The organism is Pseudarthrobacter siccitolerans (assembly GCF_001046895.1).
GTDB lineage: Bacteria > Actinomycetota > Actinomycetes > Actinomycetales > Micrococcaceae > Arthrobacter > Arthrobacter siccitolerans.
Genome location: NZ_CAQI01000024.1, coordinates 1 through 56,445, shown reverse-complemented (window position 1 = coordinate 56,445; position 56,445 = coordinate 1). Strand labels below are relative to the sequence as shown.

The following is a 56,445-nucleotide window of genomic DNA, read 5'->3' as shown; positions in this document are numbered from 1 at the left end:
AGCTGGTTGTGGAACCGCTTGGACTTGGCCACCGAGCCCACCAGGATCACCAGTGAGGCGGCGGAGCACTTCTGGCCGGCGTGGCCGAACGCGGAGTAGGCAACGTCCTTGGCCGCGAGGTCCAGGTCCGCGCTGGGGGTGACGATGATGGCGTTCTTGCCGCTGGTTTCGGCAAGGAGCGGCAGGTCCTGGCGGAAGGACCGGAACAGCTCGGCAGTTTCGTAGCCGCCGGTAAGGATTACGCGGTCCACGGCCGGGTGCGAGATCAGCTGCTTGCCGAGTTCACGCTCCCCCAGCTGCACCATGGTGAGCACGTCGCGCGGCACGCCGGCTTCCCACAGCGCTTCCACCATCACGGCGCCGCTGCGGGCGGCCTGCTTGGCGGGTTTGATGACGACGGCGGAGCCGGCGGCGAGTGCCGCAAGGGTGGACCCTGCCGGGATGGCGACCGGGAAGTTCCACGGCGGCGTCACAACGGTGAGCTTGGCCGGGACGAACGTGGCGCCGTCGACCGCATCCAGCTTCCGCGCGGACTCGGCGTAGTAGTGGGCAAAGTCCACGGCTTCGCTGACCTCGGGATCGCCCTGGTCGATGGTCTTGCCGGTTTCGCTGGCCATGACCTCGAGCAGGTCGGCGCGGCGGGCCTCCAGGACATCGCCCGCCCGGTGCAGGATTTCGGCGCGCTCGGCGCCTGACAGTGCACCCCAGGCTTTGCCCTTCTCCACGGCGGTCTGGATGACGGTGCTGAGGGTGGCCTCGTCCTGAACGGCAGCCGCTGCCACGGAGGCGTTGCCCAGCGTGGAGGACGGGACGCGTTTCAGGATGGCCCGGCCCCAGTCGCGGTTGGCGGGCAGGGACGGGTCGGTGTCCGGGGTGTTGTCGAAGCCCTGGTGGGACATCGGGACCGGCGGCAGGCTACGGTCCTGCCGGCGGTTCGGCAGCGGAACGGTGTTGTCCAGTGCGGCGAGCGAGGCCAGGAAGCGCTGCTTTTCACGCTCGAACAGGACCTCGTTTTCGCTCAGCTCGAAGACTGCCGACATAAAGTTGTCCTGGCTGGCCCCCTCTTCGAGCCGGCGGATCAGGTAGGCGATGGCGACGTCGAACTCGGCCGGGTGCACCACGGGCGTGTAGAGCAGCAGCGAGCCGACGTCCTTCTTGACCGCTTCGGCCTGGCCCTGCGCCATGCCCAGCAGCATTTCGAACTCGATATTCTGCTGTGCGGTATCCGCGATGCCGCGCTGCTTGGCCAGGAGCCAGGCGAAGGCGATGTCGAACAGGTTGTGGCCGGCCACGCCGATCCGGATGTTCTTGATCCGCTCCGGGTGCAGGGAGTAGTTGATGACGCTCTTGTAGCTGGTGTCCGAGTCCTGTTTGCTGCCCCAGGTGGCCAGCGGCCAGCCGTGCAGGGAGGATTCCACCTGCTCCATGGGCAGGTTGGCGCCCTTGACCACGCGCACCTTGATGGCGGCACCGCCGTTGGCCCGGCGTTCTGCCGCCCAGTCCTGCAGGCGGATCATCGCTGAGAGTGCGTCCGGGAGGTAGGCCTGGAGCACAATGCCGGCTTCCAGGTTCTTGAACTCGGGCTTGTCCAGGATCCTGGTGAAGACCGCGATGGTCATGTCCAGGTCCTTGTATTCCTCCATGTCCAGGTTGATGAACTTGGCCTTCCCGCCGTTGCGGGCGAACGAGGCGGCGCGCTGGAAGAGCGGGGTGAGCTTCTCGACGACGTGTTCCACGGCTTCGTCGAAGGCCCACGCGGAGTGCGGGGCCACCGTGGAGGAAACCTTGATGGAGACGTAGTCGACGTCGGGGCGGGCCAGCAGGGTGTGGGTGCCCTCGAGCCGGCGGGAGGCCTCATGCTCGCCGAGGACCGCTTCGCCGAGGAGGTTGACGTTGAGCTTGATGCCGTCCTTGCGGATTTTGGCGATGGCCGGACCCAGCTTGGCGTCGGTGGCGTCGACGATCAGGTGGCCCACCATCTCGCGCAGGACCTTGCGGGCGATCGGAATAACAACCTGCGGCATAACGGGGGCCATGGTGCCGCCGAGCTGGACGGCGCTGCGCATGTACCAGGGTAGGAACGCGGGGACCTTGGGTGCGAGCGCTGCCAGGTTGCGGGCAGCGACGTTCAGGTCCTCGGGACGGACCACACCGTCCACGAAGCCAACGGTGAACTCCAGGCCGTTGGGATCTTTCAGCACCCCGGCGAGCTGCTGTGCCGAGGCGTCCACCGGGACCTTGGCGGCTTCGGTGAGCCAGTGCCGGACCAGCGCTACGGCTTCCGTAGCGAGGGCTTTCGCCTGCGGCACATCAACGTCAACGGTGGTACCTGTCCCGGCTGCGGCGCCGGGCTCCATTGCAATGTGGGTCATGGCTTTTTCTCGTTCTTTCCTGTGGTTCGAGGAGGTCTTATTCATCAGTATGAGCCTGGAGTCACATAAGATAAAGCGATCTTTTCTAAGCAATACAGGTTAGAAAAGATGAAGCTTTGCCCCCAGGTCCCGTGCCCCCTCACCCACCAACGCTCCCGCACGTAGCGCTGCAAATTTCCACACGCCCTCTCACTTGATGCGGGAAAAACGGAAACGCTCTATCACCCTCCAGAGGAAGGTGATAGAGCGTCCGGGGTAAAGCGACGTCAGGTGAGAGAGCGTCCGGGTTTAAGCGGCATCAAGTGAGAGAGCGTCCGGGAGCGGGTCAGGCGAGGGGGCGGTGCATCTCCACAATCTCCTCGTGCCGCGGGCTGTTGGGGTTCATCAGTGAGTTCCGTTTGCCATAGAAGAAGTAGATGGCCAGTCCCACCACCAGCCAGATGCCGAACCGCAGCCAGGTTTCCCAGTGCAGCTGGAACATCAGGAACGCAGAGGCCAGGACACCGAACGCCGGAACCAGCGGCATCAGCGGCAAGCGGAAGGAGCGGGGGGCGTCCGGGCGCTTGTACCGGAAGATGATCACCGCGAGGCAGACCACGACGAACGCAGCGAGGATGCCGATATTGGTGAGGTCGGCCACCGCCTTGATGGGGAAAACACCGGCCAGCAGGGCTGAGGCGATGCCCGCAATCCAGGTGACCCGCTGTGGCGTGCCGTGCTGGTCAGTCTTGGCGAACCAGCCCGGCAGGAGCCCGTCGCGGCTCATGGAGAACCAGACGCGGGTGACACCCAGGAGGAAGGTCAGCATCACGGTGAGGATGGACAGCACGGCGAACACGGAGATGATGGTGGCGATGATCGGCAGGCCAACACCGGTGAAGGCGGAGGCGAAGCCGGCTGTCGGGTCGATGTCCTTGTAGTTCTGCATCCCGGTGAGGACCAGGGTGGCGGCCACATAGAGGAGCATCGCGATGATCAAGGACAGGATGATGGCCTTGGGCATGTGCTTCTTGCCGTCGGTTGCTTCCTCTGCCGCCGTACTCATGGCGTCGTAACCGAACACCGCGAAGAACACCGTCGCCGAGCCGGCCAGCACCGGACCGAAGCCGCTGGGCATAAACGGGTTGTAGTTGTTGGTGTCGATGTAGAAGACGCCCAGGCCGATGATGAAGAGGATCAGGACCACCTTGATGGCCACGGCCACCAGTTCGAACCGGCCGAAGGCCTTGGTGCCGCGGGACAGGATCCAGGTGACGATCAGGCAGACAACAATGGCAGGAATATTTACGATGCCGCCCTTGCCTTCATCCGGAGTTGACGTCATCCAGATTGGCATGTGGATGCCGATGCCCGAGAGGAACGCGTCAAAGTAGCCGGAGATGCCAATGGCCACCACAGCCACGATGGCGATGTATTCGAGCAGCAGGTCCCAGCCGATGAACCAGCCAATCACCTCGCCGAGGGCAACGTAGCCGTAGGTGTAGGCAGAGCCGGCGCGTGGAATCATGCCGGCAAACTCTGCGTAGGAAAGCGCCGCGGCCGCGGAGGCAAGGCCCGCGATCAGGAAGGAAATCAGCACCGCCGGCCCCACCCCGGGACTGGTTTCACTTCCAGCGGCCACCAGCCCGGCAAGGGAGAAGATGCCGACGCCGATGATGCCGCCAACGCCGATTGCCGTCAGCTGCCACAGCCCGAGTGACTTGAAGAGGCCACTGTGTTTGTTTTCTTCCTCGATGTCATCGATCGGCTTGCGCCGCATGATCGACTGGGTCATGTCTCTACTGCTCATCAGGAACTCCTGCTTGGGTGCTTCCCCGTCACGGCGCGCGAAGAATCGCTTGTGACGGGGGTAACTCGGTCCCAACAGTATGCAAGGGTGCTTGCGTTAGATAAAGTGACTACTTCTAACCTATATTCATTAGTTCCGGTAAGGATTTCCTCATGCTTGACGTCCGCCGGCTCAGGCTGCTCCGGGAACTAAGCATCCGGGGGACGCTGGCGGAGGTGGCTGAGGCACTCCAGTACAGCCCGTCGTCGGTATCCCAGCAGCTGGCCCTCCTTGAGAAGGAAGTGGGCGTGGAGCTGCTCCGGAAGACCGGCCGGCGGGTCCAGCTCACGCCGCAGGCCGAAGTGCTGGTGGCGCATACGGCCAATCTGCTGGAAACCATGGAGCAGGCGGAGGCGGACCTCGCCGCTTCCCTGACCACCGTCACGGGAACGGTCCGGATCGCGGTGTTCCAGTCCGCAGCCCTGGCCCTGATGCCGGACACCCTGACGAGGATGAGCACCGCCTACCCGGAAGTCCGGATCGAAATGATCCAGCGCGAGCCGGAAACGGCCCTGCACGAAACCTGGGCGCGCGACTTCGACCTTGTTATCGCCGAACAGTATCCGGGCCACGCGGCGCCCCGCTACCCCGAACTGGACCGCATCAAGCTGACCACCGACGCCATCCGGCTGGCCGTTCCGCCGGCGTCCGACGGCGGGCCCGCCATCCGTTCGCTCGAGGACACCGCGGAGCTCGCCTGGGTCATGGAGCCGCGGGGTGCCGCGTCCCGCCACTGGGCCGAGCAGGCCTGCCGCAGCGCCGGCTTTGAGCCCGACGTGCGTTTTGAAACCGCGGACCTGCAGGCCCAGGCCCGCCTGATCGAGTCCGGCAACGCGGTGGCCCTGATGCCCGACCTGGTGTGGACCGGCCGCGGCACAAGTGCCCAGCTCCTGGAACTTCCCGGAAAACCGCACCGCACCATCTTCACCTCCGTGCGCCGCTCCAGCGCCCAGCGGCCGGCCATTCTGGCAGCGAGGGAGACGCTGGCCGCAGCAGCCGCGGCGGTGGCAAGGAACGACGCCGAGTGACCGGCCGCCGTCGTACGCGCCCTGCCTGGGATGGCAAGCTGCGGTCCGATGTGCGCCATGAACCGGCCCGTCGCTGCGCAGAAGCGGTCCCTGCGTCACCAGGGGCGCCTTCATTGCGCAGGGAGCGTCAGTGTTCCCTGCGTCACTGCGCCGTGGCGCCCCCGGCGCTAGACTGATGCCGTTATGAATCGAACAATGTTCAAGTCCAAAATCCACCGGGCCACCGTCACGCACGCCGACCTGCACTACGTCGGTTCCGTCACCGTGGACCTGGACCTGCTCGAGGCCGCCGACATCCTGCCCGGCGAGCTCGTGTCCATTGTGGACATCACCAATGGCGCACGGCTTGAGACCTATACCATCGCGGGCGAGCGGGGTTCCGGTGTCATCGGCATCAACGGTGCAGCGGCGCACCTCATGCACGAGAACGACCTCGTCATCCTGATTACCTACGCCCAGATGACCACCGAAGAGGCCAAGGCCTATGAGCCACGGGTGGTCCATGTGGACGCGGACAACCGGATCATCCAGTTGGGCAATGACCCCGCTGAGGGCCTCACTCCCGGGATGATGCGCCCCCCTTTCGCGCTTAATAACGCCACCGTCTAACCGGAGCGTGTGTCCCGGTACCCACATCCGCCGCGGCCTGGGGGATAAGCCGCCGGTGATCCCTTGCTAGGTGTCCTGGCCGGCTTCTTTGTTGTCTGGTGCATCATCCTGGTGGGCTGGTTCGTGGGACGGCGGAAGATCCTTGGTGACAACGCCCGCCAGGTGCTCAGCTCCCTCACCTTCTTTGTGGCCAGCCCCGCGCTGCTCTTCGAAACGCTGAGCAAGGCCCGCCTCGCCGAAGTATTCGCCGCACCCCTTTTGGTCACAGCGGTGGCCGCCATCGCCACTGCCGCCATCTTCTTCAGCATCGCCAAGTTTTGGCTCAAGCGCTCCCTGCCTGAATCCCTGATGAGCTCGATGGCAGCCTCGCTCGCCAACTCCGCCAACCTCGGTATTCCTATCGCGGTATATGTCCTGGGTGATGCGAGCTATGTGGCGCCGCTGCTGATCTTCCAGCTGGCCTTCTTCACGCCGCTGTTCCTGATGATCCTGGACTCCAGTACCAGCGCGCACCGGACCACGCCCCTGAATTTTGTGGTGATGATCCTGCGCAACCCCATGATTGTGGGGTCCGCGCTGGGCCTGGTGGTGGCCGGTACCGGCTGGCAGGTCCCGCCGCTGGTGATGGAGCCCATCCACCTGATCGGCGGTGCAGCGATTCCGGCCATGCTGATCGCCTTCGGCATGAGCCTGAACGGTACCCGCCCGCTGCAGGCGGCTGCGGGACGGCGCCTGGACACCCTGGTGGCGAGCGGTTTCAAGCTGGCCGTCCAGCCGGGGCTGGCGTATCTCTTCGCCCGGTTCGTGGTGGGCATGGACGGGCATGCCTTGTACGCCGTGGTGGTCACGTCCGCGCTGCCCACCGCCCAGAACGTCTTTGTGGCCGCCAGCCGGTACAAGACCGGCCTCACCGTGGCCAAGGACACCGTGCTGATTACTACCGTTGTGGCCGTTCCGGCGATGATTGGCGTAGCGCTGCTGCTGACGTGATGGGAGATTGATGGGCAAGATGCTGGACACCGTGGTGATCGGCGGCGGAGCGATGGGGTCGGCCGCCGCCTGGGCGCTGTCCCGCCGCGGCCGCCAGGTCACGCTCGTGGAGCAGTTCGGACCGGGGCACAAGATCGGCGCCTCGCATGGCAGCACCCGCAACCTGAACCCGGGCTACTACCGCCCCGAATACGTGGCGATGCTGGCCGAGGGGCTGGCCCTGTGGGACGAGCTGGAGCAGGAGAGCGGCGCGACGCTGCTGGCCCGCACGGGAATCGTCAACCACGGACCGGACCCGCGGCTTCCGGACGTCGCCGCGGCGCTGAACGAGGCCGGCATCCGGGCGGAGTTCCTGTCCCCCGCGGAGGCAGGCGAGCGCTGGCGCGGTATCCGGTTCGACCAGCAGGCGCTGCATATGCCCGACGGCGGCCAGCTCAACCCGGAAGCGGCGCTTCCCGCCTTCCAGCGGCTGGCCGCAGCACGCGGCGCCGAGATCCGGCACCACACCAAAGTGGTTGAGTTCCAGGTGGTGGACGACGGCGTCCGGCTGGCTTTGGAATCCGGCGCCGGTATCGAGGTGGTCACCGCCGCCCAGGTGGTGGTCACAGCCGGCGGCTGGACGGAGAAACTCCTTGGCAGCAGCGGTGCAGGACTCCGGATCCCGAAGCTGCGGGTCACCCAGGAGCAGCCCGCACACTTCCGCGTGGCCGATGCCGGTGCCGTCTGGCCCGGGTTCAACCACATGCCGGGCACCGGCGCGGAATATAAGGACTGGTACTCCCCTGTGTACGGGATGCAGACCCCGGGTGAGGGGATCAAGGCCGGCTGGCACGGTGTGGGACCGCTGGTGGATCCGGACAGGCGGTCCTTCGAGCCGGAACCCGTGCAGCTCGCGGCCCTGCAGGATTACGCGCGGACATGGTTGCCGGGCGTGGATCCGGAGTCATTCGAGGCCATCAGCTGCACCTACACCACCACCCCGGACGAGGACTTCATCCTGGACCGGATCGGCCCCGTGGTGATAGGCGCCGGGTTCTCCGGGCATGGGTTCAAGTTCACGCCCGTAGTTGGCCGGATCCTCGCGGACCTCGCCACCGGCACCCGGCCGGCGCCGGACATCTTCCGCGCTTCCCGCTAGGTACCAGCGGCAGCTATGTATCAGCAACGCTCCGGCTTTTTTCGGGGTCCGAAACCGGCTCCCCGGCGTCCGCGGCGTCCGCTTTCACTGCCGGCATCGCCAGCACCGCCGCCACGGTAAGGATGCCGCCCACCAGCGCCGCCAGGAAGACTGCGCCGGAAGCCGCCACGACGGCCGGGGCGTCGCCTTCGCCCGCTGAGTTCGCATAAACCGCGTTCGCCACCGCGCCGAACACGGCCACACCCAGTGCGCTACCAATAGACCTGGCGAACAGGTTGGTGCTGGTGACCACGCCGCGCTCATTCCAGGAAACGCTGGACTGGGCGGAAATCAGGGTGGGAGTGGCCACCAGCCCCAGGCCAGTCTTATGGGTCCCTGTTACCTCCACTCTAGGTACCCATAACCGACGCCGACTATCTCCTGCCCTGGTGTTCGTCCAGGAGCCGGGCGCAGCGGATGAAGCCAAGGTGCGAATACGCCTGCGGATGGTTTCCCAGATGGGTCTCCGTGCCGGGATCGTACTCCTCGGGCAGCAGCCCGGTGGGGCCGAAAAGGTTCACCAACTGGTCGAACAGGTCCCAGGCCTCGTCGATGCGGCCCACGGCTACATAGGCTTCAATCAGCCAGGTGGTGCAGATGTGGAACCCGCCCTCCAGCCCCGGAAGGCCGTCGTCGTACCTGTACCGGAAGACCGTGGGCCCCACCCGCAGCTCCCGCTCAACGGCGGTGACGGTGTCCAGGAATCGCTGGTCCGAAACATCCAGGAGGCCGGATAGGCCTATGTGCAGGACGGCGGCATCCAGGTCCGGGCTGTCGTAGGCCACGGTGTAGGAATTTGCCGACTCATCCCAGCCTTCACGCAGCACCTCATCCCGGATGGTGCTTGCAGTTGGTGCCCAGGCGGGGTCCGGCTCCCGGCCGTGGCGTGCGGCTGTCCGCAACGCGCGGTCAAGGGTCACCCAGCACATCACCTTGGAATAGACGTGGTGGCGCGCTGCCCGCCGGGCCTCCCAGATGCCATGGTCGGGTTCGTGCCAGCGGGCCAGGACGGCCGAGGCCATCTGGGCCATCAGATCCCAGTGGTCATCGGCGAGCATGCCTTCCCGCTCGCTCAAGGTATGGATCAGTTCCGCAACGGGCCCGAAGACGTCCAGCTGTACCTGGTGGTCCGCGGCATTGCCGATCCGGACAGGGCGGGAGCCGGCGTATCCGGGGAGGCTGTCGACGACGGCTTCCGTGGAGAGCGGGGCGCCCGTCACCGAGTACAGGGGGTGCAGCCATTCGGGGCCGGGCGCGTGTTCGAGGATCCGTCCCAGCCAGCCGAGGAATCCGGCGGCCTCCGCTGTGGAGCCGAGGTCCACCAGCGCGTTGACGGTCATGGATCCGTCCCGCAGCCAGCAGTACCGGTAGTCCCAGTTCCTGGTCCCGCCGATACCTTCAGGCAGTGACGTGGTGGGGGCCGCGAGGACGGCGCCCGTGGGTTCATGCACCAGGGCCCGGAGCACCAGGGCGGAGCGCCGCACCAGGGAAGGCTTAACTGAAGGCAGGGCAAGCCGCTGCACCCACTGCCGGGCATGAAGGGCCACCTCCGCCCGCCGCTCCGTTTCCCCGTCCGGGTCCGCAGGCTGCGGTTCGGTGTCGCCGCAGCGCAGGTTGAGCACCACGGGCCCGTCCTGCAGGTTCACGGATGCAGTGGCGGTGGCGTGGCGGCCGTCCGAGGTGATGCTGAAGGTCACGCCGGGCGCGAACAGGATGATCGGTTCCGACGTACCCACCACATGCAGTTCACTGCCGCGGGCTTCCATGCTGAACGGGGCGTTGGCGTAGTCCGGCCGGGGAGCGAAGACGATCCTGGCGGCTCCGTTGCCGGAGAGCACCCGGACCAGGCTTGTGATGCCGTCCGGGGCGGGCTCCAGGTAGTCCGTGACCGTGACGTCCGCCCACCGGGTTTCAACGATCATGGTGCTGTCCACATACCGCTGGCCCAGCACCTGGGAGGCCTTGACCGGTTCCACCGAGAAGTGGCCGGCGGCGTCCCCGCCCAGGATGTGGGCAAACAGGGACCCGGAGTCCGGCAGCGGGTGGCTCATCCAGCAGATCTTGGCGTCGGGTGTCAGCAGCGCGGTGGAGGATCCGTTGCCGATCATGGTGTGCCGTTCCAGGCCCACGGCGTCCTCGCCGAACAACCAGGCCCGCCGCAGTTCGAAGAGGAGGGCCAGGACGCGGGCGAAGGATTCGGGGTCGCGGACACGGTGCGCGGCGCTTGTCTCCCCCGGGCCCACGTGCAGTCCCAGGTCCGGCCCGCGGAGAGTGGCGATGGCGAGTTCGTCGCTGTAGGCGTCGCCCGCGAACATGGCTGCACTGGCCCCGAGCCGGGAGCGGAGTGTTTCCAGCGCCTCGGCTTTGGACGGTTCCACCACAGACAGGTCAAGCACTGAGCCGTCCACGATGAAGAACAGGCCGTGGACCCGGGCGATCTCCCGGGCCGTTTCGGTGACAGACTCCACAACCTCCGGCGGCGCCGGCCGGGTGTGGACGGAAACTGCCACGGGTTTGCGTTCAATCCAGATCCCTTTTTGGAAACCCACTGCCTCGTTCAGCGCGGCGTTGACCTTTTGCAGGACAGATTCGGTGGCGAGGGTCTGGCCGTGTGCGTAGCCCATGTCCGATTCCGCGCCGTGCGAGCCGATGAGATGCACCTCCACCGGAAGGCGCGAAACCGCCGCAAGGTCACGGAGCGATCGCCCCGAGATGATGGCGGCATGGGTGTTGGGCAGGGCCGCCAGGGCGCGCAGGGCTATGGCCGCGCTGCCCAAGGGAAGGATTTCGGTGGAGATCCCTTCGGCGTCGCACAGGGTACCGCCGTAGTTGCAGGCCACCAGCAGACCGGGAACGCGGGCCAGTACTTTGAGTTCGGCGAGGAGCGCAGGCGTCAGCCCGTTGTCCGCCGCATCAGACTGGACGAACGCGCGGAGCATCTCCAACGGGAGGGAACGGGTGAGCAGCGCGGAATCCGCCACGCTTTGGTTCAAGGGCGTCGGCATCCAGGTACCCCTTCACGGAAGGACCAGTCCGGGAATTCAGCCCGCGGGATCGCCTGCGGCCTACCGGTTGGTGCCCCTCCCGGGAATCCCAGCGATTCCCAAGGAGAGGCAGTTCCCATAGTCGGCCCCGGCGGTTTCCCCCGAAAGTCCCCCGCATTGCGTATGTGTAAAAGTCCGGCGGAAAAACTTCGGCGCCGTCACGCAGGGCAGCCTTTTGGACCACGACGTCGGCGCGCGCCGCACGGAACAAGGGAACCCGCCGTCGTGCTTTCCCAAAAGGATGCCGGGCGTGACACGGCGGCGGACCAAAGTACTAGACGCGGGCCAGCCCGGCAGCCTGCGCCAGGAGTTCCACGGACCGCAGCCGTTCCTCCGTGCCGGTGCTCTGGTGCGCCACGATAAGTTCGTCGGCGTCGGCGTGCCGGCCGAACCCGTCCAGGTAATCGAGGACGGCGTCCGGTGTGCCCACTGCGGAGTAGGTCATCATCTGCGAGACGTGCTGGCCCTGCGGGGAATCCAAGATCATGTCCGCTTCGTCGTCGGTGAATTCCCGGCCACCGCCGAAGAACAGGGATACGCGGGCACGCTTGGTGGCCTGCATCATGGCCTGCGCCTCGGACGCGGAATCCGCGGCGATCACGTTGACGCCGGCGATGACGTGGGGCGCGTCCAGCTGCGCCGAGGGCTTGAACTCGCGGCGGTAGAGGGCTACGGCGTCCTGGAGAGCATTGGGGGCAAAGTGGGAGGCAAACGCGTACGGCAACCCCAGCTGGGCGGCCAGCCGCGCGCCGAACAGGGAAGATCCCAGGAGGTACAGCGGAACGTTGGTCCCCTTGCCCGGGGTGGCCTCAACGCCTTGGATCCGGGTGGGACCGGTGAGGTATCCCTGCAGTTCCAGGACATCCTGGGGGAAGCTGTCCGCGGACATCGGGTCACGCCGCAGGGCGCGCATGGTGTTCTGGTCGCTGCCGGGAGCACGGCCCAGGCCCAGGTCGATCCGGCCGGGGTGGAGGGTTTCCAGGGTCCCGAACTGCTCGGCGATGGTGAGCGGCGAGTGGTTGGGCAGCATCACGCCGCCGGCACCGAGCCGGATGCTTTCGGTGTGCGCGGCAACGTGGGCGATCAGCACGCTTGTCGCGGAGGAAGCAATCGAGGACATGTTGTGGTGCTCGGCGTACCAGACCCGCCGGTAGCCCAGTTTCTCGGCGCTCTGCGCCATGGCCACGCTGCCCGCGAAGCTCTCCGCCGCCGTCTGGCCCTTGCCGATGGTTGCCAGGTCAAGGATGGAGAGGGGAAGAGTCACGGTAAGTGCCGGCCTTTCAGAACGTTTCGCAGGAAGGTGCCGGCCGGGGTGCGGCGGGCACGGTTTGTATAACGACGGCGGCGGCCGGCTTATTTCTGTGATCTCCGGAATACTCAGCAGGCTGATGATGTTGCCGCCCCTATGAGCCTTGAGACAACGAACCAGTTGGAACTGTCCGCAACGATCGACCTGAAGGATCTGGGAACCGTGCACCGGCTCGGCTTCGGCGCCATGCGCATCGTGGGTGACGGCGTCTGGGGCGAGCCTGCAGACCGCCAAGCAGCACTCGACGTGGTGCGCCGCGCCGTCGAACTCGGCGTCGACTTTATCGATACCGCAGACTCTTACGGACCCAACATCAGCGAGGAGATCCTTGCCGAGGCCTTGTACCCCTACAAGGCCGGGCTGAAAATCGCCACGAAAGTGGGTTTCACCCGCACCGGTCCCCACCAGTGGATCCCCGTTGGCCGGCCGGAATACCTCCGCCAGCAGACGGAACTGAGCCTGCGGAAGCTGAAGGTGGACACCCTGGACCTGCTCCAGCTGCACCGCATCGATCCGAAGGTGGACGCCGAGGAGCAGTTCGGCGTGCTCCGCGAACTCCAGGACGAGGGCAAGGTGCGGGCGCTGGGCCTGTCGCAGGTGAGCGTTGAGGAGCTCGAGGCGGCGGGGAAGTATTTCACTGTTTCAACCGTGCAGAACCGGTACAACCTGACGGACCGGAGCTCGGAGGACGTGCTGAGGTATTCAGAGGAGAACGGAATCGGGTTTATTCCGTGGGCGCCGATTTCGGCCGGCGAACTGGCGCAGCCGGGCGGGCCGCTGGACGAGGCGGCGAAGCGCCTCGGCGCCACCACCTCCCAGGTTGCGCTCGCCTGGCTGCTGCGCCGGTCCCCGGTGATGATGCCCATCCCCGGCACCGGCTCCGTGAAGCACCTGGAGGAGAACCTGGCCGCCGCGGGCATCACGCTCGACGACGAAACCTGCGCCGGGCTCGAAGCCCCCGGCGAGTAGCCACTTCCGTACAGACAGGAGCAGCACTATGGCAAACATTTTGATGGTCGTTTCAGCAGCAGATTCACTCACCATGAAGGACGGCAGCAAGCACCCCACCGGGTTCTGGGCCGAGGAGCTGGTGGTGGCCCACCAGACCCTGCTCGACGCCGGCCATACCGTCCACATCGCCACGCCCGGTGGCCGGAAACCCACCGTGGACCAGGTGTCCCTCGCCGCCGAGTCCGCCGGCGGTGAGGAGCGGGCGAAAGGCTTCCGGGACTACCTGGCCGCAATCGATGCCGAACTCTCGCACCCGCTGGTGCTGGCCGACGTCGACCCTTCCAACTACGAAGCGGTGGTGATGCCCGGCGGCCACGGCCCGATGGCCGATCTCTATAACGACGCGGACCTGGGCCGGCTGCTGGTGGCCGCGGACAGGGACGGCAAGGTTATCGCGCCGTTCTGCCACGGTCCTGCGGGGCTGCTCAGCGCAGCGGACGACGGCGGCGCTTTCGTTTTCGCCGGATGCCGCCTCACGGTGTTCAGCAACGAGGAGGAGCTGGGCGGCGGTACCGGTGAGAACACGCCGTGGCTGGTGGAGGATGCCCTGAAGGAAAAGGGCGCGGTTATTGAAAACGCGGCGGCGTGGACGTCCAACGTGGTCCGCGACGGCAACCTGATCACCGGCCAGAACCCGCAGTCCAGCGAGGACGTTGCCAAGGAAGTCATCAAGGCTCTGGGCTGACTCACCCAGCTGCCCCTGATGGCAGAGCAGTGGCCCGGTCTGATGACCGGGCCACTTCCCTGCGGCGCACGTCGTGCGGCGCTGCCGCTGCTGCCGCTACTTCAGCTTGAAGTTGGCACTGATGGAACTGCCGTCCTTTGCCGTCATCGTGAGCTTGTAGCAGGTACCGGCGCCTGTGGGCGTCTTCCAGTTGTACACAAACTGGCCTGCGATGGCGTCATAGCGGAGGGAGGTGCTCCCTGTAGCTACAGTCTCGATAACATCCTCCGAACCGCCAGGCGTGCACTGGATTTTCGCGGCGGAGAACTTCATCAGGCTGGGGTCAGTCAGTTCCGTTGAGCCCGCGAAGACTTCAAACTTCGCCGGGACCGTGCTGCCACCCTTCACCGTGTTGAATACACCGTTCATATCGATCGGCTGCGAGAAGCCAGTCAGTGTCCACGCCTTGACCTCGTAGGACTGGGTCACCGTCGTCCGGTTACCGGCGAGGTCAATGGCTGTTGCGGTCAGGACGTGCTTTCCGACTCCAGGCTCGTAGGCCGAGACGGTGCAGGTTCCATCCAGCCCCGAACCTCCGCCGTCCGATGCATTGCAGCCTGGGACTGAGGGAGCTGAGCCGAAGTAGCTGTCACCGAGATCGGAGGTGAAGGACACCGAAGGCGCCGTCTTGTCGATCTTCAGTGTCGTCCAGGCTCTGCCAGCAGCACGGACGTTTCCCGCAAGGTCCTCAAACTCGGGACTTTGCACGGTCACTGAGTCACCCTCGGTCGACGCCGTCACCTTCTTAGTCGCTTCGAGAGGTCCCGACACGGGATCCGTGGCCTCGAAAGTGACCTCAACGTCCGTGTTGTACCAGCCGTGAACATTGGGATCGGTCGTAGCACCGCCGTAGGAGACTTCCGGGGCCGTCTTATCGATCTTGAAGGTCTGTGTGGCGGCGCCCGCCGGGGTGATGTTGCCGGCGTTGTCTACAAATACCGGGCTCGATACTTTGACATCCGCCGCCTCCTCGCCATTCGAAGATACCGTCCGTGAGGAAGTCAGGAGTCCCGACGTTGCATCCGTTGCCGTGAAGCGGGCCTCAACATCGGAAACGTACCAATCGTTCTTGCCCGGCGTGCCCGCTGCGACCTCGGTGTACTTTACGGCCGGCGCTGTCTTATCAATCATGAATGATTGGGAAACCACGCCAGCGGCTGTGATGTTGCCGGCATTGTCCGCGAAGGCGGGGCTCTGGACCGTCACCGCTGCACCTTCGCCGGACGAAATCGCCGTTTGGGTTGCGCTGAGCGGTCCGGAGATGAGGTCCGTTCCCCTGAAGATTGCCTTGACATCGGAGGTGTACCAACCGCCAAAGCCGGAGGTTCCAGTCGCAGAGTCGTAGCTGACGCTCGGCGCGGTCTTGTCGATCTTGAACGTCTGTACTGCAGCGCCTGCCCCGGTGATGTTGCCGGCGACGTCGGTGAACGCGGGGCTGGTCACTTCCACTGCGGCGCCCTCACCGGAGGAGGTCACCTTCTGAGTTGGAATGAGCAGCCCCGAAGTGGCGTCAGTTCCGGTGAACCTGGCCTCCACATCGGAGGTGTACCAGCCGTTCACTCCCTCGGTTCCGGTGGCGCCGTCAGAGGCAACGGATGGGGCAGTTGCGTCCTTCTTAAGGTTGACGGTCTCGGTTGCCGCAGTTCCACCGTCGCTCACGGCAAAGCAGCTGAAGTCTGTTGCCAACTGGTCTTCAGTGATGATTTGGTCCTCACAGCCCGTCACCTTCAGCGTGCTGTGGGAATCGCCTTCCGCTACCGTCCAGTCCAGGGCGACAGCGCTCTTGTACCAGCCACTTGAGCCATCAGGAGTGGTGGGTGACAACGTGTAAGAGATCACCGGTGCCGTTGTATCAGTGATCGTGTAAGGAACGGAGCCGGACGCGGTGAGGCCTCCCTTGTCCGTGTAGGCGCAGCCGGCCTCCTGGGTTCCGATGCCGGTAGCGGCATCCTCGCCCGCGATAGCACTCAGGGTTGCAGGGAACAATTTATTGCCATCTTCGGCGTCCGTGACGTTGCAGATGGCAGCGGGGACGGCGCCTTTGGGATAGTAGGCACCAGCATTGACTCCGGAAATATTAAGCACAGGGGCAGTATTAGCCGGTGCCGGCGCCACGACATTCACCGTAAAAGCCGCGGGCGCGAGGTTAAAGGTGCCACCTGTGGTGTTGCTGATTTGGGTCGCGGTTATTGTCGCAGAGCCAACGCCTATCGGGCTCATGGTCAACTGCTTCGCGTCGCCGCACGTTTCGAAGACAACGGTGGACGGGGAAACGGTGGCTACGGTGGGATCACTGGACGAAAGCTGCAGTGTGAGAGCATTAGTTCGGCCCGTGAGGTTGCAACCGTTTTTGCCGTCTTCGTTGGAAGTTTGTACAGCAAGTGTGGTGGTGCCGCTTGCACCACCGACATTCAGCGGCATAACCTCTGCAACCGAATCAACGGTGGCGTCCACTGTGTTGTAGATGTCGTCCGCCCACGCGATACCTGAACCTGCCAAAACCAGTGTCCCCGACGCAACCGCTGCGGCCGCCCTGGTGCTCGTTCGTCGAAGCAGACCCTTCCCCTCAGCTAAAGCTTTCCCACCTGGCGAACCGTTCATCTGCGTCTCCTCAAGACCAAGTGCCCCACCTTTGGGCGCAACGTACTTCACGGTAGGGGCGCGACGATGGTCAGCACACGCGTAATCGCCCACCTGTCTTTCGCCTGAAGTACTCGCTTTCCCAAGCCGCACTCGCCCAGCACTACTTGGACTTGCCGAGTTCGGGCGTTGCAAATATGACCGCCGCGGTCCTCCCGTGACCTGCAGTTACTCCCCGTATCTCCGGGTTTCAGAGCCTTTGATTCGCCCGCCCGCGTTGCCGGATAGTTGCTGCAGCGAACACCATCCGTTGCAACAAAGACCTACCTCCAAGGAGGAACAATGGCCATCACCAAGGCGAAACCGGCTGCTGCCGTGGCCCTCACCCTCACCGCGCTGCTCGGGGTGGCAGCGTGCGCCGATCCGGGTGCGACGGCGGCGACAGCACCGACGTCGGAATCCTCCGCCGCAGCGGCCGGCAAGACCTTCAACCTGTCCCCTGAGCAGGACCGCTTCCAGGTTTCCGTGGACGCTGAAGCCGCCGCACTGGTCCCCGAGGCCATCAAGGCCGACGGCAAACTGACTGTGGTCAGCACCGGCGGCACCGCCCCGCTGAGCACCTTTGCCACGGACAACACGACCCTGATTGGCAGCGAGGTGGACATAGCCTACGCGGTGGGCGAGACACTGGGCCTGCAGGTCGAAGTCCTTCCCGTGGCCTGGGCTGACTGGCCGTTGGGGATTGAGTCCGCGAAGTACGAAGCCGTGCTGTCCAACGTGACCGTCACCGAAGCGCGGAAGGAGAAGTTCGATTTCGCCACCTACCGGAACGACCTGCTGGGCTTCTACGCGAAGAGCGGTTCGGACATCGGCGAGGTCAAGGAGGCCAAGGATGTTGCGGGCAAGCGCGTCATTGTTGGCTCCGGCACTAACCAGGAAGCCATCCTGGTGCGCTGGGACGAGGAGAACAAAAAGAACGGCCTGAAGCCGGTCGAGTTCCAGTACTACGACGACGACTCCGCCTCCACGCTGGCCCTGCAGTCCGGCCGTGCGGACCTCACGTTCGCGCCCAATGCCGGGTCCGCCTACAAGGCCGCGCTGGATGGCAAGAGCAAGCAGGTGGGCACCCTCAACGGCGGCTGGCCCTTGACCGCGCAGATCGCCTTCACTACAAAAAAGGACAACGGCCTGGCCGTCGCGGCCCAGGCCGCACTGAACGAACTGATCGAAAACGGCACCTACGCCAGGATCCTGGACCGCTGGGGCCTGTCATCCGAGGCGATCCAGAAGTCCGAGCTGAACCCGGCGGGCCTGCCCAAGAAGTAAAAGGACCTGCCGACGAACGGGTCCCCGCCCTGCCCCGACAGGGCGGGGATCCTTCGTGGTGGCACATGCTCAATGGTGCAGCTGCATGCGCTGGAGAACGGTGGCAGAGATTTCTTCGACGGACATCGAGGCGGAATTCACGTACGGCACCTGGTTGACCCGGTACATGTCCTCGGCGTTGCGCAGCTCGAAGGTGCACTGGCCCAGCGACGCATAGTCACTGCCGGGCCTGCGCTCCTGGCGGATCTGGCTCAACCGGACGGGCAGGGAGGTGAGTCCGAAGCACTTGTCCGCGAACGGCTGCAACGGTTTGGGCAGGGACATGCTGGCGAAGTCCTCCTCCACCAAGGGGAAGTTGGCCGCGAGGATGCCGTGCTGCAGGGCCAGGTACATGGTGGTGGGGGTCTTGCCGCAGCGTGACGGGGCGATGAGGATCAGTTCGGCGCGCTCCAGTGCACGTAGCGACTGGCCGTCGTCGTGCTCGATGGCGTATTCAACGGCGGCCATGCGCGACTGGTAGCGGGCCGCGTCACCCACGCCATGGGCCTGGCCCGGCTGTCCGCTCGCGGAGGCATCCAGGGCCTGTTCCAGCCGGCCGATGTGCGCACCGAACAGGTCGAAGAAGTGCCCCCGGCTTTGGGACAGGACGGCCCGGATGTCGTTGCCTACGGTGGTGGAGAAGATGATCGGCCGCGGCCCTTCCGCGGCCAGCTGGTCGATGACGGCGACCACCTCGTGCGCCTGCTGCACAGAGGTGATAAAGGGAATCGTCCGGCGCTCGAGGCGCCGGCCGGGAAATTGCGTGAGCAGAGTATTGCCCAGGGTTTCGGCGGTGATACCGGTGCTGTCAGAAAGGAAGAACACCGTGGGGGCGGACGAGCTGTCCGCCCCCACGGTATCCATCCGGTGGACGTCGGCCACTCAGACCGCGGAGCGGGTGCGGGCCAGGCGCAGCCAGGTGTCCGTCACGGCATCGGGGTTCAACGAGATGGAGCTGATGCCCTGTTCCAGGAGCCACTCGGCAAAGTCCGGGTGGTCGCTGGGGCCCTGCCCGCAGATTCCGACGTACTTGCCCTTGGCCCGGCAGGCCGCAATGGCCATCTCCAGGAGCTTCGTGACCGCGGGATCACGTTCATCGAAGCCTTCGGCCACCAGCGCGGAATCACGGTCAAGGCCCAGCGTCAGCTGGGTCAGGTCGTTGGAACCGATCGAGAAACCATCAAAGTACTCGAGGAACTCATCGGCGAGCAGGGCGTTTGAGGGAAGCTCGCACATCATCACGATCTCCAGGCCGTCCTCACCCCGGCGCAGCCCGTTGGCGGCCAGCAGCTCGGTCACGCCGCGGGCCTCGGCCAGGGTGCGCACGAACGGGACCATGATCTTGATGTTGGACAGGCCCATCTCGCTGCGCACGAATTTCAGGGCTTCGCATTCAAGTTCGAAAGCCCGCCGGAACGAGTCCGAGAGGTACCGGGAGGCCCCGCGGTAGCCGATCATGGGGTTTTCCTCGGCCGGTTCGAACGCCGGGCCGCCCAGCAGGTTGGCGTACTCGTTGGACTTGAAGTCCGACATCCGGATGATCACCGGTTCCGGTGCAAAGGCCGCAGCGATCGTGGAGATGCCCTCGGCCAGGCGCCGGACGTAGTAATCCCGGGGTCCGTCGTACGCTGCCGTCTTCTCGCGGATTTCCCGCACGGTGTAGTCCGAGAGCGAGGCGGGGCGTTCGATTTCTCCCGCCACCGCCAGCAGGGCGTTGGGGTGGATGCCGATCTGGCGGTTGATGATGAATTCGAGGCGGGCCAGGCCCACACCGTGGTGCGGAAGCCGGGCGAAGCTGAAGGCCTGCTCGGGGGTGCCCACGTTCATCATGATCTTCACCGGCGCCGGCGGCATGGTGTCCAGGCTGGTCTCGTTCAGGGTGTAGTCCAGCAGGCCCTCGTAGACCAGGCCGGCCTCGCCCTCGGCGCACGAAACAGTGACCGGGACGCCGTCCGCCAGCACCCTGGAAGCGTTGCCGGTTCCGACGACGGCCGGGATGCCAAGCTCGCGGGCAATAATGGCCGCATGGCACGTGCGCCCGCCACGGTCCGTGACGATGGCGGCGGCCTTCTTCATGATCGGTTCCCAGTCCGGGTCCGTCATATTGGCCACCAGGACGTCGCCGGCCTGGAACGAGGCCATCTGGTCGATCGAGGTGAGGACCCGCACCTGCCCGGCGCCGATACGCTGGCCGATGGCCCGGCCTTCCACCAGGACTGCGGAGCGCTCGTTCAGCGTGTACCGGGAGATGGTGCCCGTGGCCTTACGCGACTCAACAGTCTCGGGACGGGCCTGAAGGATGTACAGCTCGCCGTCCACCCCGTCCTTGCCCCACTCAATGTCCATGGGACGGCCGTAGTGCGCCTCGATGGCCACCGCGTGGCGGGCAAGCTGCTCCACTTCTTCATCCGTCAGGCTGAAACGGCGGCGAAGGTCCTGCGGCACGGGCACGAAGTCCACGGTCCTGCCCACCTCGCGGGACTCTGTGTAGGTCATCTGGACTGCTTTTTCGCCCAGGCCGCGCTTCAGGACTGCCGGGCGTCCGGCGGCCAGGGCCGGCTTGTAGACGTAGAACTCGTCAGGGTTAACGGCACCCTGCACCACAGCCTCCCCCAGTCCGTAGGACGAGGTGATGAAGACGGCGTCGTTGAAGCCCGTTTCGGTGTCCATGGTGAACATCACCCCGGAGGCGCCGACGTCGGAGCGGACCATACGCTGCACGCCGGCCGAGAGTGCCACCTCGGAATGGGTGAACCCGTGGTGCACCCGGTAGGCGATGGCGCGGTCGTTGTAGAGAGAGGCAAAAACATCCTTAATGGCGAGCAGGATGTTCTCCACGCCCCGGATGTTCAGGAACGTCTCCTGCTGCCCCGCGAAGGAAGCGTCAGGAAGGTCCTCTGCCGTGGCACTGGAACGCACCGCCCAGGACACGTCCCCCGCGTGCTGGTCCGTCAGGCGGGTGTAAGCGGTACGGATCTGCTCCTCGAAACCGTCCGGAAACGGGGTGCTGCGGATCAGGTCCCGGATCTGTTTCCCGGCCAGGGCCAGGGCGGCCACGTCGCCGCTGTCCAGGCCCTCAAGGATGTCTTCGATCCGGGTGTCCAGGCCCGAGCCGCTCAGGAAACGCCGGTAGGCGTCAGCGGTGGTGGCGAAACCGTCCGGCACTTTGACCCCCGCCGAGGCGAGGCCCCGGACCATTTCGCCGAGCGAGGCGTTTTTGCCGCCGACCTGGTCGAGGTCGGACAGGCCGAGGTCCGAAAACCAAAGAACGTCAGTCATAGGTGGTGCTCCTTCGTTGGGCACGCTCTGACAAGCGCTTAAAAAAGATGTGATGCAAGGTTGGGCGGTACGCCGTCCGGAAGCAATTACATGTGACATGCACAACATCATTCGGAAGTAATGAAAGGTCACCAAGTTGTCTGACAGATGCGGCCTGGCAGCGGCCAAAGTGCACCTGCACCGGTTTGGCAATAGTCTGGCCAGATGGGGACAAACACGGTCAACGGCGAACAAATCGACAGGCAGTCGCGCATTCTTGAAGCTGCACTGGACCTGTTGTCCCGCCACGGCATCTCCGGCGTAAGCATGCGCGCGGTGGCCCGGGAGGCCGGCGTCGCGCTGGGCCTGGTGAACTACTACTACGACGATAAAACAAGCCTGATCCGGGCCGCCCTGCGCCGCGTGGACGAACACGACCTTCTGCTGGTGGCACAGGACCCGTCCATTCCCGCGGATGAGCAACTCCGCAAGGCACTGCGCCGGGTGGCGGCCGCCGACCTGCTGACCACACGGCACCTGTCCCTGCGCCTGCATTTGTGGGCCCTCGCGCAGGCAGACGAGGACTACGCGCAGATCAATGCTGCCGCTTTTGACCGGTACATCGACGGGCTTGCGGCGCTGGTCTCTGAAGCCCAGTCGGGGATGCCGTGGGAGGAATGCCGGGCGCGGGCCTCGGACATCGTGGTGATACAAAACGGCATGTGGCTGACCTCGCTTCTGGGCGTGGACCAGGAGTCCATCGAACGGAGCATCCTCCGCACCGAGGAGATCGCCTTCGCGCCCTACCAGGACAATAGTGGCGGCAATAAGCCCAGCGAGGACGCCGTCCAGGAACGCTAAGCACCGCGGCAGCCGGTGCCGCAATCAGCAACGGTAATATTTGAACGAGTGTTCAAATTACTATTGAACACTCGTTCAACTTCCATTACTGTCCTGCGTATGACTTACGCCACACCGTCTCCGGACGTGACAGCATCCACCCTGTTCATCAACGGCTCCTGGGAGCCGGCAGCGTCAGGCGCCGTGCGCCACATCCACAACCCTGCCGACGGCGAGCTGGCCGCCACGGTATCCGAGGCCGGCCGGGAAGACGCCGAGCGGGCCATCGCAGCAGCCCGGGCCGCCTTCGACTCAGGTGTCTGGTCCAGCGTCCCGGCTCCCGAGCGGGGCACCTTCCTGCTCAAAGTCGCAGCCGAACTTCGCGAACGCCGGGAAAAGTTCGCCCGCGCCGAATCGCTGGACACCGGCAAGCGGATCATCGAAAGCCGCATCGACATGGACGATATTGCTGCCTGCTTCGAGTACTTCGGCAGGCTCGCTGGACAGCAGTCCGGACGTGTGGTCGATGCCGGGAACCCTGACGTCGCCAGCAAGATCGTCTACGAACCGGTGGGGGTCTGCGGCCTGATCACTCCATGGAACTATCCCCTGCTGCAGGCGGCGTGGAAGATCGCGCCCGCACTGGCCGCCGGCTGCACGTTTGTCCTTAAGCCCTCTGAGCTGACCCCCTCCACCGCCATCCTGGCCATGCAGCTGCTGCAGGATCTCGGCCTGCCGGACGGCGTCGCCAACCTCGTGACCGGGCCCGGTGCCGAGGCGGGCGCACCGCTCTCGGAACACCCCGACGTCGACCTCGTCTCCTTCACCGGCGGCCTGGAAACCGGCAAGCGCATCGCCGCGGCCGCCGCCGGAACCGTCAAAAAGGTGGCGCTGGAACTGGGCGGCAAGAACCCCAACGTCGTGTTCGCGGACGCGGACTTTGACGCCGCCGTCGACAACGCCCTGAACGGGGCCTTCGTCCACTCCGGCCAGGTCTGCTCGGCGGGGGCACGGCTGGTGGTGGAGGAATCCATCGCCGAACGCTTCGTCGACGAACTGGTCCGCCGCGCGCAGGACATCCGCCTGGGCGGCCCGTTCGATGACTTGGCCGAAACCGGCCCGTTGATCTCCGCAGCCCACCGGGAGAAAGTCCACACCTATGTCCAGCGCGGCATCGAGGAGGGGGCGCGGCTGCGGTGCGGCGGCGCGGCACCTTCCGGAGAGAAGTTCGACGGCGGTTTCTACTACCAGCCCACCGTCCTGGACCGCGTCCAAAAGGGTATGTCCGTGGTCATCGATGAGGCGTTCGGCCCGGTCGTTACCGTCGAAACCTTCCGCACGGAGGACGAGGCTGTGGCCACCGCCAACGACACCATCTACGGACTGGCCGGCGCGGTCTGGACCCAGGACGCCGGCAAGGCGCAGCGCGTGGCAGGCCGGCTCCGGCACGGCACCATCTGGATCAACGACTACCACCCTTATCTCCCCCAGGCCGAGTGGGGCGGCTTCGGCCAGTCCGGCGTCGGCCGCGAACTCGGCCCCACCGGTTTGGCCGAATACCAGGAAGCCAAGCACATCTACCAGAACACCAGCCCCCAGGTGACCGGCTGGTTCGCTGACCACGGCAAGGAGAACTAGATGCACTTCGACAACATCGAGGACCTCAGCGAGCGCGGGTTCGACTACGTGGTGATCGGCGGCGGATCCGCCGGAGCGGCTGTGGCAGCACGGCTGAGCGAGGATCCGGAGGTGACCGTGGCCCTGGTGGAGGCGGGACCGGATGACCGCAACATCCCGGAAATCCTGCAGCTGGACCGCTGGATGGAGCTGCTGGAATCCGGGTATGACTGGGACTACCCGGTGGAACCGCAGGAGAACGGCAACTCCTTTATGCGCCACGCCCGAGCCAAAGTCATGGGCGGCTGCTCCAGCCACAACTCCTGCATCGCCTTCTGGGCCCCGCGGGAGGACCTGGACGAATGGGAATCCAAGTACGGCGCAGCCGGCTGGAATGCGGACGCCGTCTGGCCGCTGTACAAGCGGCTGGAAACGAACGAGGACGCCGGCCCGGACGCACCCCACCACGGGGACTCAGGCCCCGTGCACCTGATGAACGTGCCCCCGGCCGATCCTGCCGGCGTCGCGCTTCTGGATGCCTGCGAGCAGGCCGGAATCCCCCGCGCGAAGTTCAACACCGGAACCACGGTGGTCAACGGTGCCAACTTCTTCCAGATCAACCGCCAGGCGGACGGCACCCGCGCCTCAAGCTCGGTTTCCTACATCCACCCGATCATTGAAAGGGAAAACTTCACCCTGCTGACCGGCCTCCGCGCCCGCCAGCTGGTGTTCGATGCGGACAAGCGCTGCACCGGCGTGGACGTGGTGGACTCGGCGTTCGGCCGGACCCACCGGCTCTCCGCACACCGCGAGGTCATCCTGTCCACCGGGGCCATCGACTCGCCCAAGCTGCTGATGCTCTCCGGGATCGGCCCGGCGGCCCACCTGGCGCAGCATGGCATCGAAGTCCTGGTGGACTCCCCCGGCGTGGGCGAGCACCTGCAGGATCATCCGGAAGGCGTGGTGCAGTTCGAGGCGAAACAGCCGATGGTGCAGACCTCCACCCAGTGGTGGGAGATCGGGATCTTCACCCCCACCGAGGACGGCCTGGACCGGCCGGACCTGATGATGCACTACGGCTCGGTCCCGTTCGACATGAACACCCTGCGGCACGGCTACCCCACCACGGAGAACGGCTTCAGCCTCACCCCGAACGTCACGCACGCCCGCTCCCGCGGCACCGTCCGGCTGCGCAGCCGCGATTTCCGGGACAAGCCGATGGTGGACCCGCGCTACTTCACCGATCCCGAGGGGCACGACATGCGGGTGATGGTGGCCGGCATCCGCAAGGCCCGGGAAATCGCCGCCCAGCCGGCAATGGCCGAATGGGCCGGGCGCGAGCTGTCTCCCGGCGTCGAGGCCCAGACCGACGAGGAACTGCGGGACTACATCCGCAAGACCCACAACACCGTGTACCACCCGGTGGGCACGGTCCGCATGGGGCCGGTGGACGACGAGATGTCGCCGCTGGATCCCGAACTGCGGGTCAAGGGCGTGACGGGGCTGCGTGTTGCCGACGCCTCGGTGATGCCTGAACACGTCACCGTCAATCCCAACATCACCGTCATGATGATCGGCGAGCGCTGTGCTGATTTGGTCCGCGCGGACCTCATCCGCGCCGGCAGGTCCGGCGAACCCATGGCCATCGAAGAAATGGAGCTCACCGCGTCCCTCGCCTGAGCGGCGGGGTCCCGGCGGCAGGGCGAGCCTTTTCCTCGCGCCACGTCCGGCCGGTCATCACTATCGTGCTTTTCTGATCTAGGAGTCCACATGGCGGAACCCAGCAAGAGTATTGATTCAAGCGGCATGGACGAGTTTGGTTATACGCAGACCCTGGACCGGAGCATCGGCAAGTTTGCCAGCTTCGCGGCAGGGGTCAGCTACATCTCCATCCTCACTGGTGTTTTTCAACTGTTCTACTTTGGTTTTTCCATGGCCGGCCCCGCGTATGCGTGGTCCTGGCCCCTCGTCTTCGCCGGCCAGCTGATGGTGGCGTTGTGTTTTGCCGAACTGGCGGGCCGCTACCCCGTGGCCGGCTCGGTGTACAACTGGGCCAAGCGGCTTGCCTCCGGGACCTCGTCCTGGCTGGCCGGCTGGCTGCTGCTTCTGTCCTCCATTATGGCGTTGGGATCCGTGGCGCTGGCCCTGCAGATCACGCTGCCGCAGCTCTGGTCCGGCTTCCAGTTTGTCGGCGACGGCACCGGCCCGTACGACTTCGCGATGAACGGGGTGGTGCTGGCGACCATCATGATCACCATCTCAACCCTGATCAACGCGTTCGGCGTGAAACTCATGACCAGGATCAACAGCATTGGCGTCTTCGTGGAGCTGGTGGCCGCGGTGCTGCTCATCCTGGCGCTGGCCTGGCACGTGGTGCGCGGACCGGAGGTCTTTTTTGAGACCGCCGGCTTCGGCGAAGGCCACGATCTTGGCTTCTTCGGTGTCTTCCTGATCGGCGCCATGGCGTCCGGTTACGTGATGTACGGCTTTGACACCGCAAGCTCCCTGGGCGAGGAGACCAAGGATCCCAAGCGCACCGCCCCCAAGGCCATCATCCGTGCCATTACAGCATCCTTCGTGCTCGGTGGCCTCATCCTGCTCTTCGGCATCCTTGCGGCCCCGGACCTTGCCGATCCCAAGGTGGGAGCTGCCGACGGCGGCCTGCAGCACATTGTGCTCTCCGTCCTGGGCGGGCCTTTCGGCAAGGCCTTCCTGGCATGCATCGTGGTGGCAGTGGTGGTCTGCACCCTCGCTGTCCACGCCGCCGCGATTCGCATGATGTTCGCCATGGCCCGGGACAACAACCTCCCGTTCAGCCGGCAGCTCAGCAAAGTGGACCCGGTCCGCAGGACCCCCACCATCGCCGCGATCGTAATCGGCGTGATTGCCGTCATCCCGCTGCTGGTCAATGTGATGCAGCCGGCCATTTTCACCATCCTGTCCAGCATCAGCATCGTCCTGATCTACCTGTCATACCTGCTGGTCACCGTCCCGCTGCTCCGCAAACGGCTGCAAAAGAAGTGGCCGCTGGCGGACGACGGCTCCGAGCCCGGCTTCAGCCTGGGCAAGTGGGGGCTTCCGGTGAACATCCTCGCGGTCCTGTGGGGCGGTGCCATGACGCTGAACCTGGTGTGGCCCCGGCCGGAAATCTACAACTCCGTGCCGCCGTTCGAATGGTACTTGCAGTGGGGCGGGGTGATCTTCGTGGCCGCCGTCACCGGCGGCGGCGCCCTGCTCTACCGGCTGAAGATCCGCCACCAAACGGGAGTGTTGGCCGAGCACGCCGCGGCAGTGGCAGCACATCCGTCGTCGGGAACTGCCCCGTCGGGAACTGCTCAGCCGGCAACCGCAGCAGAACCGCGGGCGGTGGACGCCACAGTGGCCTGAGCCGCTGCAGCCACACCTTTTTGCCCGGTTTCCCCTGGCGAAGGGCCGACGGCGGCACTCACCCGAGTGCCGCCGTCGGCCCTTCTGCCGTGTATGCCTGGGCAGGCTGGAATGCTTCGCGGGGCGGCCCCACTGACCCTCGCTTGATGAGCCGCGCTTGAAGGGCGGGCGCGGTCCCGGACGCTTTCCTTCCATCAATCTGCCTGATCAAAGCTGTGGCGGCTGCCACGCCCATGTCGTAGACGGGTTGGGCCACAACCGTCAGGGGCGGCGTAGTGAGGCGGGCCCAGGCGAAGTCGTCGTACATAAGAAACGAGACGTCCTTGGGGATCGAGAGTTGCAGGTCCTGTATCGCGCCCAGGGCGCTGAGCGCGATCAGCCCATCTGAGGCCACGACGACCGTTGCCGGGTCTGCCCGGAGGAGGAGTTCACGGGTGGCATCGCGGATGGAGTCTGCGTCGCCCGCGTTGAGCCGTACCAGGTCGTAGGGGAACGGGAGTTTGGTCTCCGCAAAGGCCCGCAGCATGCCCTCCAGGCGCTCCGAAATCTGTGACGAATCCAGCTGGGTCCCGTCAAGGAACGGCGAGGCATTTTTCAGGGTGGAGATGAAGGCGATCCGGCGGTGGCCGGAGTCCAGCAGGTACTTCGTGGCGTCGTAGGAGATGCCGGCCATGTCTGCGGCGATGACTTCCGCCGGGAGTCCGCGGGCTGCCCGGTCCAGCAGGACCAAGGGGCGGCCTGACTCGTAAACGCGCTGCAAATGGTCTGTTTCGGTGGATGACGCAGGGGCCACAATGAGGCCGTCCACCCGCTTGTCGAGCAGAACCTGGACGGCGTCCACCTCGGCGGCCCGCTCCTCGTCGGTATTGGCAAGGATAACGTTGTAGCCGCTCTTTTTTGCGGTGTCGGTGATACCTCTGGTGGCCAGGCCAAAATGGGGGTTTTCAATGTCGCCCACCACCACGCCTATCGTGTGGGATTTGCCGGTGTTCATGCTTCGGGCCAGCTCATTGGGGCGGTAGGAAAGTTCCTCGGCTGCGGCCAGGACACGCTCGCGCACATCCTCGCTCACCGCACCGTAATTGCCCAGCGCCCGCGCAGCCTGCGCTTTGGAAACACTGGCCGCCCGGGCTACATCCGCGACTGTAACGTCCCGGCGCCTGGAAGTGTTACTGCTCATTTCTGCCTTCAAAATGGGGCCTTGACGCCCGATGTGGCTTGGGTTACATTTTTACCAACCCCGATGTGAGTCCGGTCTCAACCCTACCGACTGAGACCGGACTCAGCAATAGTCATAAACGAAGGCCGAACGGCCGCCCTGCTTCCCAAGATTGGATAAACCTTTGAACAAACGATTCAGCTTCCGCCCCGCGGCAATCGTCGCGGCCGCCGTCGCGGCACTCGTGGCACTGTCCGGCTGCGGCGGGTCCACGCCCGCCCAGTCCACGGCCGACAACCCGTACGGGCTGATCCAGCCTGGCACCGTCCGGGTTGCCAGCCTGGGTGATTCGAAGCCCTACACCTTCACCGACGCCCAGGGTAACTTCACCGGTTTTGATGTTGAGCTCTTCAAAGACGTCGCCAAGCGGGCAGGGGTAGACAACGTGGTCTTCACCGGCCAGGACTTCTCCGCAATCCTGCCCGCCGTGGCCAACGGACAGTTCGACGTCGGTGTCGCCGCGATCGGTATCACGGACAAGCGCAAGGAAACCGTGGACTTCTCCAACGGCTACCTCGCCGGCTACCTCACCGTCCTGACCACCAAGGATTCCGGCATCAAGGGCGTGGACGGCCTGAACGGAAAGCGCCTCGGCGTCGTCCAGGGAACCCTGCAGGAAGCCTATGCAGTCAAGAACTTCCCCACCGCCAGCCTGGTCCGGTTCCCGGACAACAACTCAGCCATCGCAGCGGTCAACAGCGGCTCAGCCGACGCCCACTTCCTCGATTACGAGGCGGCCAAGGACTACACCGAGCAGCACGGCCTGGTCAGCGTTGCCGACATCCCCTCCTTCGACGCACCGGCCGGTTTCGCCATCGCCAAGGACAAGACCGCCCTCAAGGAAGCCCTGAACAAGGCCCTGGCCGAGGCCATGGAAGACGGCACCTGGAAGACCCTGTACCAGAAGTGGTTCCCGGGCTCCCCGATGCCCGAGCAGTACCTGCCCAAAGCCGAGCAAACCGCAACACCGGCCCCCACCGCCGCCAAGTAACACCTGACCCACCACGGCCGGACACCAGCCGGCCGCACCCAACCGGGCGGACCGCCGTTCGCGGTCCGCCCGGGATTCATAAGCTAACTACGTCTGAGAGCAACCATGGACTGGTTCAACACCATCATCCGCACCTTTTTCGACTTCAAGGCGATGGCCGAAGTTTTTCCGCAGCTCCTCGCAGTCGGGCTGCTGAACACGCTGATCATTTCCATCGCGGCAACCATCCTGGGGGTTTTCCTGGGCATGGTGATCGCGGTGATGGGCATCTCGCCGTCACGGTGGCTGCGTGTCCCGGCCCGCATCTACACTGATCTGTTCCGCGGCCTGCCGGCCATCCTGACCATCCTGCTGATCGGCCAGGGCTTCGCCCGGTTGAGCCAGTCGGTTTTCGGCCCCTCGCCGTACCCGCTGGGCATCATCGCCCTGAGCCTGATCGCCAGCGCCTACGTCGGCGAGATCTTCCGGGCCGGCATCCAGAGCGTGGATAAAGGACAGGGCGAGGCCTGCCGGGCCCTGGGCATGAGCTACGCGAAGTCCATGGCACTGGTGGTCATTCCCCAAGGCATCCGCCGGGTACTGCCCGCCCTCGTGAACCAGTTCATCGCCATCGTCAAAGACTCCTCCCTCGTCTACTTCCTGGGCTTGCTGGTCAGCGAGCGTGAACTCTTCCGTGTGGGACAGGACGCCGCCGTCCTCTCGGGCAACCTCTCCCCGCTGGTGATGGCAGGCCTCTTCTACCTCGTCATCACCGTGCCGCTGACCCACCTGGTCAACTATTTCGATAACAGGTTCCGCACCGGCCGGCGCCGCCCCGCCGCACCGACGAGCGGCCTGAAGGAAGTCAAAGAACTCGACGCGGCCTCGCCGCTGATTACCGGGAGCAACACATGAGCCTCGCCAGCAACACCTCACGCAGCAACACGGCACCAGACGTTGAGACCTTCCACGGTTCCAGCCTGGAGCTGAAGAACCTCACTATGGCGTACGGGGACATCGAGGTCCTGCGCAACGTCAACCTCACCGTCAAGCCGGGAACCACCACCTGCATCATCGGACCGTCCGGTTCGGGCAAGTCCACCCTGCTCCGCGGCGTCAACCGCCTCCATGAACCCAAAAGCGGTGACGTGCTCCTGGCCGGCGAAAGCGCCCTGAAGGTCAACCCGGACATCCTCCGGGCCCGGATCGGGATGGTGTTCCAGCACTTCAACCTCTTCCCGGACCACACGGCACTGGAGAACGTCGCCCTGGCCCTGTGGAGTGTCAAGAAGATGTCCAAGGCAGAGGCCCGCGAACGTGCACGCCGCCGGCTGGCTGAAGTGGGTCTCGCCGAGCGCGCGGACCACCGCCCCCGGGACCTCTCCGGCGGCCAGCAGCAGCGCGTCGCCATCGCCCGCGCTTTGGCCATGGAACCCGAAGTCATGCTGTTCGATGAGGCCACCAGCGCACTGGACCCGGAACTGGTCAAGGGTGTGCTGAACCTCATGGCAGGACTGGGACGCCGCGGAATGACCATGCTCGTGGTCACCCACGAAATGGGCTTTGCCCGCAAGGTCGCGGACCAGGTCGTTTTTATGGACGAAGGCGAAGTCGTCGAAGCCGGCACCCCCGGCGACCTCTTCGATAACCCCAAGAGCGAGCGCCTCCAGCGCTTCCTCTCCGAAGTCCTGTGATGCGCCGGGTGACCACCACGCCCATCCGGACTGCCGTCGTCGGGTTCGGGGTCTCGGGCAAAGTCTTTCACGCGCCGCTCATCGCAGCTGATCCTGCCTACTCGCTGGACATCATCGTCACGGCTGATCCGGCCCGCGCGGCCGTTGCGTCCAGGCTCTATCCCCAGGCCCGGATTGTTCCAACGCCGGAGGCCATGTTCGCCCACTCCGGCGACCTGGACCTGGTAATCGTCGGAACACCACCGCTCACCCATTTCGACCTTGCCTCCACCGCCATGGCGCACGGGCTCCATGTGGTGGTGGACAAGCCGTTCGTCACTGCCTCAGGCCACGGGGAGGAGCTCGTGTCCGCCGCTGCCGAGGCTGGCGTGCAGCTCACGGTCTTCCAAAACCGCCGGTGGGACGCAGACTTCCTGACGCTCCGAAGGCTGCTCGCCGAAGGCGCGCTGGGCGAAGTCCGCAGCTTCGAGTCACGCTTCGAATGGTGGCGGCCGGAAGGCTTCGGTAACTGGCGCGACACCGTGTCACTTGGGGAAGGCGGGGGAATCCTCCACGACCTCGGCGCCCACCTGATCGACCAGGCGGTCCAGCTGTTCGGGCCGGTCCAGGAAAGCTATGGTGAGACGGCAAACCACGGACCGCACCCGGACGCGGCGGATACCGAAGCGTTCGTGTCACTGCTCCATGAATCCGGCGTCCGGTCCCGTCTGTGGATGAACGGGATGGCGGCGCAGGTGGGCCCGCGCTTCCATGTCCTGGGTTCCGTGGCCGGTTACACCAAGTGGGGCCTGGATCACCAGGAACCTGCCCTCGCGGCGGGTATGTCCCCCTTGGATCCCTCGTACGGGGTGGAGCCCCAGGACGCTTGGGGGGTCCTGGGCATCGACGGTGCCACCACCACCGTCCGGCCGGAAACCGGCGCCTACCCCCGGTTCTACACAGAACTGGCCGCCGCACTTCGCGGCGAAGGTGCCCTGCCCGTCAATCCGGCCGAGTCCCTTGAGGTCCTTCGGATCATCGAAAAAGTCCACGCCTTCGCCTAAGGCAGGCCCGGGCAGCACAGGTGCAGGCTGTTCCAGCCCTGCCCGCACTATCGTCCTAAACACCCAGAAAGGGAGAACCATGTCCTCCACAGCCCCAGCAAAACGTGTTGCCGTCATCGGCGGCGGCATCCTCGGCGCATCAACCAGCATGCACCTCGCGAGGGGTGGCGCCCACGTGACGCTGGTAACCGCCGGGTCCCTCGCAAGCGGGGCCTCAAGCCGCTCGATCGCGTGGTTGAACTCTTCCGGCGCCCGGTCCGCCGACTACCACTACCTGCGGATGCTTGCCATCGACCGGTACCGCACCTGGACTGCGCACCATCCCGAGAGCCGGGACTACATCAGGTTTGACGGCGCCATGAAGTGGGCCGGACCGGATGAGACATTCCGCGAGACCTTCGCCTTCGAACGATCGACGGGGTACGACTCCGTCTGGATCAACCGCGACGACGTGTCGCGGGTCGCACCCGACGTGAACGTCGAGGCGGTGGCCGAGGAAGGCGCCATCTACAACGCGGGAGAAGGCTGGGTGAACATGCCCGACTTCATCCCGGCGCTGGTTGCCCAGGCAGTGGCCAACGGTGCTGAGGTCATCGAGAACGCAGGTGACGTGAGGGTGGACGTGCAGGACGGCGTCGCGTCCGGCGTCATACTCGGCGACGGAACCCGGCTGGCAGCAGACCAGGTAGTGCTGGCAACCGGGGGAGACGTTCCTGCCCAACTCGCAGCCTTGGGGGTGACGGTTCCGGATGCCACCCCTGCCGCGTTCGTGCTGTTCACGGATCCGGTGGACTTCGAAGTAAAAACCGTGCTGAATACCCCGCGCGTGGCGGTGCGGCCAACACCCGACGGCCGCCTGGTACTCGATGCCGATTGGGCCGAGCAGTCCATCATTGTCGAGGACGACGGTTCCCTCACGGTTCCCGAAGCGTCCGTCCAGGGCTTGCTCGACGAAGCATCGAAGGTCCTTGCCGGTAACCCGCGGCTGACTGCGCAGAAAGTAGGAGCAGGACTGAAACCCATTCCGGGCGACGGCGAACCCGTAGTAGGACCGGTGCCGGCAATTTCGGGACTGCACACAGTGTTCACTCACTCGGGCGCAACGCTCGGGCTGATCCTTGGCGAACTCCTCGCCGAGGAGATCCTCACCGGAACCGCCTCTCCGGTGCTGAAATCCTTCCGCCTGGACCGGTTCGACGCCGGCACCACGGCGCCGGAAGCAGTGAGTACGGGCGCCTGGGCGCCGGTGCCGCAAAAATAGCGGACTGAAGGCGGGGAGTGGTGAAGGCTTTCACCACTCCCCGTTGCGGCTTAAGCCCGGGTACTGCACTCCCTAATGCGGGGGCGGGCCCACTGAGTCCCGGATGTTGAGCCGTGCTTCCAGGACATTGTGCTTGGGCATTGATGTCTCGCCGGCGATCCTGGACAGCAGGAGCTCCGCTGCCATGGAGCCGATCCGGTGGACCGGCTGGTGCACCGACGTTATTGCCGGTTGCATGAAAGTCATCCAGTCGAGGTCATCGAAGCAGACCACCGACAGCTGGCCCGGAACACTGATTTTGAGGTCGGCAATGGCCTGCATCAGCCCCTGGGACATGGTTCCATCGGCCGCGAAGACAGCTGTAGGCCTTGCTCCGGATTCAAGGAGGTCAACGGCTTCGTGACGGGCTGCTGCGGAGGAGTAGGCTCCGGCGCGGCGAATCAGTTGAGTCTGCACGGGGACGCCGGCGTCCCGGTGGGCGTCAAGATATCCGAGCAGGCGTTGCCAGCTTGGATAGAGCGTTTCCGCAGTTAGGGGCGATACGGCCGCTTGGGCTACGAAGTCCGCAAGGCTGCCGCTGTCGATTTGCTCCAGCTCAGCGATGATTCCCACCCGCTTGTGGCCCGCAGTGAGCAGGTGGGCCACTGCTTCGCGGGCTGCGCCGCGGTTGTCTACTGTCACGGAGTCTGCTGCCAGGTCGTAGGCTGCCCGGTCTATCTGGACTGCGGGGCATCCGCCGGCGATGAGATTGCGCAGATGCTCGGACCCATGGACGTCGCAGGGGGTGATGATGAGCCCGTCAACGCGTTTTTCAAGGAGCAGTTGAACGGCTTCCTTTTCGCGGTCGAGGTTCTCATCGCTGTTGGTGAGGATGACGCCGAATCCACGCGATCGGGCCACGTCGCCGATCCCGCGCAGGACGCGGGCGTAAAAGGCGTTGTCGATGTCGGCGGCGACTACCCCGATGGTCTGGCTGCGGCCGGTGACGAGGCTGCGGGCGAGCATGTTGGGTTTGTAGCCCAGTTTCCGGGCTGCGGCCTGAACCCGCGCTGCCACCTCATCGCTCGCGTATCCGTAACCGCCAAGGGCCCTCCCGGCCGTAGCCGTGCTGACACCTGCTTCAGCTGCAACCTGGGTGATGGTGATCCTGGGAGGTGGCGCCATGGGGGTCTTTCCGTCGTCGAAAGGGTCTTGGGGGCGGCATGCGCAGCCGAAAGCCTGCGGGTCAGTAGCTTACCTTCACTATTGTCGGCGTCCCTCCAAAAGCCTGCTCCCCCTACCCTGCGGGCAGGGGTACGGCGGTAAGCGATTCTCCCTCGCCGAAGGCTCCGAGCCTGCTGCAGGTGCGGGCGGAAGCTTCCGATGCCCTGGCTAAGGCCTCGTGTGGATTTGCGGCTTTGAGGAGCCCGGTCAAAACCGTCGCGATAAACGTATCGCCGGCCCCCAGGGTGTCCACCAGAGTGGTGTTTGCCGCCGGGACCTCGCAGGTGTGTTCCCGGCCCGCAAGGACCGCGCCCTCTGCACCCCGCGTTACCAGGGCCCAGGTGGCGCCGAGGGCAGTGGCCTGCCTCGCAAGATCGAGAGCCTCAGGCCTGGCCAGGTCTCCTCCCGAGAAGGACGCCAGATAACAGTGCGGCGCCACAGCGGTCAGCAGGGCAGCGTCCCTGTTGGTGGAAAAGTCAAAGGACAGGCGGGAAAGAGATGCGAGTTCCAGTGCCAAATCCTCAAGGAGGCTGGAGACGCTGAGGTGGACAGCGTCAAAGCCGGACGACGGCGAGAGGAACCCGCCGTCGTATGCGGCCTGGGAGACTCCGAGCCCCACTTCGCGGAACACCCGGTCGCCGTCGTTCCTTTCAATCACGCAATAGGCGGTGCTGCCGGGACGGACCTGGAGAAAGTCCGTGGACACCCCCTCCCGGGCCAGGGAACTTTGGATAAAAGCTCCCGCCGGATCTGTCCCGACCGTGCCGGCATAGGCTGTCCGCGCTCCCGCGCGCCGTGCGTGTACCGCCACATTCAGTGCGTTGCCGCCTGCAAACACCTGCCCCTCATCCAAGTAGCAGTCAACGACGTTATCCCTCGCTGTCAGGATCGAAACCATCATTCCTCCCCAGTAATCTCGCCTCAGACTATGAGAGCGTTCGCAGAAAGTCCAGTCTCAACTTTTTGAGGATTCGCTCGTTCTCGATGCGCGATGATCACGATTCCGTGTAAATCTCACCATCTGCCCACTAAATTGGGACGTTCCTTGCCACCTCTTGACGAGCGAGAATTTCAGAATGTAGGTTGGCGATATCTGAAAACGCTCTCACATTTGATCGGTACTCAATCTTCGAGTTCAACTGTGTGACAGCCCCTTTCCCGGAGATCGGAAAACCCATGCGCACTCGTTCCAAAAAGTTCCGCCTCGGCCTGGTGATGGCCGCAGCTGCCGTGCTTGCCAGCCTTGCAACTGCCTGTGGCGGCAGCCCCTCAACAGCGCCCTCCGCTGATAATCCGTACGCGTTGATCCAGCCGGGCACCGTCCGCGTTGCCAGCGTCGGTGACCTCAAGCCTTATGCCTTCGCGGATGCACAAGGCAACTACACCGGTTTTGATGTTGAGCTCTTCAAAGACGTCGCCAAGCGGGCAGGGGTAGACAACGTGGTCTTCACCGGCCAGGACTTCTCCGCAATCCTGCCCGCCGTGGCCAACGGACAGTTCGACGTCGGTGTCGCCGCGATCGGTATCACGGACAAGCGCAAGGAAACCGTGGACTTCTCCAACGGCTACCTCGCCGGCTACCTCACCGTCCTGACCACCAAGAATTCCGGCATCAAGGGCGTGGACGGCCTGAACGGAAAGCGCCTCGGCGTCGTCCAGGGAACCCTGCAGGAAGCCTACGCAGTCAAGAACTTCCCCACCGCCAGCCTGGTCAGGTTCCCGGACAACAACTCCGCCATCGCAGCGGTCAACAACGGCTCAGCCGACGCCCACTTCCTCGATTACGAGACCGCCCAGGACTACACCGAGCAGCACGGCCTGGTCAGCGTCGCCGACATCCCCTCCTTCGACGCACCCGCAGGATTCGCTATCGCCAAGGACAAGACCGCCCTCAAAGAAGCCCTGAACAAGGCACTGGCCGAGGCCATGGAAGACGGCACCTGGAAGACCCTGTACCAGAAGTGGTTCCCGGGCTCCCCGATGCCCGAGCAGTACCTGCCCAAAGCCGAGCAAACCGCAACACCGGCCCCCACCGCCGCCAAGTAACACCTGACCCACCACGGCCGGACACCAGCCGGCCGCACCCAACCGGGCGGACGCCCGACAGCAGAGGAACAACAATGACCGACGGCACCTTCATCGGAACACAACCTGTGAAAGAAATCCCAGGCGGCATCCGCGGCTCCCAGGAGCACGCCCTCACCCTTTGGCCCGACATCAGGTCGTACGTCTCGGGCCTGCCGGAACTCAACAGGGTTTATCTCGTGGGTGCCGGAGGCTCCCTCTCCGGCTTGCACGCCGCGCACTACTTCCTCGAGCGGCGGGCAACAACACCAGTGGCCTCCGTTAACTCGGACGAGTTCTACTACCGGGCCTCGCCAGGAGTGGGGCCCGGCGCTCTCGTGATCTCCCTTTCGGCCGCAGGCATGACCCCAGAAACGGCAAGGGCAGCCTCCTGGGCACAGGAGCGGGGGGCAGCCGTCGTGGCAGTGACACTCAACCCTGAAGGAACCCTTGCACGGGCGGTCACCAGGGCCTTCATCGCCAAAACCGGGGACGGCAACCAGGTCCTTCTGCAACTGTTCGCGCTGGCGATACTGGAACGTGAAGGCCAAGACGTGTCCGCAGAGCTTTCAGCCCTGGCGGCATTGCCCGCCGCCGCCGAAACCGCCGTTCGCGGATTCGAGCCCTACGCCGCCAAGATCGCCGGGAACATGAAGGACGTACCCATGACGTACCTCATCGCTTCGGGATCGCTGCAGGGCATGGGCAGCACGTTCACCAGTTGTTTCCTCCAGGAGATGCAGTGGATGCATGCCGCAACCATTAATGCGAACGAGTTTTTCCAGGGCCCGTTCGAAGTGTTCGACAAGGACACCAAAAGCATCATCTACCTGACCGAAGACGAAACCCGCCCCATGGCTGAACGCGCCGACCGGTTCCTTGAGGAGTACAGCGGCGAAACCTTCCGGGTGGACAGCAGGGAGCTCGAGCTTCCCGGCATTGCCCAGGAATTGCGGGCCTTCGTCGCGCCCCTGGTTTTCTACACCATCGCGTTCCGCCTAGCCGCCCATTATGAGGCGGTGCGGGGATACTCGCTGGAAGGACGCCGGTACATGTGGCAGTTCCCGTACTAGCAAGACACATCCGGCGGCGGCCCTGCACTCCCTGCAGATGCTAAGCCGGCAGGACCCAGGGTGCCTGGAATACACAGTCTTCTCCGACGGACAACAACCAGGCACCTTCGTCCTTTTTGAAGGCTGGGCCAGTAATGGGGACCTCGAAGCCCACAACGAGGAAGACCACGTGAAGGAGTTTGTGGAGGCAGTAGAACCGCTCTTGGTGGTCCCATTCTCCGTCACTCCGCTCATGCCGCTTGACGCGTCCAGCAGCTAAGCCCAGACTTACAGCCAGTGCTCCCCCACCGTCAGCTGCAGCCTGACAGCCCCAAGAGAAGGTTCGACGGCGGCACCCACCGCAGTGCCGGCGTCGGACTTCCAAACGTGGCGGCGCAGGGTGAACAGCCAGCGCCCCAGCCACCCGCCAAGCCGGTCCGCGCTCATGACGCCCGGACCGCCGCAGCTTCATTGGCAGAACGTGCCGGCGTTTCCAGCCCCAGATTCCCGCGGAGAGTGCTGCCCGCGTACTCCGTCGGGTAGACCCCGCGTTCCTGCAGTTCCGGCACCAGGTGGTTCACGATGTCGTCCAGGCCGGTCGGAATCAGCCACGGCGAAATGTTGAAACCGTCCACCGCCCCCTCGCGCGCATACTCGGCCAGCTGGTCCGCCACCCCGGTGTACGACCCAGTGAAAGTCGAATCAATCCGGGCCGTCCGCGACGTGACGAACTGGCGGATGGAAAGGCCCTTGTCCTTGGCCTCGGCCCGCCACTGGTCCGCCAGTTGACGGGCCTTCGCGCCGTGGAACCCGCTGCCGCGCGTCTCGGAGGTCTCCTCCACCACCGGATCGATCTCCGGCAGCGGCCCGTCCGGATCGTATTCGGACAGCTCCCGGCCCCAGAACTGCTCCAGATACGCCACGGCCTGCTGCGGCCCGATCTGCAGGCTCCGCACCCACTCCTTCTTCGCCAAAGCCTCCTCAGCGGTCGGAGCGAGGATGAACTCGCTGGCCGGCATGATCTGCACGGCGTTGGCGCCGCGCCCCGCAGCCAGCGAACGCTCCACGAGGTCCTTGCGGAACTCCACAGCGTCGTCGAACTTCGGATGGGCAGAGAAGATGACATCCGCCTGGCGGGCGGCAAAGTTGCGGCCCGCCGGGGAGTCGCCGGCCTGGAACAACACCGGGCGGTACTGCGCACTGCGCGGCAGCCGCGGCGTCACGTCCACCGTGTAGTGCTGCCCCTCGTGGAGCACCCGGCGTGCCGGTCCCTCCGGTGTTTCCCCGGAATCCCAGATCCGCTTGGCCGTTTCCACAAACGCCTCGGCGTGCTTGTAGCGGTCCGCGTGGTCCAGGTATCCCCCGCGCCGGAAGTTTGCCCCGGTCCAGGCGTTGTCCGTGGTCACGATGTTCCACGCCGCGCGGCCGCCGGAGATCAGGTCAAGGGACGCGAGCCGGTGCGCCAGGTCCGCGGGATCGTTGTACGTGGTGTTCTGCGTTGCCACCAGCCCGATGTTTTTCGTCACCGACGCGAGGGCGGCCAGCATCGTCTGCGCGTCCGGCCTGCCCACCACGTCCAGTGCATGCGGGCGGCCCAGGTGTTCGCGCAGCCGGAGCCCCTCGCCCAGGAAAAAGGCGGCGAACAGCCCGCGCTCGGCGGTCTGGGCGATGCGGCGGAATGACTCGAAGTCAGTCTGCGAGCCGGATTCGGCGGCCTTCCAGATGGTTCCGGAGTTCACGCCCTGGAAAAAGATGCCGAACTGGATCTTGCCCGACGGCGTAAAGACCTCGGATTTAGCACGGTTGTGCTGTGTCATGGTTTCCCCCTATTTTCGCCGCCAGCGACAGCGGATGCGTAGCGGCTGGCCGGAGGTGCAAGGCCCAGCACATCGCGGAGAGTGCCGTCCTGCACCGGCGGCCGGAGCGCGCCCCGCCGCCGGAGCTCCGGCAGGACCAGCCGGGAAAGTTCGTCCAGCTCCAGAGCGAGCGACGCCGGATGGAGGCGGACGCCGTCGGCCTCCTTCAGCAGCTCCTCAAGGAGGTCCGCGAGGCCTGCGGCGCTGCCGGCATACCTGGCGCGGCCGCCGTCAAAGCCGCCATCGAACGCGGTCGAACGCTCGGCCGCAGCCTGCCCGCGGGAGTCCAGGACGACGTCGAGCTCGGCCACAACGGCAACCGACGCACCCAGCCGTTCCCGGACATCGCGCACCTCGGCGGCGAGCAGTTCAGGCGTCGGCGCGCTGACGAGTACGGCGTCAACGGCGCCTGCCGGAATCTGCCCCGGGCCCACCAGCGACGCAGCGGCAAGCACCGGCAGCTGTCCCTGCAGGGGCCGCGGGATGATGGACGGGCCCTTGACCGAGTAGGCCGGCCCGGCGAAGTCAGCCGGAGTTTCAAAGTCAACGTAATGCAGCTTGTCCACGTCGATATACCGGCCCGTGGCGACATCGCGGATCACGGCGTCGTCCTCCCAGGAATCCCACAGCCGGCGGGACACCTCAACGGACGCGGCTGCTTCCTGCGCCAAGCCGGCGCCAGTCACCGAAGAGCGTCCGACGGCGGCGGCAGCCTCGGGGGACTCCGCTGCGGTGGCGATCCACCCGGCGCGGCCGCCGGAGACGTAGTCGAGGCTTGCGAGCTGGGTGGAGACGTGGAACGGCTCGGTGTAAATGGTGTCCACTTCCGGGACCAGGGCGATACTGCGCGTCACCGGTCCGGCGAAGGCCGCCCGCTGCAGGGCACTGGTGCCGCCGGGAACAGGTGCATCGGTGAAGGTGGCTGCATGGAACCCAGCCGATTCAGCTGCAAGGACGGCTTCGCTCAGGCTCGCGAAGTCCCCGCCATCCCACCCGGCGCCGTCGAGTTCGATGGCAAGAAACCCCGGCTTGATTGAAGAGGCGCTCACTGCTGGTCCTGACGTTCGTAGGGAATCTTTTCGCCGGCTTCGATGGCCACCGGCAGCCGGTTTTCCGCCGGCGGCAGCGGGCACGTGGCAAGGTCCGTGTAGGCGCAGGGCAGGTTGACGGCCCGGTTGAAGTCGAGCACCACGGACCCGTCCGCGGCAGGCACCACGGACAATGAACGGTTGGCCGCATAGGTGGTTTTGCCGGACGTCTGGTCCGTGAAAAGCACTGACAGCGAACCGGGCGCGTAGCCATTGAACGCGGTCAGCGCCAGGTCCTGGCCGGCCAGCTTGAAGCGGATTTCACCCGGCGCCTCGTAGACGTGCTGGATGCCTTCGACGGCGGCACCCACCGTGGTGGAGCGCGGCGCGTCGAACGGCACATAGGTTCCTCGGACAGCGTAGGCAGCATCCGGCGAGTAGGCCGGCGTGCCTTGGTACTCCCGCAGCAGCCCGTGCTCCGGGTTCCGCGGCCGCACAATGTACTCGCCGCCGCGCTTGGCCACTTCGATGACCGTATCGCCGGAGGCCAGGTCGATCCCGCCGCGCTCCTCGATGGGGCCAAAGTCGAGCGCTGCCCCGGCAGCAGTGTGCAGCTCCTTGCCGTCCCGCTGCAGGCTCTCGCCCGCTTCCAGGACAACGCGGACGACGTCGGCCTCCACACTCCAGGTGCCGGGGACACCTTCCAGCCGGGCGGCTTCGCTGCCCAGCCAGTGCAGGTGGGTCACCGCCAGGAAGCCGTGCGGGTGGCCGCGCTGGCGTTCGTGGGCAGAATGCCATTCCTGCCAGTCGGCGTCGAAGGATTCGAGGGCGGTTTCAGTATGCAGTGCGTTCATGATGCCTTTCCGGACGGAACGGCACTGGCCGTGGCCTGGGCCGCCGCGAAGCTTTCCTCGGTGATGGTCTTGGACTCCGGCAGCGCCTCCTCGGACAGGCCCCAGCGCTCCAGCACCTTGGCGTAGGACCCGTCGTCGATCGCGGAGTTGAGGGCTTCGGTGATGACCGGTGCAAAGCCGTTGCCGCGCAGGGTGGTGGCGGCCACCAGGGTTTCGGACGGCCAGCCCGCGTTGACCTTGCCCACCACTTTCAGGTCGTCACGGGTGTTTTCCCGGTACACAGTGGACGGGTAGGGCGCGATGTTCAGGTCGGTGCGGCCGGAGGACAGCGCCAGGATGGTGTCGGCGTCGGAGGAGTAGTACTGCAGGGTGGCCGGCGCCTTGCCCTTGCTTTCCAGCTCCTTGTTCCAGGCCAGCAGGATCTTTTCCTGGTTGGTCCCCGACCCCACAGACACCTTCAGCCCGGAGATGTCATCGGCGCCCTTGATGTCGTAGCTGGCCGACTTCTTGGCCTCAAAGCCCATAAACGCCGCCCGGTAGCTGGCGAAGTCGAACAGCTTCACCCGGTCCTTGTTCACGCCCACGTTGGAGAACACCGCCTCGAAGTCGCCCGACTGGGTCTTCAGCGGCCAGTTCTCCCAGGATGTCACCTGGACGTCCAGCTCCAGGCCCAGCTTGTCCGCCACCAGCTGCGCGATGTCCAGCTCGGAGCCGATCGGCGTCTTGTCATCAGTGGCGTGGAAGGACAGCGGGATGGAACCCGCCGTGGTGGCAATGGTCAGCTTCCCGTCCTTGCCGATCAGTTCCGGAACCTTGGCGGCGAGCGCCGCGTCCTTCTCCGCGCGGAGGCGCTGCTGGTCCGGGGAAGTGTTGTACACGACGCCGTTGCGTGCCGCCGTCGTCTGTGCTCCTCCGGTGGAGGTGCCGGCCGCTGTTGCGCCGGGATCAGCGCAGGCGGACAGGCCGGCTGCGGCCAGCAGGACGACGGCGGGCAGCGCCGCCAGTGGGCGCGTGCGGCGGGGGCGGCGGGAAGGGCCGGTGGGAAATGCCATGGGAGGAATCCTTTAGATGTTGAAGGCCGGCTCGAGCACTTTGGAGAAGAAGCTCCGGGTGCGCGGTTCCTGCGGGTTGGTGAAAATCTGCTCGGGCGCGGCCTGTTCCACGATCTGCCCCTGGTCCATAAACACCACGGTGTCCGCCACGTCGCGGGCGAAGCCCATCTCGTGCGTGACGATGATCAGGGTGGTGCCGGATTTTGCGAGTTCGCGGATGACGTCCAGTACTTCGTTGACCAGTTCCGGGTCAAGGGCGGAGGTGGGCTCGTCGAACAGCAGGATTTTGGGGTCCAGTGCAAGTGCCCGCGCGATGGCCACACGCTGCTGCTGGCCGCCGGAAAGCTGGCGCGGGTACGCCCCCGCCCGGTCCTTGAGGCCCACCCGGTCCAGGAGTTCCAGGCCGCGGCGCCGGGCCTCGTCCTTGGAACGGCCCTGTACGACGACGGGTGCCTCGGCCACGTTTTCCAGCGCGGTCAGGTGCGGGAACAGGTTGAAATTCTGGAACACCATCCCGATGTCGGTGCGCTGCCGAAGGATCTCCTTCTCCCGCAGCTCGTGCAGCTTCTGGCCCCGGACCTCGTAGCCCACCAGCTTGCCGTCGATGGCGATGTGGCCGCCGTCCACCTTTTCCAGGTGGTTGATGGTGCGCAGCAGGGTGGACTTGCCGGAGCCCGAGGGGCCCACGATGACCGCCACGCCGCCCGGCTCTACGGTGAGGCTGACGCCCTTGAGGACCTCGGTGGCACCGAAGGATTTGTGGACCTTGGTGATTTCCACCAGGCCGCGGGTGGCGGCAGGGGTTGCCGGGGCTTCAGCAGTTGGCGTTGCGGTGCTCATCGGGCGTTCCTTGCGTTGTTGGCCACGGCGTGGGTGGCGAAGAATTTGCGGGCCTTCTGCAAGGGCGTCAGCGGCAGGTTCCGCACCGCGCCCTTGGAGTAGTGCCGTTCGATGTAGTACTGGAAGACGCTGAGCACTGACGTGATCACCACGTACCAGAGGGTGGCCACGAGCAGCAGCGGGAGGACCTGCTGGGTGCGGTTGTAGATGACCTGCACGGTGTAGAACAGCTCGGAGTAGGCCAGGACGTAGACGATTGAGGTGCCCTTCACGAGGCCGATGATCTCGTTGAACGCGGTGGGCAGGATGGCCCGCATGGCCTGTGGCAGGACGATCCGCGTGGACCTGCGCCAGGCCGGGATACCCAGGGCGGCCGCCGCTTCAAGCTGGCCCTGGTCCACCGAGAGGATGCCGCCGCGGATGATCTCTGCGGAGTAGGCTGCCTGGTTCAGGGTGAGGCCCAGTACTGCGGCCGCAAACTGGCTGATCAGTGTGGTGGTCTGGACCTCGAAGAACCGCACGTCCGTGAACGGGATGCCCAGGGAGATCTTTTCGTACAGGTAGCCCAGGTTGTACCAGAGCAGCATCTGGACCAGCAGCGGGGTGGACCTAAAGATCCAGGAGAACGTCCAGGACACCGAGACCAGCAGCGGCGACGCGGAGAGCCGCATCAGGGCCAGGATGAACCCCAGCACGAAGCCGAGGATCCCTGAGATCGCGGTCAGCTTCAGGGTCTCCAGCAACCCGGCGATGACGGACTGGGCGGTGAACCACTGGGCCACCACACCCCATTCCCAGCGGGGGTTGGTGGCAAGGGACCAAGCGACAGCGAGGACGCCGAGGGCCACAAATGTCGTGCCCACCCAGCGCCACGGATGCTTTGCGGCCACCACCCGGTATTCGGAGTAATCGGTGGCCAGCCGGGCGCTTCCGCCTCCCGGCGGGACCCCGCCGGCCTTGGTGGCGGCTTCACTGGTTACGGTCCCTGAAGTAACGCTGCCTTCAGTCACGTGCCCGCCAGCGTCGACGTCCGGTGCCGCGCCTGCTGCCGACTGTGCTGGCGTTGTTGACTGCGCCGCGGTAGTTGCTGCTGAACTCATGCGCCACCTCGTTTCTCTGGTTGGGCCGGGACTGTTTGACCCGGTTGCTGGCTGCAAATCTAGGACCGGCCTGAATGGGGCAGCAAGGCGGCAGGTTGCATAACTTCACCCGGGTTCGCACAGCGTCATGAGTCGGATTTTTGCGTCTGTTGACGGGATGTGACCCGGAGTTAACGGGCGTGACCAGCCGCTCGACCGCCGTCGGAACCGCTGCCTAGCATGGGCACTCCAAGCCGCCCCCTACCGCCGCTACCAGGAGCACCCATGCCAGCGAACATCCCTGCCGTCGTCTTCGTCGGCGGCGGACCCCGCACGGCCGGAGTGCTGGAGCGGCTCGCCGCCAACCGTCCCGGGCTCTTCAACGGGCCGCTGGAAATCCACGTCGTCGAACCGCACGTTCCCGGCTCGGGCCGCATCTGGCGCTACGACCAGAACCCCGGCCTCCTGCTCAACTCCATGGCGGCGGACATCACCATGTTCACCGACGACTCCGTGGCCTGCGAGGGCCCGGCCAGCCAGGGACCGAACCTGGCCGAATGGGCGGCAGGCGTGGCGGACGGGTCCATCACGGACGTTCCTGACTTCCCGCGCAACCTGCGCGAACAGCTCCGTTCACTCACCGGCGCCACCTTTCCCACCCGCCAACTGCAGAGCCAGTACCTGGAGTGGTTCTTCCGGCGCGCGGCCCGGTCACTGGGACGCGATGTCACAGTCCACCGGACCACCGCCGTGGCTGTGCGGCCCGCCGTCAAAGACGCTTCTCCGGCCGGTCCCGCCGGGGGCCCTGCCGGCTACCTCGTGGAACTGGCCAACGGCCGCGCCCTGCGGGCCGACGTCGTGGTCACTGCCCTGGGGCACACTGACTCCCGTCCGGACGCCGCCTCTGCCGCGTGGGCCGGCTTCGCCGCGCGCCACGGCGGGTACCACGCGGCACCCAGCTACACCACCGACGTCGACTACTCCCCCATCGCTCCGGGCCAGGACGTCATTGTTGCCGGCATGGGCCTGGCCTTCGTTGACCTCCTGGTCCTCCTGATGGAGGGACGCGGCGGGCGCTTCGTTGAAACGTCCGACGCCGGGCTTCGCTACCTTCCGTCGGGCAGGGAACCGAAGTTGTGGGCCGGGTCGCGCCGGGGCGTGCCGTACCACTCGAAGATTTCGGCGACGCTGCGGGGCGAGGCGCCGGGGCCGCTGCGGTTCTTCACCGCAGCCGCCGTCGAGGCGCTGCTGGCACGGCACGGGGAACTGGATTTCCGCCGGGACCTGTGGCCGCTGATCGCCAAGGAGGCCGGATACGGCTACTACCGCGAGCTGCTGACCGGCAGCCCCGGACGGGCAACCATGGGCTGGGACGAGTTCGCCGCCCGGTACGCGGAGCTCGACTGGTACAGCCCCGCGCGGGAAGAACTCGTGGCCGCTGCCGTTCCGGACGCTGCCCTTCACCTTGACCTGGAGCGGCTTGACCGTCCATTAGCCGGCCGCCGCTTTGCCGGTCACCAGGAGGTGCAGGATACGGTGGCGGGGTACATCGAGCACGATCTTGCCCTTCGGGACAGCCCCGACCACCCCGAGACGCTGGCCCTCTTCCTGGCCCTGCTCCACGTCTACATGGAAGTGGGCCGCGTGGTCCCGCCGGAGCGCCTCAATGCCAGGTCGCAGCAGGCGGTCCACGGCTGGTGGCACGGGTTCTTCAGCTTTGTGGACTCCGGGCCGCCGCCCCACCGCCTGCGCCAGATGCTGGCGCTGCACCGGGCCGGGCTGCTGCACTTCCTCGGCCCGGACCTCGAGGTGACTGCGGATGAGTCCACGGGCCTGTTCCACGCCAACTCGGCGCCGTCGGGAACCTCCGTGGCGGCGAAGGCGTTGATCGAAGCCCGGCTGCCTCCACCCACGGTGGCGCAGTCAGTTAACCCGCTGCTGGAGTCCCTGCATAAAACGGGCCTCGGCGCCGAGCAGCAGCTGCTGACCGCGGACGGGATCCACTCCACCGGCAAACTCCTGATCTCGTCCGGGCACCAGCTCGTGAACGCCGACGGGGTGCCGCAGCCCGGGCTGTTCGGCGTCGGGCCCGGCACCTCCGGCTGGGGCGCAGGCGCCTTCGCCCGTCCCGGCACCAACGCCGCGCCGTTCCGCGAGAATGATGCACTCGCCCGCAGTGTCCTCGCCGTTGCCCGGAGCGTCGCGGCCCCATCCGGCACCACGGAATCCTCCACCGCACTGTCCACTGAACCAGCCGCCGTCGGAAAGAATTGAACCGTGATTGCAGAACCTGACCTCAGGCCCCAGCCTCTTGATCCTGTGGCCCGGCCGCCCCGCAGCGTGCCGAGGCCGCTCGATCCCGCCGCCCTAGCGGTCCTGAACCTGCCCATGCACGATCCCCGGGTCCGGCCGCTGCTGGACGAACTCGCTATCGAATACGACACGCGCTACGGCGACCTGTTCGGCCGGGAGGGTGCAGCAGAAGAGCTCAACCGATATCCCGCTGAAGAGTTCGCGGGGCCAGGCGGGGCGCTGCTGGTGATCCAGGAGAACGGCGAATCCATCGCCGGCGGTGCCTTCCGCCGGTACGATGCCGCCACGGCTGAGCTGAAACGGATCTGGACCCACTCCGCCCACCGGCGCCGCGGCCTGGCCCGGCTGGTGCTGGCCGAGCTGGAAGCCCTTGCAGTGCGCCGCGGGTACAGCCGGCTGTACCTGACCACCGGTCCGCGCCAGCCCGAAGCCAGGCGCCTGTACCTCACCACCGGTTACGAGCCTCAATTTGATGTCGACGCCGACCCGGAGACACTGGAGTTGCTGGCCTTCACCAAGGAACTTTCCAGGCACACGCAGAAGTGAGTGTGTCCCGCCCGCACGCGGAGGGCCGGGGCTAAGCTAACCGCATGGCCAACAAAACCACAGCAGAGAAGCTTGCCACCATCCAGAAGGGGTACACGCTGGAAGGGGCGGCCATCGAACTGGGCGCCGCCATCGTGGACGGCGAACTCCACAAGGAGGCACAGGTCCGCCTGCCGCTGGCCATGATGAACCGGCATGGCCTGGTAGCCGGCGCAACCGGCACCGGCAAGACGGTCACCTTGCACATGATGGCGGAACAGCTGTCCGCGGCCGGTGTTCCCGTCTTCCTCGCGGACATCAAGGGTGACCTGTCCGGGCTGGCAACGGCCGCCGTCGGCAGCGAAAAGCTCAAGGCCCGCACCGAAGGCATCGGGCAGGCGTGGCAGGGCAGGACCTACCCGGTGGAATTCCTGGCCCTGGGCGGGGAGGGCAACGGCGTCCCGGTCCGGGCAACAGTGTCCTCCTTCGGGCCCATCCTGCTCTCGCGCATCATGGAGCTGAACGACACCCAGGAATCAAGCCTGCAGCTGGTCTTCTACTTCGCGGACAAAAACGGCCTGGAACTGATCGACCTGAAGGACCTCCGGGCCGTCATCCAGTTCCTGACGTCGGACGAGGGCAAGGACCAGCTCGAAGAACTGGGCGGCCTGTCCAAGGCCACCGCGGGGGTGATCCTTCGCGAACTGGTGAACCTTGAGGCACAGGGGCTGGAGAAGTTCTTTGGCGAACCGGAGTTTGATACCGCCGAGCTGCTGCGCACCGCCCCGGACGGCCGCGGCGTGGTGACGTGCCTGGAACTGCCCGCCTTGCAGACCAAACCCATGCTGTTCTCCACGTTCCTGATGTGGCTGCTCGCCGACCTCTTTGAGGACCTGCCCGAGGCCGGCGACCTCGATAAACCCAAACTGGTGTTCTTCCTCGACGAAGCCCACCTCCTGTTCAACGGCGCGTCCAAGGCCTTCCTCGAGGCCATCACCACCACTGTGCGGCTGATCCGGTCCAAGGGCGTGGGGATCTTCTTTGTCACCCAGACCCCCAAGGACGTGCCGGCGGATGTGCTGGGCCAGCTGGCCAACCGGGTGCAGCACGCCCTGCGCGCCTTCACCCCGGAGGACGCTAAAGCACTCAAGGCGACGGTTTCCACCTTCCCGGTCAGTGACTACGACCTGGAAGAGACGCTTACCTCTGCCGGGATTGGTGAAGCCGTCATCACCGTTATGAATGAGAAGGGCGCTCCCACCCCCGTGGCCCTCACCAGGTTGCGGGCCCCCGAATCCCTGATGGGGCCCAGTGCCGAGGACCTGGTCCGCAGCACTGTGGCCGGGTCCGCCCTGCTGGGCAAGTACGGGACGGCGGTGGACAACCCCTCTGCCTATGAGAAGCTCACCGGGAAGGCTGCTGCCCCCACCGGCCCCGCTGCTTCCGGCCAGCCGCCTGTTCCCGGCGCTGGTACTGGCTCTGGTGTTCAGAGGGCCGGCACTGGCGGCAATGTGGACATTGACGCGGAGGCACGGCGCATTGAAGAGGAGATCCTTGGCAGGCCCAGCACCAGGACCAGTGCGCCCCGCCCCGCGGATGAGGCACCGCAGGCATCCCGGCCGCGCTCGTCCCGGCAGCCGTCGGCACAGCAGGAGCCTGCGCAGCAGGGGGACGGGATGATGGGCGACCTCGGCGGTGTTCTTGGCGGAGCACTCGGCGGCGGGCTGAAGAGCATGGCCAGGTCCATCGGAACGCAGCTGGGTCGCGAGCTGCTGCGGGGTGTTTTCGGCACGTCGTCCCGGCGCCGCCGCCGCTGACAGGGACCGCCCGCAGCCGACTCAACTGCCGCCGTCGGCCGCGTGGCAGGTAACGTATTGACAGTGCAGATGAGTCAAGCGTTGGTGAGGATCGCGGCCGGATGGCTGCTGGGCCTCATGCTTGCCGTGGCCGCTGCCGTCGTTGCGGTGAACGTGGTGAACAATACGGTGGCCAGTCCGCAGCAGCCGGTGCGTGAGTATCTGGACGCGCTGCAGAGCGGCGACGGGGGTAAGGCGCTGGGGCTCCTGCGGGCCACGGTGCCGCCAAGCAATGCTGCCATGCTGGACGGTACGGCGCTGCAGACCGCCGCGTCCCGGCTGGCCAACGTCAACATCGGCGAGGCCGAGGAACGCCCGGGCGGCCAGGTGATGGTGCCCATGGAGTACACCATCGACGGCAGCCGCCTCCGCACCGAATTCCAGCTGCAGAAGACCGGAACCGAGTGGATCTTCTTCAACACGTGGGCGTTTGTCCCGTCCCGGCTGCCTACTGTTGACGTCTCAGTGGTCAATTCCCCTGAAGCAACTGTCAATGGCGTGGACGTCAACATGCCCAACGGCCGGAACTCCTTCGCGGTCTTCTATCCTGGCGAGTACGAAGCCAGCGTCAACGGTCAGTACTTCTCGGCTCCTGCCACCCGCGCCACTGTCACTGCCCGGGACGTCCCGGTGGCCCCGCTCAACCTGCTGACCCAGGCTACGGACAACCTCAAGAAGGACGTGGCCGCGAAGGTCAAGGAGTTCCTGGACGGCTGCGCTTCCCAGGCGGTCAAGGAGCAGAAGCTCCAGCCGGACTGCCCCTTCTACTACGCCAGCAACAACCGGGTCCAGGACGGCACCATCAAGTGGTCCGTGACGGAGTACCCCAACGTCTCCATCGAACCGTTCGACGGCCGCTGGGTGGTGGCACCGCTGGACGGCAAGGCCAAGGTGGAGGCCCTCCAGCAGAACCTGTTCACCGGCGCCTGGTACCCGCTGGACGAAGAGGTGGATTTCAGTTTCACCACACGGCTGGATGTCTCCGGGGACGCCATCAAGGTCACGCCGGTCCTGAGCTTCTAGGCTTTACACAGCACACTGGTCCGGTTTTTGCGGTTAGTCTGTAGGCCAAGTACCGTCACGCAGAGCACTCTTTTAGGGCTCTTGCCGGAGCCCCGCCCCGGGAATCAGAGGGTTCGTGGTGCGGGCGGCTTCAAAACCGTGCTCCCAGTGACACGCAGCCAGCTACCGCCGCCGCCCGAGCACCGCTAAAACTTCACTGACCATGGCTTCGGGCCTGTGCACCACGTCAGCGTAGTAGTACCGGAGGGCCGTATATCCCTGCAGCACGGACTCGTTGTTCCGCCGGTTGTCCTTTTTGACCTGGTTCCAGTCGGCGTGGTGCCTGCCATCCAGCTCAACCACCAGCCATCCATTCAGCAGCAGGTCAACGTACCCCACCCGCTCCAGGTAGGCCTGCGGTTGAACAGCGATCCCTGCCTGACGGAAGTACGTCCGCGCCAGCGTTTCGAGGAGGGAGTCCGCACCCTGGTCCACCCACTGCAGGACAGCCCTCGCCTTGCCGTTGCGCCGGCCCGGAAGCCGCTGGCGAAGGAACTCAACGGTCATGTCCCCTCTCCCCACAGCGCACTCAACCATAACCAAGGACTCAGCGAATGGCAGGCAACGCAGGGCGTGAATGAGGACATCGGCCAGGGCCGCAACGGGACGGATTGTGCCAGGCGGAAGCAGCAGTCCGGCGTGGTGGACGGCCTCGCCCCTGACAGCCTCTTCCCTCCGGTGATAGACATGGCGGGGCCCCGCAGACGACAAGCACCAGAGGCTGTAGTGTGGCGCAGCACTGGAGCACGTCAGCAGTTCCCGGTTCCGCAGCACTGCAACCAGCTCCGGAGGCGCCGTCGGAAGCGCATAGAGTCCGCGCTCCGGCTGCAAAAGCCCGCCACGGACAGCCCGGCGAAGGGCTGCATCATCCACACCAAGCCGGGCGAGTACGGGCCGGCGCGCGGCCCCGCCACAGTGCTCTAAGGCTTTTGAGACGTCCATGGGGCCATGGTGGCTGCACCAGCCCGCGGTGGGCAGCGGCAATCCGCGCTATGTGGACATCCGCGCTGGCCAATGCCGTCACGCAGGGCAGGCTTTTGCGGCTTTTGCCGGCGCCAAACCCCGCCAACCCAAGGCACAGGGACCGCAGCCACGCCAAAAGGCTGCCGCCCATGACGCTTCAGTCACGGGCGGCAGCCTTTTCGAGGCAAGTACGGCGGTCAGTCCATGCCGCGCAGGTCCAGCACCAGCTCCGTGTCGCCGTCGGCCTGCAGCAGCACCGGAATGCCCCAGTCCTGCTGGTAGAGGTGGCAGGCCGCGTGGTCCGGGATCTCACCGTCCTCGGTTTCCGGGCCGTCACATGCCGCGGCGCGGGCCGTGATGTGCAGGATCCCTTCGGGTACGTCGGAGGACAGCTCGAGGGTCCGGAGGAGGCCCACCGAGGTTCCACCGCCGGACACCAACAGCTCGGGCGGCGTGGACGAAATCTTCAGCTGGGTGGGATCGCCCCAGCGGTCATCCAGTTTCTGCCCGGTGGGGGCGGTGAACCGGACCGTCAGCTCCAGCGGGCCGGGCGCAACCGGGCTCTTGGGCCGGTGGGTCTGCGACGCGCCCTCGTCCACCTGCTGTGCTTCCTTGGGGATGGGCACGTACACCAGCTGGTGCTGGTTGGCTTCCACCACCACCAGCAGCGGTTCGGAACCGGCAGATTGAGTGTGGTCCACAATCACGTCCGAGGGCTCGAGCAGTCCGCGGGCCAGCGTGGAGACCGTGCCGTTGGAGGGGTCGTAGCGCCGGACGGCACCGTTGTAGGTGTCCGCGATTGCCACGGAACCATCAGGCAGAACCGTCACGCCCAGGGGGTGCTGGAGCCGGGCCTCGGCCGCGGGGCCGTCCCGGAAGCCGAAGTCGAACAGGCCCTTGCCCACGGCGGACTCCACCGTGATGGCCCCGTCGTCGTCAATCACCAGCTTGCGCAGCGCCGACGTCTCGGAATCGGCCACCCAGACGTTGCCATCCGCGTCCTCCGCCAGGCCCGATGGCTGCGCGAACCAGGCCTCGTGGGCAGGTCCGTCCAGCAATCCCTCAAGGCCGTTGCCAGCAGCGATGGACACCGCACCGGTCAGCGGATCAAAGCTGAAGATCTGGTGCGTGCCGGCCATGGCGATCACCACGGCGTTGAGCTTCCTGGACCACACGAGGTCCCAGGGCGAGCTCAGGGACACCTCCAGCGGGTGTTCACTCAGCCGGCCGGTGAATCCGGCGGCGTCCTCGTCAACCCGCGCCGGGCCGGTTTCCAGCAGGCGCTGCACGCCGTTGCCGGCCACCGTGGAAGCCTTGCCGTCCGTGAGCGAAAGGCCACGGAGGCGGTGGTTGACCGAGTCTGCAATCACGACGTCGTAGCCCGCCTTGGCTGCCACGTCTTCCGGCAGCAGGACCAGGCCCTGCGGCTCGTTGAAGCGGGCCGCGGCGTCGGCACCGGCGGCGGGACCGTCTACGTGGCCCTTGGCTCCGGAGCCGTAAGTGCGCAGGACGGTCTGGAAGTCGGTGCCCAGTTCCACCAGGCGGTGGTGCCCGGTATCGGTGACCAGCCAGGAACCTTGGGCGGCACCGGCGGAGGCTGCGGCACCCGCCGCCGTGCCGGCGTCGTCCGTTCCCTCTGACACTGAACCGCGCCCGGCGGGGAGGAACAGCGCCTTGCCGGGGAAGCGCAGGGTGCCGGAGGTGGGCTCGGGCGCCACGTACGGGCCGGAACCGCGGTGCAGCGTGCCCTTGGCCTCGTGCTCCGCGATGAGTTCGGGGATCAGTACCGCGAGCCCGTCAGCGTGGCCTTCGCCGGACAGGTGCGCCACAATATAGCCCTCGGGATCGATGACCACCAGGGTGGGCCAGGCGCGGGCGGTGTAGGCCTTCCACGTCTCGAGCTCCGGGTCGTCCAGGACCGGGTGGTGGATCTCGTAGCGCTCCACGGCGGCGGCCAGCGCCACCGGGTCCGCCTCGTGTTCGAACTTGGGCGAGTGGACGCCCACGGTGACCAGGACGTCGGAATACTGTTCCTCGAGCGGCCGCAGTTCGTCCAGGACATGCAGGCAGTTGATGCAGCAGAAGGTCCAGAAGTCCAGCAACACGATCTTGCCGCGGAGGGCTTCGAGGTCCAACGATTTGCCGCCGGTGTTCAGCCAGTTACGGCCCACCAGTTCGGAGGCTCGGACCCGGAGGTGGGTGCGTACGGTTTCGCTCATCAGCGTCCTTCCAGCTTGTTTCGTTCGGCCAGCCTGGCGTCGCGTTCGGCCAATTTGGCAAACATATCGTTGTAAGCGGTGAGATCGGCGTCGTTATTCCTGTCCGCCGCCCGGTCCACGCGTTTGGTCTCCCGCTGGTCCGAGCGCGACCACATGATGGCCACGCCGATGGCCACCAGGAGTGTCGGCACCTCACCGATGCCCCAGGCGACGGCCCCGCCGGTCTGCTGGTCCAGCAGCGCGGACTGGCCCCAGGCACGGCCGAGGTTGCCGAAGTAGTCGGCGGCCAGGAGGTTGGTCCCGCCCATGATGGCCACGCCGAAGAAGGCATGGAAGCCCATGGTGGCAAGGAGCAGCAGCAGCCGCATGGGGTACGGGGCACGCCGCGGCAGCGGGTCCGTGCCGATCATGCTCAGGATGAAGATGTATCCCGTGAGCAGGAAGTGCAGGATCATCAGTTCGTGCCCCACGTGCTCCCGCATGGCGAACCCGAACAGGTCCGAGTAGTAGAACAGCACGATCGAGCCGGCAAAGTTGGCGGCGGCGAAGAGAGGGTGGGTCACTACCTCGGAGAACTTGGAGTGCACAAACACCAGAAGCCACTCGCGCGGACCGCGTGAACCGTCTGCACGCGGCGGCAGTGCCCTTAGTGCCAGGGTCACGGGCGCGCCAAGGACCAGGAAGATTGGCGCCACCATGGTCAGCGCCATGTGGTCCACCATGTGCGCGGAGAACAGGACGCGGCCGTAGACCGACGGCGGCCCGGACGTGATGTAGGTGAGCACCAGCAGGCCGATCACCCAGTTCACGGACCTGAACCACTGCCATTTGTCCCCGCGGCGGTAGATTCTGGCGACGCCGAGGAAGTAAGAGACCAGTCCGAACAGCGCCACGGCGATCCACAGCCAGTCGAGCCGCCATTCCGTCAGCCAGCGTTCGGGGGTCAGTTCCGGAGGGAGCTCATAGCCGCTGAGGATGAAGGCCGGTGAAGCGTCGGGGGCAAAAGTGGTGGGCTGCGGCGGTGCCGAACGACCCAGTGCCACGGCGATGCCGGACGTTGCGCCCATCAAAAGGAATTCGGCCAGGACCAGCTGCCACAGGACCCGGCGGGAGGACATGGTGGAACCCTTGGAACCCAGCTGCGGGATGACCCACTGCCGGTGCATGAAACCGATCCCGCCAAGCACCAGGGTGGCGGCGGACTTGGCCAGGATCAGTTGGCCGTAGGGGGAACCAAGGAGGTCGCCCCAGCTGGTGATGCGGATGCTCGCGTTGATGATGCCCGAGGCGAAGACCAGCACGAAGGCGAACCCGGCCAGTGAGGAGAACCGGCGGAGTGTTGCTTCGGTGGTGTCCGTTGAAGCGCCCGCCTTGGAGCCGGTAAGGATTCCGGACAGGAGTGCCAGCATGATGATGCCGCCCACCCAGGTGCTGACGCCTACCAGGTGCAGGCCAAGGGAGTTGATGGCACCCTCGTGGTCCGAGGAGCTGGAGGAGTGTCCGATCAAGGCTGTGGGCACCAGGCCGATGAGTGCCAGGATCAGGGTGAGTGCCAGGCCGCCCAGGGACCTGGCGCCGAACAGTGCTGTTGTCACTACGGCGGCAATGATGGTGACGGCGAGCCAGGCCCGGCCCGTCTCAATGTCCGTCATGAAGTAGACCAGTGCCTGCGTGAACTGGGCGTCACCGGAAACTGCCTGGCCCGCCACGTCAGCGTACGTGAGCACCAGGACGGCGATGGCGGACAATGTCCACACCGCACCTGCCGCAGCAGCGATGGCAAGGGCCCGCGTGAAGGCCGGATGTTCCGCGTCCTCGGCGCCGCTCTCCTGGCTGCGGTTGCGCCGGGCCAGGCTCCTGGGGAGGATGCCAACAGCAAAGATGAGGCCGCCGATGACTGTGGCCACCGAGACGTTGTGGATGGCCTTAGTGACTGGCAGGCCCCAGCGCACCAGGGCACCGGGGTCCGAGACCTCACGGGCGGCCGCCGCGCCGGAGAAAAGGAGAGCCGCCGCAAGGGCCAGGAGGAGCGCCCCCAGGCCCGCGAGCTGCCACGCTTTGCCGACGCCCAGGGCACCGCTGCCCTGCCCCGGCGCTCCCTTGCCGGGAGCTGGCGGGGATGTTGTGGATTGGGGGTTTGCGGCAGAAGGCACCTATCCATTGTCCGTCACCACTGCCCGGGCCGCGAATCGGCCTTAAAAGCAAAAGGGGCGGCAACCTCGTGGTTGCCGCCCCTTGTCCAGCCGGGTTTTGATGCCGGGAGGAAGAAGCTTACTTCTTGTTGGAGACTGCAGCCTTCAGCTTGGAACCGGCGGTCAGCTTGACGCTGTGGCCGGCGGCGATCTGGATGGTCTCGCCCGTCTGGGGGTTGCGGCCGGTGCGTGCTGCGCGGTCGGTGCGCTCAACGGCGAGCCAGCCCGGGATGGTGATCTTCTCGCCCGCGGCGACAGAAGTCTCGAAAACCTCGAACAGTGCGTCGAGGACGGAGTTGACGGCTGCCTGGCTGGTGCCGGCCTTGCCCGCTACCTCTGCAACAAGTTCACTACGGTTCTTAGCCATTTATGTCCTCCTGGACGGTCATGATTCTGGAGCCTGCACGCGGCATGCGTACAAGCCACTGTTCGAAAACTTACCAGCTTGGGCGGTCCAGGTCCGCAAATTCCGCGTGTTTCCGCGACTTTTTGAGGTTAATCACCCGATTCTTGGGGATTTCCGGCCCGGTTGGGCTGCGGTGGCTGACATCTCTGGACCTCCCGGCAGCCCCTCCCAAGGAGGCACGATCGCCCCCCTTGCAGCTCTTCCTCCCAGACGCGCGCTCAGTTGATGCCGCTCTTGGGGTGTCGCTCTCTCACTTGATGCGGCTTTTGGGGTGTCGCTCTCTCACTTGATGCGGTGTTCCAGCTGCTCTTGGGTGTGATGGAGGACGACGGCGGCTGGTTCGGGATGCTGCCCGGTGAGCCGTATTTGGTGGACGGGTGAGAGAGCGATCGGGAAGACCCCGCGTTAAGTGAGAGAGGGACCGTGGAAAGCCGGCGTTAAGTGAGAGAGCGATCGGGTATGTGCCGCGTTAAGTGAAAGAGGGTCCCGGCGGGTTGTGGTGGTTAAATGTGGGAGGCCCCAACCATGACTGGTTGGGGCCTCGACCTTAATGTT

At 65.6% G+C, this 56,445-nt stretch carries 45 protein-coding genes and 1 pseudogene (1 of these 46 only partly in view); 24 read left to right on the top strand and 22 right to left on the bottom strand.

Annotation, left to right across the window (positions count from 1 at the left end; genetic code table 11):
* Both ARTSIC4J27_RS00290 and ARTSIC4J27_RS00285 read right to left on the bottom strand, forming a co-directional pair.
* On the bottom strand, positions 1-2,372 hold the 5' portion of the coding sequence (locus ARTSIC4J27_RS00290; RefSeq protein ID WP_200900724.1) for a bifunctional proline dehydrogenase/L-glutamate gamma-semialdehyde dehydrogenase. Its footprint begins 1,144 nt before the window's first position; the window shows 2,372 of its 3,516 coding nt (coding positions 1-2,372); it begins with the start codon at positions 2,370-2,372; its stop codon lies beyond the left edge, outside the window.
* 325 nt (positions 2,373-2,697) lie between these two features.
* Positions 2,698-4,161, bottom strand: a complete 1,464-nt coding sequence (locus ARTSIC4J27_RS00285) for an amino acid permease (protein ID WP_050053214.1) — start codon at positions 4,159-4,161, stop codon at positions 2,698-2,700.
* A 152-nt stretch (positions 4,162-4,313) separates the two neighbouring features.
* Between ARTSIC4J27_RS00285 and ARTSIC4J27_RS00280 the strand changes: the two genes are divergently transcribed.
* The 4 genes from ARTSIC4J27_RS00280 (at position 4,314) to ARTSIC4J27_RS00265 (ending at position 7,965) form a co-directional block, all read left to right on the top strand.
* Positions 4,314-5,228, top strand: a complete 915-nt coding sequence (locus tag ARTSIC4J27_RS00280) for a LysR substrate-binding domain-containing protein (protein WP_050053213.1) — start codon at positions 4,314-4,316, stop codon at positions 5,226-5,228.
* A gap of 183 nt (positions 5,229-5,411) precedes the next feature.
* Entirely contained in the window at positions 5,412-5,837 is a 426-nt protein-coding gene (gene panD, locus ARTSIC4J27_RS00275; RefSeq protein ID WP_200900723.1) for an aspartate 1-decarboxylase, read from the top strand.
* Between the two features lie 63 nt (positions 5,838-5,900).
* Complete coding sequence (locus ARTSIC4J27_RS00270) at positions 5,901-6,827, top strand: AEC family transporter (RefSeq protein WP_050053211.1); 927 nt, start codon at positions 5,901-5,903, stop codon at positions 6,825-6,827.
* Positions 6,828-6,837: 10 nt separating this feature from the next.
* Positions 6,838-7,965, top strand: coding sequence for an FAD-dependent oxidoreductase (locus ARTSIC4J27_RS00265; protein WP_050053210.1), 1,128 nt, complete (start codon positions 6,838-6,840; stop codon positions 7,963-7,965).
* 13 nt (positions 7,966-7,978) lie between these two features.
* On the opposite strand, the pseudogene ARTSIC4J27_RS00260 reads toward ARTSIC4J27_RS00265, so the two are convergent.
* The 3 genes and pseudogenes from ARTSIC4J27_RS00260 to ARTSIC4J27_RS00250 all read right to left on the bottom strand — a co-directional run.
* Positions 7,979-8,326: pseudogene (locus tag ARTSIC4J27_RS00260) on the bottom strand (MFS transporter); the annotation flags it as partial.
* A gap of 52 nt (positions 8,327-8,378) precedes the next feature.
* On the bottom strand, positions 8,379-11,009 hold the full coding sequence (locus ARTSIC4J27_RS00255) for a trehalase-like domain-containing protein (protein WP_050053208.1): 2,631 nt from the start codon (positions 11,007-11,009) through the stop codon (positions 8,379-8,381).
* A 313-nt stretch (positions 11,010-11,322) separates the two neighbouring features.
* Positions 11,323-12,312: an LLM class flavin-dependent oxidoreductase gene (locus ARTSIC4J27_RS00250; protein WP_050053207.1), complete on the bottom strand. Its 990-nt coding sequence runs from the start codon at positions 12,310-12,312 to the stop codon at positions 11,323-11,325.
* 141 nt (positions 12,313-12,453) lie between these two features.
* On the opposite strand from ARTSIC4J27_RS00250, the gene ARTSIC4J27_RS00245 reads away from it, so the two are divergent.
* Together ARTSIC4J27_RS00245 and ARTSIC4J27_RS00240 are read left to right on the top strand one after the other, a co-directional pair.
* Positions 12,454-13,326 (top strand): aldo/keto reductase, encoded by an 873-nt coding sequence (locus tag ARTSIC4J27_RS00245; RefSeq protein WP_050053206.1) that lies wholly within the window; start codon positions 12,454-12,456, stop codon positions 13,324-13,326.
* Positions 13,327-13,354: 28 nt separating this feature from the next.
* Entirely contained in the window at positions 13,355-14,053 is a 699-nt protein-coding gene (locus ARTSIC4J27_RS00240) for a type 1 glutamine amidotransferase domain-containing protein (RefSeq protein WP_050053205.1), read from the top strand.
* Positions 14,054-14,149: 96 nt separating this feature from the next.
* Here the strand turns inward: ARTSIC4J27_RS00240 and ARTSIC4J27_RS00235 are convergent, their stop codons facing one another.
* On the bottom strand, positions 14,150-16,591 hold the full coding sequence (locus tag ARTSIC4J27_RS00235; RefSeq protein ID WP_050053204.1) for a PxKF domain-containing protein: 2,442 nt from the start codon (positions 16,589-16,591) through the stop codon (positions 14,150-14,152).
* A gap of 423 nt (positions 16,592-17,014) precedes the next feature.
* Here ARTSIC4J27_RS00235 and ARTSIC4J27_RS00230 point away from each other — a divergent pair, with 423 nt between their 5' ends.
* Entirely contained in the window at positions 17,015-17,998 is a 984-nt protein-coding gene (locus ARTSIC4J27_RS00230; RefSeq protein ID WP_050053203.1) for an ABC transporter substrate-binding protein, read from the top strand.
* 69 nt (positions 17,999-18,067) lie between these two features.
* Here the strand turns inward: ARTSIC4J27_RS00230 and ARTSIC4J27_RS00225 are convergent, their stop codons facing one another.
* The gene (locus tag ARTSIC4J27_RS00225; protein ID WP_050053247.1) at positions 18,068-18,901 is read right to left on the bottom strand and encodes a pyruvate, water dikinase regulatory protein; all 834 of its coding nucleotides are present in this window, start codon (positions 18,899-18,901) and stop codon (positions 18,068-18,070) included.
* 18 nt (positions 18,902-18,919) lie between these two features.
* The gene (ppsA, locus tag ARTSIC4J27_RS00220) at positions 18,920-21,316 is read right to left on the bottom strand and encodes a phosphoenolpyruvate synthase (RefSeq protein ID WP_050053202.1); all 2,397 of its coding nucleotides are present in this window, start codon (positions 21,314-21,316) and stop codon (positions 18,920-18,922) included.
* Positions 21,317-21,520: 204 nt separating this feature from the next.
* On the opposite strand from ppsA, the gene ARTSIC4J27_RS00215 reads away from it, so the two are divergent.
* The 4 genes from ARTSIC4J27_RS00215 to ARTSIC4J27_RS00200 all read left to right on the top strand — a co-directional run bounded on the left by ARTSIC4J27_RS00215 (position 21,521) and on the right by ARTSIC4J27_RS00200 (position 27,139).
* Positions 21,521-22,156, top strand: coding sequence for a TetR/AcrR family transcriptional regulator (locus tag ARTSIC4J27_RS00215; protein ID WP_050053201.1), 636 nt, complete (start codon positions 21,521-21,523; stop codon positions 22,154-22,156).
* A 99-nt stretch (positions 22,157-22,255) separates the two neighbouring features.
* Entirely contained in the window at positions 22,256-23,773 is a 1,518-nt protein-coding gene (locus ARTSIC4J27_RS00210) for an aldehyde dehydrogenase family protein (protein WP_050053200.1), read from the top strand.
* Positions 23,774-25,432: a GMC family oxidoreductase gene (locus ARTSIC4J27_RS00205; RefSeq protein ID WP_050053199.1), complete on the top strand. Its 1,659-nt coding sequence runs from the start codon at positions 23,774-23,776 to the stop codon at positions 25,430-25,432. It abuts the gene before it with no gap.
* Between the two features lie 90 nt (positions 25,433-25,522).
* The gene (locus tag ARTSIC4J27_RS00200; protein WP_050053198.1) at positions 25,523-27,139 is read left to right on the top strand and encodes an APC family permease; all 1,617 of its coding nucleotides are present in this window, start codon (positions 25,523-25,525) and stop codon (positions 27,137-27,139) included.
* Positions 27,140-27,197: 58 nt separating this feature from the next.
* Here ARTSIC4J27_RS00200 and ARTSIC4J27_RS00195 read toward each other — a convergent pair whose 3' ends face one another.
* Positions 27,198-28,319: a LacI family DNA-binding transcriptional regulator gene (locus tag ARTSIC4J27_RS00195; RefSeq protein WP_050053197.1), complete on the bottom strand. Its 1,122-nt coding sequence runs from the start codon at positions 28,317-28,319 to the stop codon at positions 27,198-27,200.
* A gap of 163 nt (positions 28,320-28,482) precedes the next feature.
* Here ARTSIC4J27_RS00195 and ARTSIC4J27_RS00190 point away from each other — a divergent pair, with 163 nt between their 5' ends.
* The 5 genes from ARTSIC4J27_RS00190 (at position 28,483) to ARTSIC4J27_RS00170 (ending at position 33,326) form a co-directional block, all read left to right on the top strand.
* On the top strand, positions 28,483-29,349 hold the full coding sequence (locus ARTSIC4J27_RS00190; protein ID WP_050053196.1) for an ABC transporter substrate-binding protein: 867 nt from the start codon (positions 28,483-28,485) through the stop codon (positions 29,347-29,349).
* Positions 29,350-29,454: 105 nt separating this feature from the next.
* Complete coding sequence (locus tag ARTSIC4J27_RS00185) at positions 29,455-30,243, top strand: amino acid ABC transporter permease (RefSeq protein WP_050053195.1); 789 nt, start codon at positions 29,455-29,457, stop codon at positions 30,241-30,243.
* The gene (locus tag ARTSIC4J27_RS00180) at positions 30,240-31,022 is read left to right on the top strand and encodes an amino acid ABC transporter ATP-binding protein (protein WP_050053194.1); all 783 of its coding nucleotides are present in this window, start codon (positions 30,240-30,242) and stop codon (positions 31,020-31,022) included. Before ARTSIC4J27_RS00185 ends, ARTSIC4J27_RS00180 begins: the two co-directional genes overlap by 4 nt.
* A complete protein-coding gene (locus tag ARTSIC4J27_RS00175) occupies positions 31,022-32,065 on the top strand; it encodes a Gfo/Idh/MocA family protein (RefSeq protein WP_050053193.1) in 1,044 nt (347 codons plus the stop codon). The genes ARTSIC4J27_RS00180 and ARTSIC4J27_RS00175 overlap by 1 nt, the downstream gene beginning before the upstream one ends.
* 79 nt (positions 32,066-32,144) lie before the next feature.
* Positions 32,145-33,326 (top strand): NAD(P)/FAD-dependent oxidoreductase, encoded by a 1,182-nt coding sequence (locus ARTSIC4J27_RS00170; protein WP_050053192.1) that lies wholly within the window; start codon positions 32,145-32,147, stop codon positions 33,324-33,326.
* Between the two features lie 72 nt (positions 33,327-33,398).
* Here the strand turns inward: ARTSIC4J27_RS00170 and ARTSIC4J27_RS00165 are convergent, their stop codons facing one another.
* Positions 33,399-34,490 carry a LacI family DNA-binding transcriptional regulator gene (locus tag ARTSIC4J27_RS00165; RefSeq protein ID WP_050053191.1) on the bottom strand — a complete coding sequence of 364 codons (1,092 nt, stop codon included), beginning with the start codon at positions 34,488-34,490 and terminating at the stop codon, positions 33,399-33,401.
* A gap of 112 nt (positions 34,491-34,602) precedes the next feature.
* Positions 34,603-35,427 (bottom strand): PfkB family carbohydrate kinase, encoded by an 825-nt coding sequence (locus ARTSIC4J27_RS00160; protein WP_050053190.1) that lies wholly within the window; start codon positions 35,425-35,427, stop codon positions 34,603-34,605.
* A 278-nt stretch (positions 35,428-35,705) separates the two neighbouring features.
* Here ARTSIC4J27_RS00160 and ARTSIC4J27_RS00155 point away from each other — a divergent pair, with 278 nt between their 5' ends.
* From ARTSIC4J27_RS00155 to ARTSIC4J27_RS00145, 3 genes are all read left to right on the top strand, one after another.
* Positions 35,706-36,575: an ABC transporter substrate-binding protein gene (locus ARTSIC4J27_RS00155; protein WP_050053189.1), complete on the top strand. Its 870-nt coding sequence runs from the start codon at positions 35,706-35,708 to the stop codon at positions 36,573-36,575.
* A gap of 74 nt (positions 36,576-36,649) precedes the next feature.
* The gene (locus ARTSIC4J27_RS00150; RefSeq protein WP_050053188.1) at positions 36,650-37,666 is read left to right on the top strand and encodes an SIS domain-containing protein; all 1,017 of its coding nucleotides are present in this window, start codon (positions 36,650-36,652) and stop codon (positions 37,664-37,666) included.
* Positions 37,605-37,925, top strand: a complete 321-nt coding sequence (locus ARTSIC4J27_RS00145) for a putative quinol monooxygenase (protein WP_083435218.1) — start codon at positions 37,605-37,607, stop codon at positions 37,923-37,925. The genes ARTSIC4J27_RS00150 and ARTSIC4J27_RS00145 overlap by 62 nt, the downstream gene beginning before the upstream one ends.
* A gap of 8 nt (positions 37,926-37,933) precedes the next feature.
* On the opposite strand, the gene ARTSIC4J27_RS22650 is transcribed toward ARTSIC4J27_RS00145, so the two are convergent.
* From ARTSIC4J27_RS22650 to ARTSIC4J27_RS00115, 7 genes are read right to left on the bottom strand one after another with little or no spacing between them, the layout of a single operon-like run.
* The gene (locus ARTSIC4J27_RS22650) at positions 37,934-38,092 is read right to left on the bottom strand and encodes a hypothetical protein (protein WP_161799502.1); all 159 of its coding nucleotides are present in this window, start codon (positions 38,090-38,092) and stop codon (positions 37,934-37,936) included.
* On the bottom strand, positions 38,089-39,462 hold the full coding sequence (locus ARTSIC4J27_RS00140) for an NtaA/DmoA family FMN-dependent monooxygenase (protein ID WP_050053186.1): 1,374 nt from the start codon (positions 39,460-39,462) through the stop codon (positions 38,089-38,091). The genes ARTSIC4J27_RS22650 and ARTSIC4J27_RS00140 overlap by 4 nt, the downstream gene beginning before the upstream one ends.
* Positions 39,459-40,550 carry an LLM class flavin-dependent oxidoreductase gene (locus ARTSIC4J27_RS00135; protein ID WP_050053185.1) on the bottom strand — a complete coding sequence of 364 codons (1,092 nt, stop codon included), beginning with the start codon at positions 40,548-40,550 and terminating at the stop codon, positions 39,459-39,461. Before ARTSIC4J27_RS00135 ends, ARTSIC4J27_RS00140 begins: the two co-directional genes overlap by 4 nt.
* Entirely contained in the window at positions 40,547-41,383 is an 837-nt protein-coding gene (locus ARTSIC4J27_RS00130; protein WP_050053184.1) for a DUF1684 domain-containing protein, read from the bottom strand. Before ARTSIC4J27_RS00130 ends, ARTSIC4J27_RS00135 begins: the two co-directional genes overlap by 4 nt.
* A complete protein-coding gene (locus ARTSIC4J27_RS00125; protein ID WP_050053183.1) occupies positions 41,380-42,435 on the bottom strand; it encodes a transporter substrate-binding domain-containing protein in 1,056 nt (351 codons plus the stop codon). The genes ARTSIC4J27_RS00130 and ARTSIC4J27_RS00125 overlap by 4 nt, the downstream gene beginning before the upstream one ends.
* 12 nt (positions 42,436-42,447) lie before the next feature.
* Complete coding sequence (locus ARTSIC4J27_RS00120) at positions 42,448-43,275, bottom strand: amino acid ABC transporter ATP-binding protein (RefSeq protein WP_050053182.1); 828 nt, start codon at positions 43,273-43,275, stop codon at positions 42,448-42,450.
* Positions 43,272-44,375, bottom strand: coding sequence for an amino acid ABC transporter permease (locus ARTSIC4J27_RS00115; RefSeq protein ID WP_200900722.1), 1,104 nt, complete (start codon positions 44,373-44,375; stop codon positions 43,272-43,274). The genes ARTSIC4J27_RS00120 and ARTSIC4J27_RS00115 overlap by 4 nt, the downstream gene beginning before the upstream one ends.
* 264 nt (positions 44,376-44,639) lie before the next feature.
* Here ARTSIC4J27_RS00115 and ARTSIC4J27_RS00110 point away from each other — a divergent pair, with 264 nt between their 5' ends.
* The 4 genes from ARTSIC4J27_RS00110 to ARTSIC4J27_RS00095 all read left to right on the top strand — a co-directional run bounded on the left by ARTSIC4J27_RS00110 (position 44,640) and on the right by ARTSIC4J27_RS00095 (position 50,071).
* Positions 44,640-46,628 carry an FAD/NAD(P)-binding protein gene (locus ARTSIC4J27_RS00110; protein WP_050053181.1) on the top strand — a complete coding sequence of 663 codons (1,989 nt, stop codon included), beginning with the start codon at positions 44,640-44,642 and terminating at the stop codon, positions 46,626-46,628.
* Between the two features lie 114 nt (positions 46,629-46,742).
* Positions 46,743-47,213 (top strand): GNAT family N-acetyltransferase, encoded by a 471-nt coding sequence (locus tag ARTSIC4J27_RS00105; RefSeq protein ID WP_083435225.1) that lies wholly within the window; start codon positions 46,743-46,745, stop codon positions 47,211-47,213.
* A gap of 44 nt (positions 47,214-47,257) precedes the next feature.
* A complete protein-coding gene (locus ARTSIC4J27_RS00100; protein WP_050053180.1) occupies positions 47,258-49,009 on the top strand; it encodes a helicase HerA-like domain-containing protein in 1,752 nt (583 codons plus the stop codon).
* 69 nt (positions 49,010-49,078) lie between these two features.
* Positions 49,079-50,071 (top strand): hypothetical protein, encoded by a 993-nt coding sequence (locus ARTSIC4J27_RS00095; RefSeq protein ID WP_200900721.1) that lies wholly within the window; start codon positions 49,079-49,081, stop codon positions 50,069-50,071.
* Between the two features lie 162 nt (positions 50,072-50,233).
* Here ARTSIC4J27_RS00095 and ARTSIC4J27_RS23070 read toward each other — a convergent pair whose 3' ends face one another.
* The gene (locus ARTSIC4J27_RS23070; protein ID WP_235436464.1) at positions 50,234-50,617 is read right to left on the bottom strand and encodes an endonuclease domain-containing protein; all 384 of its coding nucleotides are present in this window, start codon (positions 50,615-50,617) and stop codon (positions 50,234-50,236) included.
* A gap of 66 nt (positions 50,618-50,683) precedes the next feature.
* Between ARTSIC4J27_RS23070 and ARTSIC4J27_RS23065 the strand changes: the two genes are divergently transcribed.
* Complete coding sequence (locus ARTSIC4J27_RS23065; RefSeq protein WP_235436462.1) at positions 50,684-51,034, top strand: hypothetical protein; 351 nt, start codon at positions 50,684-50,686, stop codon at positions 51,032-51,034.
* Between the two features lie 236 nt (positions 51,035-51,270).
* Here ARTSIC4J27_RS23065 and ARTSIC4J27_RS00085 read toward each other — a convergent pair whose 3' ends face one another.
* The 3 genes from ARTSIC4J27_RS00085 to ARTSIC4J27_RS00075 form a co-directional block, all read right to left on the bottom strand.
* Positions 51,271-53,292 carry an NHL domain-containing thioredoxin family protein gene (locus ARTSIC4J27_RS00085; protein WP_050053177.1) on the bottom strand — a complete coding sequence of 674 codons (2,022 nt, stop codon included), beginning with the start codon at positions 53,290-53,292 and terminating at the stop codon, positions 51,271-51,273.
* Positions 53,292-55,445, bottom strand: coding sequence for a cytochrome c oxidase assembly protein (locus ARTSIC4J27_RS00080; protein WP_050053176.1), 2,154 nt, complete (start codon positions 55,443-55,445; stop codon positions 53,292-53,294). Before ARTSIC4J27_RS00080 ends, ARTSIC4J27_RS00085 begins: the two co-directional genes overlap by 1 nt.
* Before the next feature lie 118 nt (positions 55,446-55,563).
* Entirely contained in the window at positions 55,564-55,851 is a 288-nt protein-coding gene (locus ARTSIC4J27_RS00075) for an HU family DNA-binding protein (protein ID WP_009358243.1), read from the bottom strand.
* Positions 55,852-56,445 lie beyond the last annotated feature (594 nt).

What these genes read in the sequence shown, in the direction of transcription:
- ARTSIC4J27_RS00285 (WP_050053214.1), bottom strand. Translation starts at nt 4,161, where the DNA reads ATGAGCAGTAGAGACATGACCCAGTCGATCATGCGGCGCAAGCCGATC.
- ARTSIC4J27_RS00280 (WP_050053213.1), top strand. Translation starts at nt 4,314, where the DNA reads ATGCTTGACGTCCGCCGGCTCAGGCTGCTCCGGGAACTAAGCATCCGG.
- panD (WP_200900723.1), top strand. Translation starts at nt 5,412, where the DNA reads ATGAATCGAACAATGTTCAAGTCCAAAATCCACCGGGCCACCGTCACG.
- ARTSIC4J27_RS00265 (WP_050053210.1), top strand. Translation starts at nt 6,838, where the DNA reads ATGGGCAAGATGCTGGACACCGTGGTGATCGGCGGCGGAGCGATGGGG.
- ARTSIC4J27_RS00255 (WP_050053208.1), bottom strand. Translation starts at nt 11,009, where the DNA reads ATGCCGACGCCCTTGAACCAAAGCGTGGCGGATTCCGCGCTGCTCACC.
- ARTSIC4J27_RS00245 (WP_050053206.1), top strand. Translation starts at nt 12,454, where the DNA reads ATGAGCCTTGAGACAACGAACCAGTTGGAACTGTCCGCAACGATCGAC.
- ARTSIC4J27_RS00240 (WP_050053205.1), top strand. Translation starts at nt 13,355, where the DNA reads ATGGCAAACATTTTGATGGTCGTTTCAGCAGCAGATTCACTCACCATG.
- ARTSIC4J27_RS00230 (WP_050053203.1), top strand. Translation starts at nt 17,015, where the DNA reads ATGGCCATCACCAAGGCGAAACCGGCTGCTGCCGTGGCCCTCACCCTC.
- ARTSIC4J27_RS00225 (WP_050053247.1), bottom strand. Translation starts at nt 18,901, where the DNA reads ATGGATACCGTGGGGGCGGACAGCTCGTCCGCCCCCACGGTGTTCTTC.
- ppsA (WP_050053202.1), bottom strand. Translation starts at nt 21,316, where the DNA reads ATGACTGACGTTCTTTGGTTTTCGGACCTCGGCCTGTCCGACCTCGAC.
- ARTSIC4J27_RS00215 (WP_050053201.1), top strand. Translation starts at nt 21,521, where the DNA reads ATGGGGACAAACACGGTCAACGGCGAACAAATCGACAGGCAGTCGCGC.
- ARTSIC4J27_RS00210 (WP_050053200.1), top strand. Translation starts at nt 22,256, where the DNA reads ATGACTTACGCCACACCGTCTCCGGACGTGACAGCATCCACCCTGTTC.
- ARTSIC4J27_RS00205 (WP_050053199.1), top strand. Translation starts at nt 23,774, where the DNA reads ATGCACTTCGACAACATCGAGGACCTCAGCGAGCGCGGGTTCGACTAC.
- ARTSIC4J27_RS00200 (WP_050053198.1), top strand. Translation starts at nt 25,523, where the DNA reads ATGGCGGAACCCAGCAAGAGTATTGATTCAAGCGGCATGGACGAGTTT.
- ARTSIC4J27_RS00195 (WP_050053197.1), bottom strand. Translation starts at nt 28,319, where the DNA reads ATGAGCAGTAACACTTCCAGGCGCCGGGACGTTACAGTCGCGGATGTA.
- ARTSIC4J27_RS00185 (WP_050053195.1), top strand. Translation starts at nt 29,455, where the DNA reads ATGGACTGGTTCAACACCATCATCCGCACCTTTTTCGACTTCAAGGCG.
- ARTSIC4J27_RS00180 (WP_050053194.1), top strand. Translation starts at nt 30,240, where the DNA reads ATGAGCCTCGCCAGCAACACCTCACGCAGCAACACGGCACCAGACGTT.
- ARTSIC4J27_RS00175 (WP_050053193.1), top strand. Translation starts at nt 31,022, where the DNA reads ATGCGCCGGGTGACCACCACGCCCATCCGGACTGCCGTCGTCGGGTTC.
- ARTSIC4J27_RS00170 (WP_050053192.1), top strand. Translation starts at nt 32,145, where the DNA reads ATGTCCTCCACAGCCCCAGCAAAACGTGTTGCCGTCATCGGCGGCGGC.
- ARTSIC4J27_RS00165 (WP_050053191.1), bottom strand. Translation starts at nt 34,490, where the DNA reads ATGGCGCCACCTCCCAGGATCACCATCACCCAGGTTGCAGCTGAAGCA.
- ARTSIC4J27_RS00160 (WP_050053190.1), bottom strand. Translation starts at nt 35,427, where the DNA reads ATGGTTTCGATCCTGACAGCGAGGGATAACGTCGTTGACTGCTACTTG.
- ARTSIC4J27_RS00155 (WP_050053189.1), top strand. Translation starts at nt 35,706, where the DNA reads ATGCGCACTCGTTCCAAAAAGTTCCGCCTCGGCCTGGTGATGGCCGCA.
- ARTSIC4J27_RS00150 (WP_050053188.1), top strand. Translation starts at nt 36,650, where the DNA reads ATGACCGACGGCACCTTCATCGGAACACAACCTGTGAAAGAAATCCCA.
- ARTSIC4J27_RS00145 (WP_083435218.1), top strand. Translation starts at nt 37,605, where the DNA reads ATGAGGCGGTGCGGGGATACTCGCTGGAAGGACGCCGGTACATGTGGC.
- ARTSIC4J27_RS22650 (WP_161799502.1), bottom strand. Translation starts at nt 38,092, where the DNA reads ATGAGCGCGGACCGGCTTGGCGGGTGGCTGGGGCGCTGGCTGTTCACC.
- ARTSIC4J27_RS00140 (WP_050053186.1), bottom strand. Translation starts at nt 39,462, where the DNA reads ATGACACAGCACAACCGTGCTAAATCCGAGGTCTTTACGCCGTCGGGC.
- ARTSIC4J27_RS00130 (WP_050053184.1), bottom strand. Translation starts at nt 41,383, where the DNA reads ATGAACGCACTGCATACTGAAACCGCCCTCGAATCCTTCGACGCCGAC.
- ARTSIC4J27_RS00125 (WP_050053183.1), bottom strand. Translation starts at nt 42,435, where the DNA reads ATGGCATTTCCCACCGGCCCTTCCCGCCGCCCCCGCCGCACGCGCCCA.
- ARTSIC4J27_RS00120 (WP_050053182.1), bottom strand. Translation starts at nt 43,275, where the DNA reads ATGAGCACCGCAACGCCAACTGCTGAAGCCCCGGCAACCCCTGCCGCC.
- ARTSIC4J27_RS00115 (WP_200900722.1), bottom strand. Translation starts at nt 44,375, where the DNA reads ATGAGTTCAGCAGCAACTACCGCGGCGCAGTCAACAACGCCAGCACAG.
- ARTSIC4J27_RS00110 (WP_050053181.1), top strand. Translation starts at nt 44,640, where the DNA reads ATGCCAGCGAACATCCCTGCCGTCGTCTTCGTCGGCGGCGGACCCCGC.
- ARTSIC4J27_RS00105 (WP_083435225.1), top strand. Translation starts at nt 46,743, where the DNA reads ATGCACGATCCCCGGGTCCGGCCGCTGCTGGACGAACTCGCTATCGAA.
- ARTSIC4J27_RS00100 (WP_050053180.1), top strand. Translation starts at nt 47,258, where the DNA reads ATGGCCAACAAAACCACAGCAGAGAAGCTTGCCACCATCCAGAAGGGG.
- ARTSIC4J27_RS00095 (WP_200900721.1), top strand. Translation starts at nt 49,079, where the DNA reads ATGAGTCAAGCGTTGGTGAGGATCGCGGCCGGATGGCTGCTGGGCCTC.
- ARTSIC4J27_RS23070 (WP_235436464.1), bottom strand. Translation starts at nt 50,617, where the DNA reads ATGACCGTTGAGTTCCTTCGCCAGCGGCTTCCGGGCCGGCGCAACGGC.
- ARTSIC4J27_RS00085 (WP_050053177.1), bottom strand. Translation starts at nt 53,292, where the DNA reads ATGAGCGAAACCGTACGCACCCACCTCCGGGTCCGAGCCTCCGAACTG.
- ARTSIC4J27_RS00075 (WP_009358243.1), bottom strand. Translation starts at nt 55,851, where the DNA reads ATGGCTAAGAACCGTAGTGAACTTGTTGCAGAGGTAGCGGGCAAGGCC.